At 40.4% G+C, this 57671-nt stretch carries 55 protein-coding genes and 1 other annotated feature (2 of these 56 cut by a window edge); of the genes, 52 read left to right on the forward strand and 3 right to left on the reverse strand.

From position 1 onward, the window contains the following. The 28 genes from ftsA to AAGS61_RS00705 all read left to right on the forward strand — a co-directional run. Window positions 1-147 carry the end of a cell division protein FtsA gene (ftsA, locus tag AAGS61_RS00570; RefSeq protein WP_391366335.1) on the forward strand. It extends 1140 nt beyond the left edge of the window, so 147 of the gene's 1287 nt are visible here — the last part of the coding sequence; the start codon falls outside the window, past its left edge; it ends in the stop codon at window positions 145-147. Window positions 148-177: 30 nt separating this feature from the next. Continuing rightward, window positions 178-1320, forward strand: a complete 1143-nt coding sequence (gene ftsZ / locus AAGS61_RS00575; RefSeq protein WP_391366336.1) for a cell division protein FtsZ — start codon at window positions 178-180, stop codon at window positions 1318-1320. A gap of 340 nt (window positions 1321-1660) precedes the next feature. Further along, window positions 1661-2467 carry a sigma-E processing peptidase SpoIIGA gene (locus AAGS61_RS00580; RefSeq protein ID WP_391366337.1) on the forward strand — a complete coding sequence of 269 codons (807 nt, stop codon included), beginning with the start codon at window positions 1661-1663 and terminating at the stop codon, window positions 2465-2467. Window positions 2468-2483: 16 nt separating this feature from the next. Continuing rightward, complete coding sequence (sigE, locus tag AAGS61_RS00585) at window positions 2484-3191, forward strand: RNA polymerase sporulation sigma factor SigE (protein ID WP_391366338.1); 708 nt, start codon at window positions 2484-2486, stop codon at window positions 3189-3191. Window positions 3192-3277: 86 nt separating this feature from the next. After that, complete coding sequence (sigG, locus tag AAGS61_RS00590) at window positions 3278-4057, forward strand: RNA polymerase sporulation sigma factor SigG (protein ID WP_391366339.1); 780 nt, start codon at window positions 3278-3280, stop codon at window positions 4055-4057. Between the two features lie 72 nt (window positions 4058-4129). Further along, window positions 4130-4372 carry a PRC-barrel domain-containing protein gene (locus AAGS61_RS00595; RefSeq protein ID WP_391366340.1) on the forward strand — a complete coding sequence of 81 codons (243 nt, stop codon included), beginning with the start codon at window positions 4130-4132 and terminating at the stop codon, window positions 4370-4372. A gap of 75 nt (window positions 4373-4447) precedes the next feature. Beyond that, a complete protein-coding gene (locus AAGS61_RS00600) occupies window positions 4448-5116 on the forward strand; it encodes a YggS family pyridoxal phosphate-dependent enzyme (RefSeq protein ID WP_391366341.1) in 669 nt (222 codons plus the stop codon). 18 nt (window positions 5117-5134) lie between these two features. After that, window positions 5135-5626, forward strand: a complete 492-nt coding sequence (locus AAGS61_RS00605; RefSeq protein ID WP_391366342.1) for a cell division protein SepF — start codon at window positions 5135-5137, stop codon at window positions 5624-5626. 19 nt (window positions 5627-5645) lie between these two features. Further along, window positions 5646-5903, forward strand: a complete 258-nt coding sequence (locus AAGS61_RS00610) for a YggT family protein (RefSeq protein WP_391366343.1) — start codon at window positions 5646-5648, stop codon at window positions 5901-5903. A 61-nt stretch (window positions 5904-5964) separates the two neighbouring features. Then, window positions 5965-6750 (forward strand): RNA-binding protein, encoded by a 786-nt coding sequence (locus AAGS61_RS00615; RefSeq protein ID WP_391366344.1) that lies wholly within the window; start codon window positions 5965-5967, stop codon window positions 6748-6750. A gap of 93 nt (window positions 6751-6843) precedes the next feature. Next, window positions 6844-7383 (forward strand): DivIVA domain-containing protein, encoded by a 540-nt coding sequence (locus AAGS61_RS00620; protein WP_391366345.1) that lies wholly within the window; start codon window positions 6844-6846, stop codon window positions 7381-7383. A gap of 64 nt (window positions 7384-7447) precedes the next feature. After that, window positions 7448-7670, forward strand: a binding site (T-box leader). A gap of 53 nt (window positions 7671-7723) precedes the next feature. Further along, window positions 7724-10483 (forward strand): isoleucine--tRNA ligase, encoded by a 2760-nt coding sequence (ileS, locus tag AAGS61_RS00625; protein ID WP_391366346.1) that lies wholly within the window; start codon window positions 7724-7726, stop codon window positions 10481-10483. Between the two features lie 678 nt (window positions 10484-11161). After that, entirely contained in the window at window positions 11162-12028 is an 867-nt protein-coding gene (gene efeO / locus AAGS61_RS00630; protein WP_391366347.1) for an iron uptake system protein EfeO, read from the forward strand. A gap of 15 nt (window positions 12029-12043) precedes the next feature. Then, a complete protein-coding gene (gene efeB, locus AAGS61_RS00635; protein ID WP_391366348.1) occupies window positions 12044-13267 on the forward strand; it encodes an iron uptake transporter deferrochelatase/peroxidase subunit in 1224 nt (407 codons plus the stop codon). Beyond that, window positions 13242-14951, forward strand: coding sequence for an FTR1 family iron permease (locus AAGS61_RS00640; protein ID WP_391366349.1), 1710 nt, complete (start codon window positions 13242-13244; stop codon window positions 14949-14951). Before efeB ends, AAGS61_RS00640 begins: the two co-directional genes overlap by 26 nt. Before the next feature lie 145 nt (window positions 14952-15096). After that, the gene (gene lspA / locus AAGS61_RS00645; protein WP_391366350.1) at window positions 15097-15576 is read left to right on the forward strand and encodes a signal peptidase II; all 480 of its coding nucleotides are present in this window, start codon (window positions 15097-15099) and stop codon (window positions 15574-15576) included. After that, complete coding sequence (locus AAGS61_RS00650; protein WP_391366351.1) at window positions 15573-16475, forward strand: RluA family pseudouridine synthase; 903 nt, start codon at window positions 15573-15575, stop codon at window positions 16473-16475. The genes lspA and AAGS61_RS00650 overlap by 4 nt, the downstream gene beginning before the upstream one ends. A 449-nt stretch (window positions 16476-16924) precedes the next feature. Continuing rightward, on the forward strand, window positions 16925-17473 hold the full coding sequence (pyrR, locus tag AAGS61_RS00655; protein WP_391366352.1) for a bifunctional pyr operon transcriptional regulator/uracil phosphoribosyltransferase PyrR: 549 nt from the start codon (window positions 16925-16927) through the stop codon (window positions 17471-17473). A 16-nt stretch (window positions 17474-17489) separates the two neighbouring features. Then, a complete protein-coding gene (locus AAGS61_RS00660; RefSeq protein WP_391366353.1) occupies window positions 17490-18827 on the forward strand; it encodes a solute carrier family 23 protein in 1338 nt (445 codons plus the stop codon). Window positions 18828-19057: 230 nt separating this feature from the next. After that, entirely contained in the window at window positions 19058-19933 is an 876-nt protein-coding gene (locus tag AAGS61_RS00665) for an aspartate carbamoyltransferase catalytic subunit (protein ID WP_391366354.1), read from the forward strand. A 10-nt stretch (window positions 19934-19943) separates the two neighbouring features. Next, entirely contained in the window at window positions 19944-21224 is a 1281-nt protein-coding gene (locus AAGS61_RS00670; protein ID WP_391367277.1) for a dihydroorotase, read from the forward strand. Beyond that, complete coding sequence (locus AAGS61_RS00675) at window positions 21224-22324, forward strand: carbamoyl phosphate synthase small subunit (protein WP_391366355.1); 1101 nt, start codon at window positions 21224-21226, stop codon at window positions 22322-22324. The genes AAGS61_RS00670 and AAGS61_RS00675 overlap by 1 nt, the downstream gene beginning before the upstream one ends. Further along, window positions 22317-25514: a carbamoyl-phosphate synthase large subunit gene (gene carB / locus AAGS61_RS00680; protein WP_391366356.1), complete on the forward strand. Its 3198-nt coding sequence runs from the start codon at window positions 22317-22319 to the stop codon at window positions 25512-25514. The genes AAGS61_RS00675 and carB overlap by 8 nt, the downstream gene beginning before the upstream one ends. Before the next feature lies 1 nt (window position 25515). Then, window positions 25516-26289, forward strand: coding sequence for a dihydroorotate dehydrogenase electron transfer subunit (locus AAGS61_RS00685; RefSeq protein WP_391366357.1), 774 nt, complete (start codon window positions 25516-25518; stop codon window positions 26287-26289). Beyond that, a complete protein-coding gene (locus AAGS61_RS00690; RefSeq protein ID WP_391366358.1) occupies window positions 26286-27197 on the forward strand; it encodes a dihydroorotate dehydrogenase in 912 nt (303 codons plus the stop codon). Before AAGS61_RS00685 ends, AAGS61_RS00690 begins: the two co-directional genes overlap by 4 nt. A gap of 1 nt (window position 27198) precedes the next feature. Then, window positions 27199-27906, forward strand: a complete 708-nt coding sequence (gene pyrF, locus AAGS61_RS00695; RefSeq protein WP_391366359.1) for an orotidine-5'-phosphate decarboxylase — start codon at window positions 27199-27201, stop codon at window positions 27904-27906. Between the two features lie 2 nt (window positions 27907-27908). Further along, window positions 27909-28538, forward strand: coding sequence for an orotate phosphoribosyltransferase (gene pyrE / locus AAGS61_RS00700; protein ID WP_391366360.1), 630 nt, complete (start codon window positions 27909-27911; stop codon window positions 28536-28538). A gap of 980 nt (window positions 28539-29518) precedes the next feature. After that, entirely contained in the window at window positions 29519-30040 is a 522-nt protein-coding gene (locus tag AAGS61_RS00705; protein ID WP_391366361.1) for a hypothetical protein, read from the forward strand. Between the two features lie 480 nt (window positions 30041-30520). Here AAGS61_RS00705 and AAGS61_RS00710 read toward each other — a convergent pair whose 3' ends face one another. Next, complete coding sequence (locus tag AAGS61_RS00710) at window positions 30521-31582, reverse strand: branched-chain amino acid aminotransferase (RefSeq protein ID WP_391366362.1); 1062 nt, start codon at window positions 31580-31582, stop codon at window positions 30521-30523. A 217-nt stretch (window positions 31583-31799) separates the two neighbouring features. After that, complete coding sequence (locus AAGS61_RS00715) at window positions 31800-33479, reverse strand: Rqc2 family fibronectin-binding protein (protein WP_391366363.1); 1680 nt, start codon at window positions 33477-33479, stop codon at window positions 31800-31802. Window positions 33480-34211: 732 nt separating this feature from the next. Between AAGS61_RS00715 and AAGS61_RS00720 the strand changes: the two genes are divergently transcribed. The 15 genes from AAGS61_RS00720 to spoVM all read left to right on the forward strand — a co-directional run bounded on the left by AAGS61_RS00720 (window position 34212) and on the right by spoVM (window position 48662). Continuing rightward, a complete protein-coding gene (locus tag AAGS61_RS00720) occupies window positions 34212-35087 on the forward strand; it encodes a YicC/YloC family endoribonuclease (RefSeq protein ID WP_391366364.1) in 876 nt (291 codons plus the stop codon). A 16-nt stretch (window positions 35088-35103) separates the two neighbouring features. Further along, window positions 35104-35721, forward strand: a complete 618-nt coding sequence (gmk, locus tag AAGS61_RS00725) for a guanylate kinase (protein ID WP_391366365.1) — start codon at window positions 35104-35106, stop codon at window positions 35719-35721. Window positions 35722-35725: 4 nt separating this feature from the next. Further along, the gene (gene rpoZ / locus AAGS61_RS00730) at window positions 35726-35950 is read left to right on the forward strand and encodes a DNA-directed RNA polymerase subunit omega (protein ID WP_391366366.1); all 225 of its coding nucleotides are present in this window, start codon (window positions 35726-35728) and stop codon (window positions 35948-35950) included. 116 nt (window positions 35951-36066) lie between these two features. Continuing rightward, window positions 36067-37263 carry a bifunctional phosphopantothenoylcysteine decarboxylase/phosphopantothenate--cysteine ligase CoaBC gene (gene coaBC, locus AAGS61_RS00735; RefSeq protein ID WP_391366367.1) on the forward strand — a complete coding sequence of 399 codons (1197 nt, stop codon included), beginning with the start codon at window positions 36067-36069 and terminating at the stop codon, window positions 37261-37263. Next, on the forward strand, window positions 37260-39677 hold the full coding sequence (gene priA / locus AAGS61_RS00740) for a primosomal protein N' (protein ID WP_391366368.1): 2418 nt from the start codon (window positions 37260-37262) through the stop codon (window positions 39675-39677). Before coaBC ends, priA begins: the two co-directional genes overlap by 4 nt. A 23-nt stretch (window positions 39678-39700) precedes the next feature. Continuing rightward, window positions 39701-40192, forward strand: a complete 492-nt coding sequence (gene def / locus AAGS61_RS00745) for a peptide deformylase (protein WP_391366369.1) — start codon at window positions 39701-39703, stop codon at window positions 40190-40192. A 1-nt stretch (window position 40193) separates the two neighbouring features. Continuing rightward, window positions 40194-41135, forward strand: coding sequence for a methionyl-tRNA formyltransferase (fmt, locus tag AAGS61_RS00750; protein ID WP_391366370.1), 942 nt, complete (start codon window positions 40194-40196; stop codon window positions 41133-41135). Continuing rightward, window positions 41132-42493: a 16S rRNA (cytosine(967)-C(5))-methyltransferase RsmB gene (gene rsmB / locus AAGS61_RS00755; protein ID WP_391366371.1), complete on the forward strand. Its 1362-nt coding sequence runs from the start codon at window positions 41132-41134 to the stop codon at window positions 42491-42493. Before fmt ends, rsmB begins: the two co-directional genes overlap by 4 nt. Window positions 42494-42496: 3 nt before the next feature. After that, entirely contained in the window at window positions 42497-43636 is a 1140-nt protein-coding gene (rlmN, locus tag AAGS61_RS00760) for a 23S rRNA (adenine(2503)-C(2))-methyltransferase RlmN (RefSeq protein ID WP_391366372.1), read from the forward strand. A 9-nt stretch (window positions 43637-43645) separates the two neighbouring features. Continuing rightward, window positions 43646-44392: a Stp1/IreP family PP2C-type Ser/Thr phosphatase gene (locus tag AAGS61_RS00765; RefSeq protein ID WP_391366373.1), complete on the forward strand. Its 747-nt coding sequence runs from the start codon at window positions 43646-43648 to the stop codon at window positions 44390-44392. A gap of 2 nt (window positions 44393-44394) precedes the next feature. After that, window positions 44395-46365: a Stk1 family PASTA domain-containing Ser/Thr kinase gene (gene pknB, locus AAGS61_RS00770; RefSeq protein ID WP_391366374.1), complete on the forward strand. Its 1971-nt coding sequence runs from the start codon at window positions 44395-44397 to the stop codon at window positions 46363-46365. A gap of 19 nt (window positions 46366-46384) precedes the next feature. Further along, window positions 46385-47266, forward strand: a complete 882-nt coding sequence (gene rsgA / locus AAGS61_RS00775) for a ribosome small subunit-dependent GTPase A (RefSeq protein ID WP_391366375.1) — start codon at window positions 46385-46387, stop codon at window positions 47264-47266. Between the two features lie 2 nt (window positions 47267-47268). Then, entirely contained in the window at window positions 47269-47934 is a 666-nt protein-coding gene (rpe, locus tag AAGS61_RS00780) for a ribulose-phosphate 3-epimerase (RefSeq protein ID WP_391366376.1), read from the forward strand. Then, on the forward strand, window positions 47931-48563 hold the full coding sequence (locus tag AAGS61_RS00785; RefSeq protein WP_391366377.1) for a thiamine diphosphokinase: 633 nt from the start codon (window positions 47931-47933) through the stop codon (window positions 48561-48563). The genes rpe and AAGS61_RS00785 overlap by 4 nt, the downstream gene beginning before the upstream one ends. 12 nt (window positions 48564-48575) lie before the next feature. After that, window positions 48576-48662, forward strand: a complete 87-nt coding sequence (gene spoVM / locus AAGS61_RS00790; protein WP_391367280.1) for a stage V sporulation protein SpoVM — start codon at window positions 48576-48578, stop codon at window positions 48660-48662. A gap of 104 nt (window positions 48663-48766) precedes the next feature. On the opposite strand, the gene rpmB is transcribed toward spoVM, so the two are convergent. Further along, a complete protein-coding gene (rpmB, locus tag AAGS61_RS00795) occupies window positions 48767-48955 on the reverse strand; it encodes a 50S ribosomal protein L28 (protein WP_049668398.1) in 189 nt (62 codons plus the stop codon). A 271-nt stretch (window positions 48956-49226) separates the two neighbouring features. On the opposite strand from rpmB, the gene AAGS61_RS00800 reads away from it, so the two are divergent. The 9 genes from AAGS61_RS00800 to plsX form a co-directional block, all read left to right on the forward strand. Further along, window positions 49227-49589, forward strand: coding sequence for an Asp23/Gls24 family envelope stress response protein (locus AAGS61_RS00800; RefSeq protein WP_391366378.1), 363 nt, complete (start codon window positions 49227-49229; stop codon window positions 49587-49589). An 18-nt stretch (window positions 49590-49607) separates the two neighbouring features. Beyond that, window positions 49608-51251: a DAK2 domain-containing protein gene (locus tag AAGS61_RS00805; protein ID WP_391366379.1), complete on the forward strand. Its 1644-nt coding sequence runs from the start codon at window positions 49608-49610 to the stop codon at window positions 51249-51251. Between the two features lie 265 nt (window positions 51252-51516). Next, on the forward strand, window positions 51517-52179 hold the full coding sequence (sdaAB, locus tag AAGS61_RS00810; RefSeq protein WP_391366380.1) for an L-serine ammonia-lyase, iron-sulfur-dependent subunit beta: 663 nt from the start codon (window positions 51517-51519) through the stop codon (window positions 52177-52179). Window positions 52180-52192: 13 nt separating this feature from the next. Further along, a complete protein-coding gene (sdaAA, locus tag AAGS61_RS00815; protein ID WP_391366381.1) occupies window positions 52193-53080 on the forward strand; it encodes an L-serine ammonia-lyase, iron-sulfur-dependent, subunit alpha in 888 nt (295 codons plus the stop codon). An 83-nt stretch (window positions 53081-53163) separates the two neighbouring features. Then, window positions 53164-55197: an ATP-dependent DNA helicase RecG gene (gene recG / locus AAGS61_RS00820; protein ID WP_391367283.1), complete on the forward strand. Its 2034-nt coding sequence runs from the start codon at window positions 53164-53166 to the stop codon at window positions 55195-55197. 116 nt (window positions 55198-55313) lie between these two features. Continuing rightward, complete coding sequence (locus tag AAGS61_RS00825) at window positions 55314-55694, forward strand: VOC family protein (protein ID WP_391366382.1); 381 nt, start codon at window positions 55314-55316, stop codon at window positions 55692-55694. Between the two features lie 12 nt (window positions 55695-55706). Continuing rightward, entirely contained in the window at window positions 55707-56123 is a 417-nt protein-coding gene (locus AAGS61_RS00830; RefSeq protein WP_391366383.1) for a VOC family protein, read from the forward strand. Between the two features lie 361 nt (window positions 56124-56484). Next, complete coding sequence (gene fapR, locus AAGS61_RS00835; RefSeq protein WP_391366384.1) at window positions 56485-57060, forward strand: transcription factor FapR; 576 nt, start codon at window positions 56485-56487, stop codon at window positions 57058-57060. Then, window positions 57057-57671: the 5' portion of a phosphate acyltransferase PlsX gene (gene plsX, locus AAGS61_RS00840; RefSeq protein ID WP_391366385.1), read on the forward strand. Its footprint extends 369 nt past the window's final position; the window shows 615 of its 984 coding nt (coding positions 1-615); it begins with the start codon at window positions 57057-57059; its stop codon lies off the right edge, out of view. The genes fapR and plsX overlap by 4 nt, the downstream gene beginning before the upstream one ends.

The raw sequence follows: 57671 nt of genomic DNA on the forward strand, positions 1-57671 counted from the left end.
AGCTCAGAAATACAACCTGTTTCTGGACCCACTCAATCACCTCCTCCTAAAAAACAATCTAATGCAACTGAGAAAAAAGTCAATCACAAGTCCACAACGACTATTATTGACAAAGCAAAAAAATTCTTTAACAACTTTTTCGAGTGACGATAAAGATATAGAGCAGGAGGAGACAAAATGTTAGAGTTTGATACAAGTTATGACCAAGGCGCGGTCATTAAAGTAATCGGTGTTGGTGGTGGCGGAAACAACGCTGTTAACCGAATGATTGAACATGGCGTGCAAGGTGTCGATTTTATAGCGGTAAATACAGATGCACAAGCATTAGAGCATTCTAAAGCACAATATAAACTGCAAATTGGTGGTAAATTAACACGCGGTCTCGGAGCAGGTGCAAATCCTGAAGTAGGAAAAAAAGCAGCAGAAGAGAGTCGGGAGCAATTAGAAGAAGTACTACGCGGTGCAGATATGGTGTTTGTAACGGCAGGTATGGGTGGTGGTACTGGAACAGGTGCTGCGCCAGTAATCGCTCAAATTTCACGTGATTTAGGTGCGTTAACGGTCGGTGTTGTAACTCGTCCGTTCACATTTGAAGGTCGTAAACGCCAAACGCAAGCGATTGGTGGGATTTCTAACTTAAAAGAAGCGGTTGATACGTTAATTGTCATTCCGAATGATAAGTTATTACAAATCGTTGATAAATCAACACCGATGCTTGAAGCATTCCGTGAAGCAGATAACGTACTTCGACAAGGTGTACAAGGGATTTCAGATTTAATCGCAACACCTGGTTTAATCAACCTTGACTTTGCTGATGTGAAAACAATCATGTCTGATAAAGGTTCTGCTTTAATGGGAATCGGTATTGCAACAGGAGAAAACCGTGCAACAGAAGCAGCAAAAAAAGCTATTTCAAGTCCATTGCTTGAAACGTCAATTGATGGTGCTAAAGGCGTTATTATGAATATTACAGGTGGTTCGAACTTATCGCTATACGAAGTACAGGAAGCAGCAGATATCGTAGCCTCGGCTTCCGATGAAGAAGTAAACATGATTTTCGGTTCTGTTATCAATGAGAACTTAAATGATGAAATTATCGTAACTGTCATTGCTACAGGTTTTTCAGACGATATTATTCCAGCTGGCTCATCATCACCACGTCAAACACTTGGACTTGGGGGACGTACAGCTACTGCTCAACCAGTGCAACAAGTACGTCATGAACCTGTTCAGCAAGAACCAGTTCGCCAAGTATCATCTCAAGATGATCAATTAGATATTCCGACATTTTTACGTAACCGTCGTAATCGTAATCAATAGTTTACTAGCCTACAAGATTTTATGCTTGTGGGCTTTTTTATTTGTTAAGGAAATTATAAAATTTCGCATTGTGGATAATGGTTGTGGAAAAGAGCAGCTACGTCTAGGCGAAAGCGCCATCCCCTCGCGACGCTTCGACTCCCTCCTACGTGTGGCAAGCACACTTGTCGGGATTCTCCAGCGCGTGTCGGGGATGAGCAGGCGCTTTAGCGCTTTTGTTCTTTGTCTAAAAATGTCACATTACTACTGATTTTGTAAAGTAATTTCTAGAAAACCATTCACTGTTTTGACAAATTGCTCAATTCCCTCGTGGTACTGTATGGCTAGGAGGTTTTTTTGCATGGCTGGAGAATGGCTCCTTGTTGTAAACACGATTTATAATTATCTGTTGCTCTCCTTTACACAAACGATTACAAATGTTCGGGTAACGAAGACAAAATTATGGGTTATGGCAACGCTCAGTAGTTTAATAGGCATATTGTTGTTTCCTTCCATAATCGGGGTCTTTATAAGTTTTTTTATTTTAGTACTTGCATTCCCTATACAAACATTGTTGTTTAGGCAGGCTTTTGTATTATTTATCGCAACGCTTGTCGTTGGAGGTCTTTTAACGGCTATTCAATCATATGCTAGCAGTAAATACAACATGCTTGTGTTGTGGGTTGCGTTTGCTGCACTTATTCTTTTTTTTCTTGTTAGACACTATAGGTTACAGTGGATTTTCCGACAAAATACATTCCATACATCGTGCACATTGCAGTTTTTAGGGAAGTCTATTACACTACCTGCCTTTATTGATACGGGAAATACGTGTATTGAGCCAATTAGTGCACTGCCTGTTCATTTTGTATCGTTACCAGCTGTTAAGCAACAATTAGCTACAGATTTTGTACATGCGCTGACAAGTTGGAAACAAGATCAGCCATATGAACTTGACATGTTTTCAAAGGATGTACAGAAACGATTGCGTGTAGTACCAATTCAAACGGTACAAGGGGATACGCTCGCACTCGCTTTTCGGTTAGAGACACTTACAATGGGTGAGCAAACATTTTACGATCATTATATTGTCTTTACAGCAAAAGATGCTAAGTTTCCAAGACAAGTAGATGTTATTCTCCATGTGTCTATGCTTCCTATCACATAAAAAAGGGGGACACTCATTGCTTCAAAAGCTACGCTTACTTTTTTTACGCATTTGGCGAAAAATTTCACGTCAGGGAACATACTATATAGGAGGACATGATGCATTGCCAGTACCATTAACTCGAGAAGAAGAATTAACCGTTGTCAAAGCATTTATGGATGGAGATTTAGGTGCTCGTGATACATTAATTGAGCGTAATTTACGTCTTGTTGTGTATATTGCGAGAAGATTTGATAATACAGCGACGCCAATTGAAGATTTAATTAGTATTGGTTCAATTGGATTAATTAAAGCCATTGAAACGTTTAATACAGAAAAAAATATAAAATTGGCCACATATGCTTCACGTTGTATCGAGAATGAAATTTTAATGCATCTTAGAAAAACGAGTCGTATGAAAAGTGAAGTGTCGCTCGATGAACCACTGAATTCCGATGCAGATGGAAATGAGTTGTTATTATCGGATATTTTAGGCACGGAAGAGCATATTATTTCAGATGATGTAGAGCGAAAACTACAGCGTCAGCATATGTTCCACGCGATTAATTGTTTAAACCCACGCGAAAAATATATTATGGAATGCCGTTTTGGTTTAAATGGTAAAACAGAAATGACACAAAAGGAAGTAGCGGATCATTTAGGCATATCCCAATCGTATATTTCGCGCCTTGAGAAGAAGATTATTTTAGACCTACGTGAATATTTAAATGAACCGATTGCGTAAATTGGTTGAAATTGGCGTGGTATAGATGCGCATAGTCTCACCTCATACGGACAAACTGAACGATAAAAAGGTTCGGAGGAAAAGAGATGGTTCGTATGAAAGTAGAACTATGTGGTGTCGATACATCGACGTTACCTATTTTAAAACATGAAGAAATGAAAGCTTTATTTGAACGTATGCAAGCTGGTGAAGAGGAAGTACGCGAACAGCTTGTCATGTGCAATTTACGTCTTGTACTAAGTATTGTTGGCCGTTTTTCTTATCGTGGCGAGCAAGCAGATGATTTATTCCAAGTAGGCTGTATCGGTTTATTAAAAGCAATTGATCATTTTGATTTAAAACATAATGTGCGATTTTCCACATATGCCGTACCAATGATTGTCGGAGAAATTCGACGTCATTTACGTGATCATCATGCACTAAGAGTTTCCCGCTCATTGCGAGACATTGCGTATAAAGCGATGCAAGCAAAAGAACAATTTGTACTGGAGCATTCATATGAACCAACATTACAGCAAATTGCAGAGATGCTTGAAATGAAACAGGAAGATGTACTATATGCGTTAGATGCGATACAAGACCCAATGTCCCTACAAGAACCGATTTACGCGGATGGCACGGATCCAGTGTACATGCTGGATCAGTTAAAAGGTGATGTGTCAGAAGACCAGTGGGTTGCATATGTATCGGTAAAAGAGAGTATGCAAAAGCTGGATGAACGTCAGCAGCTCATTGTCGCCAAACGCTTTTATTACGGGGAAACGCAAACGGAAATTGCCAAAACATTAGGCATATCACAAGCGCAAATATCACGTTTAGAAAAAAGTGCAATTGCACTCATGCAGAAAGACTATAAAGTTGACTAGAGCGCACATCATGTGCGCTTTTCTTCACAATTGGGGAAAGATTATTTTGAAAAAAACAAAAGGTGGAGTGCTATGTTAAGATTTTCAACGGTGCAACAGAAAGAGATGATAGAGGCTGGGAGTGGACGGTTTATTGGCTATATTGTCGATGCAGAAGTAAATGAAAAAAGTGGACATATTGAGTACTTTTTTGTGGCACAACCGAGGAAAATTTCGCAAATTCTTCATAAAGAAGATAGTATAAAAAAAGTAGCAATTAGTGATATTCTCATAGTAGGCAAGGATGTAATTTTAGTAAAAACGGCTTCCGTATAGGTCGCCCTATTCATTGATAAATCACCTTTAGCTTGATACAATAATATAAACTAATATTGTAAAGTTGGGAAAAAAGTGACCGAAATTATTAATAATTTAAAATGTATTCAAAAAAAAATAGAAGATGCACAACATAGAGCAAATGGATCGCAACAAGTAAATATCGTAGCAGTAACAAAAGAAGTAGATGTAGCACGTACGCAGGAAGCGCTTGCAGCAGGTCTTGTACATCTAGGCGAAAACCGCCCAGAAGGATTACATACAAAGCTTGAACATATTAAATCTGGTGTAAAATGGCATTATATAGGCTCATTACAAACGCGGAAAGTAAAACAAGTAATAAACGATATTCACTTTTTACATTCATTAGACCGAATTAGCCTAGCAGAAGAAATTGAAAAGCGCGCGGAACGACCGATTAAATGCTTTGTTCAAGCAAATGTTTCAGGTGAGGAATCGAAGCATGGGTTGTCAAAGGAAGAGGTCATTTCGTTTATTCAACAACTAGCTGCTTACACAAAAATCGAAGTCGTCGGGTTAATGACAATGGCTCCAAATACAGAAGATGAACACATCATTCGTAATGTATTTCGTGAAGTGAAAAAACTTCAACAGGAAGTTATTGCCTTGCAATTACCATATGCTCCGTGCACTGAACTTTCTATGGGAATGTCAAATGACTACGAGATTGCTGTAGAGGAAGGAGCAACCTTTGTAAGGATTGGCACGGCTCTTGTTGGATGATGAAAGAAGGGACGGTGGATGAGTATGAAAAACATTATAAAAAATTTCTTCTACTTAGAAGATGAGGAAGAACATGTAACACATGATGAAGTAACTGAAAAGAACGTAAAACAACAGCAGTCTGAAGTGCCTGCTATTAATGCACGATTTAAAAAAGAGCGCAAAGTTGTTCCGCAACAGTTACCACATGTGTCTGCTCCATCGCAAAATAATGTAGTAAGCCTCCATGCAGCAACAACAACAAAGGGTGCCAAAGTCGTATTAGTAGAGCCTCGTGTTTACGCGGAAGCACAAGATATTGCCGAAAATTTAAAAAATAAACGTGCGACAATTGTGAATTTACAACGTATTGAGCGTGATCAAGGTGTACGTATTATTGACTTTTTAAGTGGTACAGTGTATGCATTAGGTGGCGATATTCAACGAATTGGAACAGATATTTTCCTATGTACACCAGAGAATGTAGAAGTATCAGGAGAAATTTCAAATTATATTATTGATGAAATTTAGAAGCTAGAGAGGTATTTAGATGATTTATTATATTATTATGCAGGCATTTACGATTTACACGTTTATGCTAATTGCATACATTTTGCTATCGTGGATTCCAGCAGCACAAGACTCCGCTGTAGGTCGCTTTTTAGCAACAGTATGTGAACCGTACTTAGGGTTTTTCCGCAAGTTTATTCCGCCAATTGGCATGATTGATATTTCACCAATTGTTGCATTGTTTGCACTACGCTTTATTCAACAAGGTTTATTAAATGTTATTAGCTACATTATTTAAGTCTTTCCCCGTACAATGTTTCTCATTGTAAGGGGATTTTATTTAACAAGGAGTTACGAAAATGGAGCATTTAATTCAGCACTTTCGAAAAGATGAACAGCCATTTATTGAACAAGTTGTTGGTTGGCAGCGCGAAGTGGAAGATCGTTATGCACCGCGCTTAACCGATTTTTTAGACCCACGGCAACGTTTTATCGTGAGTACTGTAATAGGTCAGTCAGATGATTTAACTGTTTCTATGGAAGGAGGATTTCAAGCATCCGAGCGCATGCGGATGATAATTGCACCTTCCTATTATGTGCCAGAAGAACATGACTACCATCTTACAATCTTTTCAGTAAGCTATCCTTCGAAATTTGTACAAATTAAACATCCTGATGTGTTAGGGGCACTCCTTTCACTTGGTGTTGAACGGGGCAAATTTGGCGATATTCGTGTGGCTGAAAATACAGTAGAATTTGCAGTGGCAAAGGAAGTAGCAGATTATGTACGTACGAATTTATCGAGCATTGGTAAAGTGAAAGTACATATGGAGGAAGTAGGGACAAGTTCGCTTTTACAGCTAGAAGAACAATGGGAAGAAAGCTCTTGTACCGTTTCTTCGATGCGTCTTGACGTTGTACTTGCGACTATATTAAATCTTTCGCGACAAAAATCGCAAAGTCTGATTGCAGCAGGTCGCGTAAAAGTCAATTGGACCGTTCGCGAGCAAGTGGCATTTGAATTACAAGAAGGCGATATTATTTCTGCACGAGGTTTTGGTCGTTTAAAAGTAATCATGACAGAAGGACGGACAAAAAAAGATAAAATTCGCCTACAAATAGGTCGATTAGAGCAAAAACTATGACTATCTGCAGAAAAAAACGAAAAAATGATGTCAATTAAACGCTAACAAAGTATAATGTTTAATAAATAGTAACGTGCAAAGGAGAGCAGCGACATGCCATTATCCCCCTTAGATATACATAATAAGGAGTTTACGCGTGGCTTCCGTGGCTATGCAGAGGACGAGGTAAACGAATTTTTAGATCAGATTATTAAAGATTACGAGATTATTTTACGTGAGAAAAAAGAGCTGGAAGATAAAATCAAAACAATGACAGAACAGATGGACCACTATAACAATTTAGAAGGGACATTACAAAAGTCGATTATTGTTGCACAAGAGGCAGCGGAAGAGTTACGTCGCAACTCGCAAAAGGAAGCAAAGCTCATTGTAAAAGAAGCCGAAAAAAATGCAGATCGTATTGTGAATGAGGCTTTATCGAAAGCACGTAAAGTGACTATTGAAATTGATGAGTTAAAGAAGCAGTCAAAAGTGTTCCGCAACCGCTTTAAGATGTTAGTAGAAGCACAGCTAGATTTATTGAATACAGATGATTGGGATAACTTGCTAGAATACGATGTGACATTGACAGAAATTCCAATACAAACACGTGAAAAGTATGAAACAGAGGATGAGAACTTAAGTTCAATTTAGGCGGAAAAGCTTGACGTGCCGCAAACAGTTTCATATACTGATACACAAAAGATGTTTATATGCATAATCAGCTACGATGGAGACAGTATGTTAAAATTGCTGTGAAGCGATTCGAGGATGGTGGGAGCTCGAACAAAAAGCAATTTTTACAGAAAATCACTCTGGAGCTAGTTCATTGAATTTTAGTAAATGAGCTCGTGATACGCGACGTTACAGCGACTAAGAGGCAGTAAATGTTTACTGTAAATTAGGGTGGTACCACGAAATGACAGCTTTTCGTCCCTTTTTGGGATGAAGGGCTTTTTATTTTGCATGTAAACAAATAACAGGAGGATTACGAATGGTAGAGTATAAAGACACGTTATTAATGCCAAAAACAGATTTCCCAATGCGCGGAGGATTGCCAACAAAAGAGCCGCAAATCCAAGCAAAGTGGAATGAAATGGATATTAACAAATTAGTAAATGAACGTACAAAGGATCGTCCACATTTTGTATTACATGATGGCCCTCCGTATGCAAACGGTGATATCCATATCGGGCATGCATTAAACAAAGTTATTAAAGATATGATTAATCGTCATCGTTCAATGACTGGTTTTCATGTACCGTATGTACCAGGGTGGGATACACACGGTTTACCAATTGAGCAAGCATTAACAAATAAAGGTGTTAATCGTAAAGAAATGTCGGTTGCACAATTCCGCGAGCTTTGTGAAAAATATGCGTATGAGCAAATCGATAATCAGCGTGAACAATTTAAACGTTTAGGTGTGCGCGGGGATTGGGAAAATCCATACATCACATTAAAGCCGGAATTCGAAGCACGTCAAATTGAAGTATTCGGTAAAATGGCGGAAAAAGGCTACATTTATAAAGGCTTAAAACCGGTATACTGGTCACCATCATCTGAATCAGCATTAGCTGAAGCTGAAATTGAATATAAAGATGTCAAATCACCATCTATTTATGTATCGTTCCCGATTAAAGATGCAAAAGGTGTCGTTCCTGCGGATGCGAAATTTATTATCTGGACAACAACACCTTGGACATTACCAGCAAACCTCGGTATTTCTGTAAACCCAGAGTTCACATATGTAGTCGTAGCAGTGGAAGATAAAAAATTCATTATTGCAAAAGATTTACTTGAAAATGTGGCAAATGCAATTGGTTGGGCGTCTTATGAAGTACTTCAAGAAGTAAAAGGGCAAGAGCTTGACCGTGTTGTAGCGAAACACCCATTCTATGATCGCGATTCACTGGTAATGGTTGGTGAGCACGTCACAGCTGAAGCTGGTACAGGATGTGTACACACAGCACCTGGTCACGGGGAAGACGACTTTAACATCGGAAAAGCATATGGCTTACCTGTTTTATCGCCAGTGGATAACCGCGGTTGCTACACAGCAGAAGCACCAGGCTTTGAAGGCATTTTCTATGATGCTGCAAATAAGCTTGTTACAGAAAAATTACAAGAAGTAGATGCGTTGGAAAAATTAAACTTCTTCACGCACTCTTATCCGCATGACTGGCGTACGAAAAAGCCGGTTATTTACCGTGCGACACCACAATGGTTTGCGTCAGTTGAAGCATTCCGTGATGAATTATTAAAAGCGGTTGAAGATACGACATTCACACCTGCATGGGGTGAAACACGTCTTTACAATATGATTCGTGATCGTGGTGACTGGTGTATTTCGCGTCAACGTGCATGGGGGGTACCGATTCCAGTATTCTATGCGGAGAATGGTGAAGAAATCATTACGTCAGAAACAATTGCACATGTCGTGCAGTTATTCCGTGAGCATGGTTCAAATATTTGGTTCCAAAAAACAGCGAAAGAATTACTACCTGAAGGCTTCACACATCCTGGTAGCCCGAATGGCGAGTTCACAAAAGAAAACGACATTATGGACGTTTGGTTTGACTCAGGCTCGTCGCACCAAGGTGTATTAGTAGAGCGCGGCATGAAATACCCAGCAGATCTTTACTTAGAAGGTTCTGACCAATACCGTGGTTGGTTTAACTCATCACTAATTACATCTGTTGCAATTAATGGTTACGCACCATATAAAGGGTTATTATCTCATGGTTTCGTATTAGACGGTGAAGGTCGTAAAATGAGTAAGTCTTTAGGGAATGTGATCATTCCTCAAAAAGTAATGGATCAATACGGTGCAGATATTTTACGTTTATGGGTAGCATCTGTTGACTATACAGGCGACGTGCGTATCTCGATGGATATGTTAAAGCAAGTTTCTGAGGTATATCGTAAAATCCGTAACACGCTTCGTTTCTTACACGGGAACGTGACAGACTTTAATCCAGCGACGGACCGTGTAGCGTATGAAGATTTACGTGAAATGGATCAATACATGTACATGCGCATGCAAGACGTATTAAAAGCTGTACGTACTGCATACGACCGTTATGAATTCTCAGCCGTATATCACACAATCAATAACTTTGTAGCAATTGAGTTATCTTCATTCTACTTAGATATTGCAAAAGATGTTGTGTACATTGAAGGCGTAGACAATCAAGATCGTCGTGCAATGCAAACGGTAATGTACGATACGCTACAAATGTTATTAAAAGTATTAACACCAATTATTCCACATACAACGGAAGAATTATGGGGTTACTTAGGTGCTGAGGAAGCGTCTGTTCAATTAACAGACTTCCCAGAAGTAGATGAAAAAGAGAACTTTGAACAGTTACGTGCAAAATGGAGCAATGTCATTGCGATTCGTGATGAAGTGTTAAAAGCACTTGAAGAAGCGCGTAATGCAAAAGTAATCGGGAAATCGTTAGAAGCGAAATTATCTGTATATGCAGATCAAGAAGCGGTAGCACTTCTAAAAGATGCAACGATTGACTTTGCACAATTATCAATCGTTTCACAATTTGTTGTTGCTGGTACAAAGGATGCGGCCCCAGAAAACGCATTAGTGTTAGAGAAAACAGCAATTGTTGTAGAAAAAGCAGACGGTGAAAAATGTGAGCGCTGCTGGACGATTTCGGAAACAGTTGGCTCGAACGCAGCACATGCAACATTATGTGCACGTTGTGGAGAAGTTGTAGAGAAGTATTACCAATAATCATTTAGCATGTAAATAAGCGGACTGCTCCGTTTATTTACATGCTTTTTTAATTTTAGCTCATAACCAGCAAATTAAGAAACATATATTACCATTTGAGTGACCGTTGCTTTCCGCTCCAGCACTCGCTTTCCACGGGCGAGCATCAAGCCTCCTCGTCGCTCATCCTTCAGTGCTCCTGTCGCTGCGCTTTCGTCGCAAATAAATTTCCTGCGGGGTCTTGCTTGTCTCGCTTTCCCGTAGGAGTCTCGTGCCTCCGCTACAAGCAACTAGTGTTCAATAAAAAATGGGTGGCTAAAAAACAATATATATCCTCATAGATTACAGGGGCTAGGCGACGATATGTGCAAATCGAAAGAAAATGATTTCTTTTAAGGCTCAACACCAGAATATGTTCTTGATTAAAAAGAGGAGCACTTTAAAAGCCCATGGAGTGAAGGGCGGCGAGTGTAGCTGACGGCGTTCGCCTTTCGCTACAGAGCAAAGCTTCCTGCGGGATAAGCTTGAGCGGAAAGCGTCCGCCCGTAACGGAATGCGCGGTCAAGTACACGTTTTGGTGAAGAGTCATTACTTTTAACAAAATTTTAATTTTTTCTTGATTTATATAGTGATAATGATTATCATTCTATAATATGAAATAGTTTGATAGCCAAGTAGGCATTGAAAGGATATGACATGATGAAATTGAGCAAAAAATTATCAGCGTTATTAGTAGCGAGTAGTATTTTAATGGCAGCTTGTGGAGAAGAGGCGACAAAAGAACAGGAAAATGCAGTAGAGCCAGCGCAAGTGGAGACAGAAAAGGTAAGTTTGTCAGCTGAAGTAGAAGTATATCAACAATTTGCGGTAGAGCAAATGGAGAAATTTGTTATTGAAACGGAAAACTTTGTTAACCTATTTAAATCAGGTGATATTGAAGCAGCGAAGGCAGCATATGCGCCTGCACGTATGTATTTTGAACGTTCAGAGCCTATTGCAGAAAGCTTTGGTGATTTAGATCCACGTATCGACGGGCGTTTAGCGGATTTAGAAGAAGAAGGCCAAGGGAAGGAAGAGTGGTCAGGTTACCACAAGCTAGAGTATGCATTATGGGTTGAAAATACGACAACGGGTTATGAGCAAGTGGCCGATCAATTATTAGCAGATGTGAAACAATTATATGCACTTGTACAAACAGTGGAAGTGGAACCAGAGCTATTAGTGACAGGGGCTGTTGACCTATTAAACGAAGTGTCCACATCGAAAATTACAGGGGAAGAGGAAATTTACTCGCATACGGACCTTTATGATTTTAAAGCCAATATTGAAGGGGCAGAGAAAATTTTTGAGATTTTACGTGCGAATTTAGAAGCGAAAGATGCAAATTTAGTAGCAACATTAGATGAGAAATTTAGTGCAATGAATGATTTATTAGCGAAATATGAAGACGGAAAAGGTGGTTATGTGTCATACGAAGTACTAACAGAAGATGATACAAAAGCACTGGCAACAGCAGTAAACGAATTAGGTGAGCCCTTAAGTCAAATGGGTATTGTCATCGAATAGTATAGGAGCTTTCATATGGCAGAAAAAATTACGAGACGAGAAATGTTGAAGCTTTCTGGATTTGCGATTGCAGGCGCAGCAATTGGCGCCTCAGGTCTTGGTGGTGTGATGAAAATGCTAGAGGATGAAGCGCCCAAAGCTTCTACTCATGCCGTCGCGTTTTATGGGAAGCACCAACCAGGCATTACGACGCCTCATCAATCCAATGTATATTTTGCATCGCTTAATTTTGTTGGACAGTCTAAAGCGCAACTCCAACAATTGTTTCAAGATTGGACGCGCTATAGCGAGCGTATGATGCAAGGACAATCCGTTGAGGATGAGGATGCCACTAAACATGTACCACCTGTTGATACAGGTGAGGCATTCAATTTAGATGCAGCGAATTTAACGTTAACGTTTGGAGTAGGACCGTCATTATTTGAACATGCCTCACTCGGATTAAAAAATAAAAAGCCAGCTGAATTAATGGATTTACCTCATTTCCCGAAAGACCAACTACAAAAGCAATGGACAGGTGGGGATCTATGTATTCAAGCATGTGCCGATGATCCGCAAGTGGCATTTCATGCGGTGCGCAATTTACTACGTGTCGGTAGTGGGGTTGTACAGCTGCATTGGTCTCAAGCTGGCTTTATGTCGATGCCTGCAGATGGTGGTACGCCGAGAAATTTATTTTCTTTTAAGGACGGGACGGTTAATCCGAAAACAACGAGTGAATTTGATGAGCATGTATGGGTATCGAATCACGAACAGTCTTGGTTGAATAATGGCACGTATTTAATCGTTAGAAGAATACAAATGCATTTAGAAACATGGGATCGTACATCGCTTCATCAACAAGAAATGACGTTTGGGCGTTACCGACATAATGGGGCATTATTCGGGCAGGCAGATGAGTTTGCTGAAACAGATGTGTTCGCAAAAGATGTGGAAGGGGAGTCTGTGGTTCCTGAAAACTCTCATGTGTACTTATCACGTCTTGCAAAACAAACGATTTATCGTCGTCCATTCTCTTATGCATCAGGTACTGTAACAGAAACAGGAGCTTATGATAGTGGCTTGCTGTTTATCTCATTCCAAAAACATCCGAAGCAGTTCATCGATATTCAAAACAGCTTAGGGCGTATGGATAAATTAAATGAATATATTACACATCGGGGAAGTGCATTATTTGCTTGTCTGCCTGGTGTTAAAAAAGGGAGTTATTTAGGTGAAGCGCTTTTTACAAGTTTGTAGTATCGTCGTAATGAGCTTGCTCCTTTTCACACCTATTACAAAAGCATCTGATTATAGCGAACTATACGTGTTAATTACCGATGCGATCATTAATACGAATCAGCAAAATGAAGAGCAAGCTCAACAGGCGCTTCAAGAAATTGAGCAATTGTGGGCTACGTATAGCTCAGAGCAAGTAGAAGCAAAGGCAGAGGTGGATCACGCTATTAAGGCTGTCATGAATGCAAGTGATGCAGCATCGCGAGTAAAGGCACTTTCGCAGCTGTCAAAAGCACTATCAGCCCTTGACTTAGCAGAAAATCCGATTGATGAAAAAGCGGAGCGTGAATCGTTTTATTCGAAGTTTAGTCCGTTTATGACCCAATGGGAAGAGGCTTACGTAACAAATGACACGGAGAAAATCCAAGAAGCCTATAAAATGCTCGATGCAAAATGGAACCAATACGAAAAGCCGGTACGTGCGCAAAGTATTGGGTTATATGGACAAATTGAAAGTCAATTAGCATTTATGCGCATTGCGTTATCGAATGAAACACCCGATATAGCGTTAGCGAACTCTTATTTTACGACGTTAAAATCGCATATCGAGCAGTTTATGGCCGGTGAAGATATTGTCGTTGAAGATAAAGGCTATTCTTTGCAAACGCTGGTCGATTTAATGGATGATGCGTTAAAAGCGATTGAACAAACAGACTATGAGGTGGCGGCAGATGCTTTAACACAATTTATCATCGTTTGGCCAAATGTAGAAATCGAAATATCGACACGCAATAGCTCACTGTATAATAAGTTAGAAAGCGATATTCCGATTTTAGTCAGTCGTTTATCACAAACGACACCGAAAGTAGAGGAAGTTGTAGCACAATTAGAAACATTTAAAAAAGAGATTCAGCTAATACAAAGTGATGATAGCTATTCGTTTTGGGATTCAGCATTAATCTTATTACGTGAAGGGTTAGAGGCGATTTTAATTATCATGGTCCTCGTTTCCTTCTTAAAGCGCTCTAATCAAGAACGGATGGTGAAATGGATTTATTCAGGGGCAGTAGCAGGTGTTCTATTATCTGCTGGAATGGCGATTTTACTGGCGATTGTATTTGATTCTTTAACATCAGGTACAAACCGTGAAATGATTGAAGGCTGGGTAGGGCTTGCAGCGGCGATTATGATGATTGGTGTCGGTGTGTGGCTTCATAGTAAATCGACTGTGCAATCATGGAATACTTATTTGTCCAAGCAAATGGGACATGCGATTTCGAAAGGATCCGTACTGGCGATGGCTTTTATTAGTTTCTTATCGGTATTCCGAGAAGGGGCAGAGACCATTTTATTTTATGCGGGTATTATTCCGAAAATAGAAATTTTTGACTTTGTTTTAGGCATTGTGATCGCCATTATTATTTTAATCATCGTGGCTTTGGCATTAACAAAGCTCAGTGGCAAAATTCCGATTCATAAGTTTTTCTTTGTCGCGACCATCATGATTTATATATTAGCCTTTAAAATTATCGGAACAAGTATCCATACACTGCAATTAACAGATGTTGTCTCAACAAATGTTGTGGATGTTTTACCTGTTATGAGTGCAATCGGTTTTTATCCAACCGTGGAAACGATACTTGGGCAAGCGATTTTATTGTTTATTTGGGCGTTTGTCTCATGGAAACAACGTAAACATTCATAAAAAGTGCACAAAAGCTTCGCGGAGCTTTGTGCGCTTTTTTGTGGGCGAAAAGAATAGGGTAGCAAAAAAATATTATTGTCATCATTATTCGAAAGTGATTGCTTTGTGTTAGAATGGGATAGATATGCATATAGGGGGCGTCTAGGTGAAAAGGTTTTATGGAATTGCCATCATTGTCATTTTACTCGACCAACTAACAAAGTGGATGGTTGTTAAAAATATGGAGCTTGGTGAGCGAATTGCTATTTGGGATCCGTGGTTTGGTTTGCTTTCGCATCGAAATCGCGGCGCAGCATGGGGCATGCTACAAGGGCAAATGTGGCTCTTTACGATTGTGACGATCGGCGTTATTATCGCGATTATTTATTTTTATCATACGGAGGCAAAGGGAAAACCATTTTTCCAAGTGAGTTTAATGCTGCTGTTAGGTGGGGCAATTGGGAACTTTATTGACCGTTTATTGTTAGGAGAAGTGGTCGATTTTGTGGATGTATTGATTCCAGTCATTAACTACCATTTCCCAATTTTTAATATTGCGGATGCCGCATTAACAATTGCTGTCGTCATGTTATTAATTGCAATTTTGATAGAAGATCGAGTAGAAAAGAAAAAGGTGAAAAAATGAACGTAACATATACAATGGAAGAACAACATGCAGGAGAGCGTCTAGATAAAGCATTATCGAGCCTGCAATCAGAATGGTCACGCACGCAAATTGGGAATTGGATTGATGAAAATCGTATCAAAGTAAACGGTACGGAAGTCAAAGCAAAGTACAAAGTTAAAGCAGGCGATGTCATTGAGATTGAGGTACCAGAAGCAGAGCCGTTAGAAATTGTAGCAGAAGATTTACAGTTAGAAATCGTTTATGAGGATAAAGATGTATTAGTAGTGAATAAGCCACGCGGCATGGTTGTGCATCCGGCACCAGGGCATACAACAGGAACGCTTGTGAACGGCTTAATGTATCATTGTAAAGATTTATCGGGTATTAATGGGGTGATGCGCCCAGGTATTGTGCACCGTATCGATAAAGATACATCCGGTTTACTTATGGTGGCCAAAAATGATGTCGCACATGAAGGATTAGTAAACCAACTTGTACAGAAAACGGTCACACGAAAATATACAGCACTTGTACATGGTCATATTGCGCACGATAAAGGAACAATTGATGCCCCGATTGCACGTGACCCTAAAGACCGTCAAAAGCAAGCGATTGTAGATGGTGGTAAGCATGCCGTGACGCACTTCCAAGTACTAGAACGCTTCGGTGATTATACGCTAGTAGAGTGCCGTTTAGAAACAGGACGTACACACCAAATTCGTATACACATGAATTATATCGGTTTCCCATTAGTTGGCGATCCAAAATACGGACCGAAGAAAACAATCGACTTTGGTGGACAAGTGTTACATGCGGGAGTGTTAGGCTTTATACAGCCTGTAACAGGTGAATACTTAGAATTCGAAGCACCACTGCCACAGGATTTTGTTGATTTATTAGCCGAGCTGAGAAAATGATATGACATGAAGGAACTACCGAAATGGTAGTTCCTTTTTGTATTTTTGTACAATTGAAAGGCTACTAAAAGGAGAAATATCACCTATAAAATAACACATATAATTAACAGACAATTCACGCTTGTAGAACATTTTGTTTTAGTTGTCTGACCTTGTAATGTTTTATTGACAGGCTACATAAACAAGCATATACTGACAACAGTGAAAAAAACGAGCTTGACGAGAGCGAGCCGTATAGCACAAATTACTTTAAATAATGTCACCTTTAATGGCAGTCCAGAGAGGCTGAGAAGGTATAATGTGAGAACCATCGGGATATCTGTAGGCAGATTTTTCGGATGCGTTTATTTCAACATGCACTTTCCAACCCTCTAGGTGACTAGAGGGTTTTTTATTTTCGTTGAAACACAACATACCATAACAAATACATCAATGAAAGGAGAATCGTTATGGCACATATAACAGAGCTATTAGATGGGCCATCAATGAACAGAGCCATTACGCGTATCGCCCATGAAATCATCGAGCGCAATAAAGGGATTGATGAAGTCATTTTAGTTGGGATTAAGACGCGTGGGGCATTTTTAGCGAAGCGCTTAGCAGAGCGAATTGAAAGTATAGAAGGAAAAGCGATTCGTACGGGGGAGCTAGATATTACGCTTTACCGGGATGATTTATCGACAAAGCAAGTAAACGACCAAGCCCAAGTACAACAAGTAGACATTGATTATCAAGTGAACGACCAAAAAATTGTGCTAGTCGATGATGTGTTATATACGGGACGTACAGTGCGTGCAGCACTAGATGCCGTGATGGATTTAGGAAGACCTTCTCAAATCCAATTAGCAGTATTAGTAGACAGAGGACATCGGGAACTACCAATTCGTGCCGATTACGTCGGTAAAAACATTCCGACAGCCGGACATGAGCGAATTGTAGTCAATTTAGAAGAAGTTGACGGTCAGGATATCGTGACGATTCATAAAGAAGCAGAGTAGAAAAGAGGAACAAACGGTGTCTACAAAACCAGTATTAGATATCAACGAAAAACCAAGTATTGTACAGTTAATTACATTAAGTTTCCAACATTTATTTGCCATGTTTGGTTCAACTATTTTAGTACCAAAATTAGTAGGTCTTGATCCAGGGATTGCCCTGTTAACAAGTGGGATTGCCACGATTATCTTCCTATTAATTACACAATTTAAAGTGCCAGCATACTTAGGCTCATCATTCGCCTTTATTACACCGATTATTACGGTAGCAGGGCTTGATAACGCAGGCGTAGCCATTAACCCAGGGAACGCAATGATAGGGGCAATGGGCGTTGGGATTATTTACGGGATTGTCGCTTTAGTTATTTGGAAGACAGGCTATAAATGGTTAATGGCCTTACTACCACCCATTGTAGTAGCACCTGTAATTATCGTAATCGGTTTAGGGTTAGCAGGAACAGCTGTTGACATGGCAATGAATATTACGGTTCAGCAGTTAGATGAAGCAACAGGTCAAATGATGGATGTAAAAGTGTATAGCTTTAAACATTTCTCAGCAGCGCTTGTCACGTTGTTGGCAGCGATCGTATTTAATGTATATTTTAAAAATATTTTAAGTGCCATGCCGATTTTATTAGGGTTAATCATCGGATATATTTATTCTGTAGCCATCGGAATTGTAAACTTTGAGCCAGTAAAAGAGGCAGCATGGTTTGCGATGCCAACCTTCTTAATACCGGGCGTAGATTATGAATTGAACGTAACAACAACGATTTTAGCTGCAATGTTACCAGTAGTCATTGTGACCATTTCGGAACATATTGGTCACCAATTAGTATTAGGGAAAGTCGTAGAACGAAATTACATTAAAGATCCGGGTCTTCATCGCTCATTATTAGGTGATGGCTTAGGAACATTTGTTAGTGCGTTAATCGGTGGTCCACCGAAAACAACGTATGGTGAAAATATCGGGGTATTAGCGATTACAAGAGTGTACTCCATCTATGTTATCTTCGGTGCAGCAGTAGCGGCAATGTTAATCGCATTCTTCGGGAAAGTAATGGCATTAATTTCAACAATCCCAACAGCAGTACTGGGCGGTATTTCGATTTTATTATTCGGGATCATTGCATCGAGCGGTTTACGTATGTTCGTTGAAAGTCGCGTAGATTTTGGAAATAACCGCAACATGGTGATCGCATCAGTTATTTTAATCATCGGTATCGGCAATGCACAAATTGTATTTGGCGATTTTGCCATCGGTGGTATGGCGTTATCCGCATTAATTGGTGTGGCATTAAACTTAATCTTACCAGGACGCGATAAAGGCGCTGGAGACTTGTACGAACATGAATAATTAAATAGTAGTACCTTTTAAGATTTGTCCAGAGAGGCAAGGAAGGGGAACGACACGAAGGCACGTCTATGAACGATGTCTTAGCTTGTCACACCCTCAAAGCCTCGCTATCTTGTATAGTGAGGTTTTTTTAAAAAAGAAAATGAAGAATATTTCATCAATCTGTCAAATGAGAATAGTCAAAATAGTTCTATACTAGTAAGTAGCGAATCAAATCGGAGGCGCAATGTATGAAAAATTTATTGTCAATGGAGCATTTATCAAATGAGGAAATTTTACACATTTTAGAACGAGCACAGGCGTTTGAAAATGGCGAACAGCCACAGCTTGATCGAGCATACAATGTGGCAAATCTTTTCTTCGAGCCAAGTACACGTACAAAAACAAGCTTTGAAATGGCAGAGCGCCGCATTGGCTGTACAGTCATTCCGTTTGATGCAGGGTTTTCAAGTGCATTAAAAGGTGAAACGATGTATGACACAGTAAAAACACTTGAAATGATTGGTCTGGATGCCGTCGTGATTCGTGCGAAAGAAGATGAATACTACAATGAACTGCTAGAAGGTATTGATTGTGCTGTCATTAATGCAGGTGACGGGGCAGGGCAACATCCATCGCAAAGCTTACTGGATCTATACACAATCAAAAAAGAATTCGGCAACTTTGAAGGCTTAAATATTACGATTGTAGGTGATATTTCACATAGCCGAGTAGCAAAATCCAATGCGGTGGCACTCACAAGACTAGGGGCGAATATTCGTTTCCTTTGCCCAGAAGAATGGGCAGGCGATTTTGAAGCTGTACACTCATGGGATGCAGTATTAGAAGATAGTGATGTTGTGATGCTACTTCGCATTCAACATGAGCGACACGCGGTAAGTAAAAACTTTTCCAAAGATAGTTATCACGAGGAGTTTGGTTTAACGGTAGAACGTGAAAAACGCATGAAAAAAAGTGCCATTATTATGCATCCAGCACCGGTGAACCGCGATGTAGAAATCGCAGACGAATTAGTAGAATGTGAACGTTCTCGTATTTTCCAGCAAGTGCGAAATGGTGTATATGCACGTATGGCCATACTAGAAACGATTTTGAAGGGACGATAATAAGATGACAATGACATTTATTCAAAACGTAAAAATGTTAAATGAACAAGGTGAATTAATCGACGCAACAGTAACAGTTGAAGATGGCAAAGTAACAGAAATTGGCGGTGTGATGCCAGAAGGAAAAGGTGTCATTCAAGTAATCGATGGACAAGGCAACTTCCTTTCGCCAGGTTTTGTAGATGTACACGTACATCTTCGTGAGCCAGGCTTTGAACATAAAGAAACGATTGCAACAGGCTCTTTAGCTGCAGCACGTGGCGGTTTCACAACAATTTGTGCGATGCCAAACACAAAGCCAGTACCAGATTCAGTCGAAAACATGCAGTTAATTAATGGTCTGATTAAGGAAAGTGCCCTCGTTCGTGTATTGCCATATGGCTCACTAACAAAAGATATTTCAGGTGAAGAACGCACAAATATGGAAGAACTAAAAGCAAATGGTGCTGTAGCTTTCTCAGATGATGGTGTAGGTATTCAATTAGCCTCTACAATGTATGAACAAATGAAAGAGGCTGCACGTTTAGATACGATCGTTGTTGCACACTGTGAAGATAACTCACTTATTTATGAAGGTGTCATGCATGAGGGGAAACGTAATAAAGAGCTAGGTTTACCGGGGATCCCATCGATTTGTGAATCTGTCCAAATTGCGCGCGACGTATTACTAGCTGAAGCAGCAGGTGCGCGCTACCACGTATGTCACGTATCAACGAAAGAATCTGTACGTGCAGTACGCGATGCAAAAGCAGCAGGCATTAAGGTAACAGCTGAAGTTTGTCCACACCATCTTTTACTTGAAGAAATGGACATCCCATCAGACGATGCAAACTGGAAAATGAACCCGCCACTACGTGCAAAGGACGACCAAGATTCATTACACGCAGCATTACTTGACGGCACAATCGACTGTATCGCAACAGACCATGCACCACACACAGTAGAGGAAAAATGCTGTGGTATGGTTGGTGCACCATTCGGCATTGTCGGCTTTGAAACAGCATTCCCACTTTTATACACACATTTTGTAAAAACGGGTAAATGGACATTAAAGCAATTAGTTGAGTGGATGGCAACAAAGCCAGCAGAAATTTTCGACTTACCATACGGTAAAATTGAAGTAGGGGCTTCAGCAGACTTTACGATTATCGATCTTGAAAAAGAGATGGAAGTAAATCCAGAAGAGTTTAAGTCAAAAGGGCGTAACACACCATTTACAGGATGGAAGACGCAAGGCTGGCCAGTACTAACAATATTTGAAGGTAATATCGTATATCAGGAGGCAGAATAATGAAAAAACGTTTATTAATTTTAGAAGACGGTACTGTATTTCACGGTACAGCATTCGGTAGTGACAAAGCATCACAAGGTGAAGTTGTATTTACAACAGGAATGACAGGTTACCAAGAAACATTATCGGATCCATCATTTTACGGTCAAATTGTTACATTAACATATCCACTCATCGGGAACTACGGCATTAACCGTGATGATTTCGAAGCGATTGCACCAGTTATCCGTGGATTTGTTGTACGTGAGCTTGCAGATCAGCCATCGAATTGGCGTTCAGATATGACATTGAATGACTATTTAAAAGCACAAGATATTCCTGGTATCGAAGGAATTGATACACGTAAATTAACACGTATTATCCGTACAAAAGGTGCGGTGCGTGCGATTTTAACAGAAGCAGATGCAGACGTAAATGTAGAAGAAGTAGTAGCGCAATTACAAGCAACACCGCTTATTACACATCATGTAAAAGAAGTATCACCAAAAGCAGCTTATCCGTCACCAGGACGTGGAAAACGTGTTGTATTAATTGATTTCGGTATGAAGCATGGCATTTTACGAGAATTAAATAAACGCGACTGTGACGTATTAGTCGTGCCTTATAACACACCAGCAGAGCGCATTTTAGCGTGGCATCCAGACGGTATTATGTTATCAAATGGCCCAGGTAACCCAATGGACGTAGCAGAAGGTATTGAAACAGTGAAAAACTTAATCGGTAAAGTACCGATGTTCGGGATTTGCTTAGGTCACCAAATCTTCTCATTAGCGTGTGGCGCAAAATCATTCAAATTACCATTCGGTCACCGCGGAGGGAACCACCCAGTAAAAGATTTACGCACAGGCCGTACAGATTTAACATCTCAAAACCATGGCTATGCGATCGATATCGAGTCATTAAAAGAGACAGATTTAGAATTAACACACGTTGCATTAAACGACGGTACTTGTGAAGGGGTTCGTCATAAAAAATACCCAATCTTCACAGTTCAATATCACCCAGAAGCTTCACCAGGTCCAGAAGATTCAAATCACTTATTCGATGAATTCATTGAAATGATGGAAAATGAAGCAGCAAAGGAGAAACAACATGCCTAAACGTACAGATATTAACACTATTTTAGTAATTGGATCAGGTCCAATCGTAATCGGTCAAGCAGCAGAGTTTGACTATGCAGGAACACAAGCGTGTCTTTCATTAAAAGAAGAAGGTTACCGTGTTATCCTAATCAATTCAAATCCAGCGACAATTATGACAGATACAGAAATCGCTGACAAAGTATATATCGAACCAATTTCGTTAGAGTTTGTGTCACGTATCTTGCGTAAAGAACGTCCAGATGCAATCCTACCAACACTTGGTGGTCAAACAGGTTTAAATATGGCGATCGAGTTAGATGAATCAGGTATTTTAGATGAGCTAGGAATCGAAATTCTTGGGACAAAATTAGATGCGATTCATAAAGCAGAGGACCGCGATTTATTCCGTAACTTAATGTACGAATTAGGTGCTCCAGTACCTGAGTCAGACATCATCCATAACATGGAAGAAGCGAAAGCATTAGTAGCACGTATCGGCTATCCAGTAATCGTACGTCCAGCGTTTACACTTGGCGGTACTGGCGGCGGTATTTGTTACAACGACCAAGACTTAGAGGAAATCGTTACATCAGGTTTAAAATATTCACCTGTAACACAATGTTTACTTGAAAAATCAATCGCTGGTTATAAAGAGATTGAATACGAAGTAATGCGTGACTCAGCAGACAACGCGATCGTTGTATGTAATATGGAAAACTTTGACCCAGTTGGTATTCATACGGGTGACTCAATCGTAGTGGCACCAACGCAAACATTATCGGACCGTGAAAATCAAATGTTACGTAATATCTCTTTAGATATTATTCGTGCATTAAAAATTGAAGGTGGCTGTAACGTGCAATTAGCACTTGATCCATACAGCTTCCAATACTATGTAATCGAAGTTAACCCACGTGTATCACGTTCATCGGCGCTCGCTTCAAAAGCAACGGGTTACCCAATTGCAAAGTTAGCAGCAAAAATCGCTGTCGGTTTAACGTTAGATGAAATTAAAAACCCAGTGACAGGTTCAACATTTGCTTGCTTCGAGCCAGCACTTGACTACATCGTAGCGAAAATCCCGCGCTGGCCATTCGATAAATTCGAATCAGCGAAACGTAACTTAGGTACACAAATGAAAGCAACGGGTGAAGTAATGGCACTTGGCCGTACGTTCGAAGAAGCGATGTTAAAAGCAGTTCGTTCACTTGAAACAGGTCACTACCATATTGAGATGAAACACCCAGAAGAGTTAACAGATTCTTGGATCGAAAAACGTATTCGTAAAGCGGGCGACGAGCGTTTATTCTTCATCGGTGAAGCATTACGCCGCGGTGTAACAATCGAGCAAATTCACGAGTGGTCAGCAATCGACTTATTCTTCTTACACAAATTAAAGAAAATCGTCGATATGGAAGCGACACTTGCAGACAATAAAAACGATAAAGATGTATTACGTACAGCAAAACGTTTAGGCTTTGCAGATCGTAAAATCGCAGAGCTTTGGGAAACAACGGCAGAAGCAGTGTATGCATTCCGTAAAGAACACGGCATCATCCCAGTGTATAAAATGGTTGATACATGTGCAGCTGAATTTGAATCGCAAACACCATACTTCTATGGCACATACGAAGAAGAAAATGAGTCAATTAAATCTGACAAGCCATCTGTTGTGGTACTAGGCTCTGGTCCGATTCGTATCGGTCAAGGGGTAGAGTTTGACTATGCGACAGTACACTCTGTATGGGCAATTCAAGAAGCAGGCTATGAAGCGATTATTATTAACTCAAATCCTGAAACTGTATCGACGGACTTCTCGATTTCAGATAAGTTATACTTCGAGCCATTAACAATCGAAGACGTCATGCACATCATCGATTTAGAACAACCGATTGGGGTAGTCGTGCAATTCGGTGGTCAAACGGCGATTAACTTAGCAGATAAATTGGAAGCAAATGGCGTGAAAATTCTAGGGACAACGTTAGAAGACATCGACCGTGCAGAAAACCGTGATAAGTTCGAGCAAGCATTACAACAATTAAACATTCCACAACCTCCTGGTGATACAGCTACTTCAGCAGAAGGCGCAATGGCAATTGCTGAAAAGTTAGGCTTCCCAGTATTAGTACGCCCATCATACGTACTTGGCGGACGTGCAATGGAAATTGTATACAATATGGATGAGTTAGCACACTATATGGAGCATGCGGTAGAAGCTTCTCCAGATCACCCAGTATTAGTTGACCGTTATTTAACAGGTCAAGAAATTGAAGTAGATGCAATTTGTGATGGTGAAAATGTATTAATTCCAGGTATTATGGAGCACATTGAGCGTGCAGGGGTGCACTCTGGTGACTCAATCTCTGTATATCCACCGCAAAAATTAACAGAGGCACAAAAAGAAACGCTTGTAGACTACACAACACGTTTAGCAAAAGGCTTAGGCATCGTTGGTCTGATGAACATTCAATATGTAATGAGCGAAGGCGAAATTTACGTAATCGAAGTAAACCCACGCTCTTCTCGTACAGTACCATTCTTATCAAAAATTACGAATATCCCGATGGCAAATATCGCAACAAAAGCGATTCTTGGTCAATCGATTGTAGCGCAAGGTTACAAACCAGGCTTAGCGCCAGAACAAACAGGTGTATTCGTAAAAGTGCCAGTGTTCTCATTTGCAAAATTACGCCGTGTTGACATTACATTAGGACCTGAAATGAAGTCAACGGGTGAGGTAATGGGGAAAGATTCTACACTTGAAAAAGCACTTTACAAAGGCTTAGTAGCAGCAGGTATGGAAATTAAAACGCACGGTACTGTGTTATTTACTGTATCGGATAAAGATAAAGAAGAAGCAATTGCGATTGCAAAACGCTTCTCAACAGTAGGCTACCGTATTATGGCAACAGAAGGTACAGCACGAAGCTTTGAAGCAGCAGGTATACGTACAGATGTTGTTGAAAAAATCGGTGCAAAAGGTAAAACATTAATCGATGTCATTCAAAACGGTGAAGCACAACTTGTTGTGAACACATTAACAAAAGGCAAGCAACCAGCGCGTGACGGCTTCCGTATTCGTCGTGAGTCAGTAGAAAACGGTGTACCATGTTTAACATCACTTGATACTGCTGAAGCGATGCTACGTGTAATCGAGTCGATGACATTCACTGCTGAAGAAATGCCAAAAGCGGAGGTAGTACACTAATATGATTCGCCAAGAACGAATGACGGTCGTTCAGCAATCGAAAATTGCTCATAATATTTTTGAGCTTACAGTACAAGGCGAGCTTGTCCAGGAAATGACTCCTGGGCAGTTCGTGCATGTACGTGTAGCTGATATGTTCGAACCGCTATTACGACGTCCAATTAGTATTGCCAATATTAATAAGGAAACAAATGAATTTACGATGATCTATCGTGCAGAGGGTCGTGGAACTGAAATTTTATCGTTAAAGCAAGTAGGTGATACGATAGATATTTTAGGGCCAATCGGTAATGGCTTCCCGGTTGATGCAGTACCAGAGGGCGGTACGGCATTGCTTGTCGGAGGTGGTATCGGTGTACCCCCATTATATGAATTAGCTAAGCAATTAAATGCACGTGGTATACGGACAATTCATGTATTAGGATTCCAATCGGAAAATGTTTGTTTTTATGAAGAACAGTTTAGCCATTTAGGCGATACACATTATGTCACAGCGGATGGAACAAAAGGAACAAAGGGGTTTGTGACAAACTTATTAGATGAGTTACAGCCTGAGTTTGATGTGTTCTATTCTTGTGGACCGCTGCCAATGTTAAAAGCATTAGAAGCACAATTCCCAGATAAACCAGGTTATTTATCCTTTGAAGAACGTATGGCTTGTGGGATTGGTGCATGTTTCGCTTGTGTATGCAACACAACAGAAAATGTTGAAAAAGATTATGTAAAAGTATGCTCAGATGGGCCAGTATTCCCGAAAGGAGTTGTGGCACTATGAGCCGTATCAATATTTCGTTACCAGGATTAGAACTAAAGAACCCAATTATGCCAGCGTCAGGCTGTTTTGGCTTCGGTCGTGAATACGCACAACTGTATGATTTATCAAAGCTAGGTGCAATTATGATTAAAGCGACGACAGTAGAAACACGTAGCGGAAATCCAACGCCACGTGTAGCAGAAACTTCAGCGGGTATGTTAAATGCGATTGGGCTTCAAAACCCAGGAATCGAGAAAGTAATGGCAGAAGAGCTTCCTTTCTTAGAAGGGTATGATGTGCCAATTATCGCAAACGTTGCGGGGACTGAAGTGGCAGACTATGTAGAAGTAGCGGAGCGTATTTCGAAAGCACCGAACGTTCATGCATTAGAATTAAATATTTCATGCCCGAACGTTAAATGTGGAGGCATTCAATTCGGTACAGATCCAGCGACTGCGCGTGAATTAGTAGAGGCCGTTAAAGCGGTATCGAGTGTGCCAGTCTACGTAAAACTTTCACCGAACGTAACAAATATTGTGGATATCGCAAAAGCGGTAGAAGCAGGTGGTGCAGACGGTATTACGATGATTAATACACTGATTGGTATGCGTCTACACGAAAAAACAGGAAAGCCAGTGATTGCCAATGGCACGGGTGGTTTATCAGGTCCAGCGGTTAAACCAGTAGCGATTCGCATGGTTTATGAAGTATATAAAAATATAAATATTCCTATTATTGGAATGGGCGGTGTCATGAACGCACAAGACGTAGTCGACTTTATGTCAGCAGGTGCTTCAGCTGTCGCGGTTGGTACGGCAAACTTTGTCGATCATTTCGTATGCCCGACAATCATTGATGCGCTACCAGCAAAGTTAGACGAGCTAGGTGTAGAGCATATTACAGAACTTATTGGAAGGAGTCACCGTTAACATGAACGATAAACCGATTATTGCACTAGACTTTCCAGGAGAGAAAGAAGTGTTTCAATTTTTAAGCCAGTTTGAAGAGCAACTTTTTGTCAAAGTGGGCATGGAGTTATATATGCAGGAAGGGCCAGATATCGTGCGCAAAATTAAAGAACAAGGCCACGACATTTTCCTAGATTTAAAACTTCATGACATTCCAAATACGGTAAAGTCTGCAATGAAAGGTTTAGCACGATTAGGTGTGGATTTAGTTAATGTTCATGCAGCAGGTGGCAAAAATATGATGGAAGGTGCACTGGAAGGCTTAGAGGCAGGTACGCCTGTCGGGAAAAAGCGTGCAGCTTTAATCGCAGTAACACAACTAACATCAACGACAGAAGAACAAATGCGCAATGAACAACGCATTGATCTGCCATTGATTGATGCTGTGCTACATTATGCACAGCTCACAAAATCGGCTGGTTTAAATGGGGTTGTTTGTTCGGTGCATGAAGCACGTGCCATTGCAGAAGTATGCGGTGAAGACTTCCTTCGCGTAACGCCAGGTATTCGCATGGCGGGCGGCGAGACACATGACCAAAAACGTATTGCAACACCAGACGGGGCACGTCAAGATGGTTCGTCATTAATCGTAGTAGGACGTGCCATTACAGGCGCAGCTAATCCAGTAGCTGCATATAAAGAAGTTTGTGAATTATGGGAGGCAAAATAATTATGACATTACAAAACGAAATCGCACACGCTATGCTAAAGGTTGGGGCAGTAGAATTAAACCCAACAGATTTATTTACTTGGGCTTCAGGTATTAAATCACCAATTTACTGTGACACACGTTTAACGATTTCAGATCCTGTTATTCGTAAACAGCTAGCAAATGGATTAGCCCAAAACATTAAAGAATTTTTCCCTGAAACAGAAGTAGTAGCAGGAACTGCCACAGCAGGTATCCCGCACGCTGCTTGGGTATCGGATATTTTAGAGTTACCAATGGTATACGTACGCTCAAAAGCAAAAGAGCACGGCCGCGGTAACCAAATTGAAGGTAAGTACGCACCAGGTCAAAAAGTAGTCGTAGTAGAAGACATCGTATCAACAGGCGGCTCTTCGATTACAGCAGTTGAAGCATTACGCGCAGCAGGCTGTGAAGTAGTAGGCGTCGTATGTGTATATACATACAACTTACCAAAAGCAGAAAAAGCATTCGATGAAATCGGCGTAAAATATGTATCCTTAACAAACTTCGACTACTTAGTAGAAGCAGCAAACGAATCAGGTGCAATTCAAGCAGATCAAATCCCGTTCTTGAAAGAGTGGCATGCAAAACTTAAAGCTGGAGAGCTTTAAGTTTTGCATGCGACGAGGATTGTGATTGCGTAGCAATGACAACCGCAGGAGCACAATGGATGGAAGCCCAGCATGAGCTGGGCTTCTTTGCTTAAAGCAGGCAATCTACAAAAATAATTGAGTTTATTTTAAAGTGAATGAAACACTAATTATATAGGTAGAGCTGTGGCGAAAGCGTAGCGACAGCCACACCAGTAAACTTAAGGCGGGAACGCTTTAAGTTTACTCTGCGACGAGGATTGTGATTGCCCAGCAATGACAACCGCATGAGCACAATGAATGGAAGCCCGGCATGAGCCGGGCTTCTTTGCGTAAAGCGGGGAATTTACAAAAAATAATTGGAATTATTGTGGTTCTATATAGGGTTGGCGGAGCAGCAGTTTAAAAAGGAAAAGTTAAGAGTGTATCGTGTCTCTACATAAAAAATTTAAGTAAAATTTAACCTAATTTTAACCTTTATAATCTATAGTAGAAGCTAATGGAGCTTATGTAATTTCCGTGAATATTCAAAACTTACCACCTTGCATTGATAGGAAGCTTCATTTCTAACGATGTTAAAGCTTTTTTAGAAGGAGGTGAAAGTCTATGGTAACTATACAAATTCTACCATCACCGCCCATAAACAAACCAGGAAAAGGACGTGGTTTTGGTAAATAATAAGGCTAGAAAGAAGGGTTTGACCTATTAAGGTCAAACCCTGTAATGTCCTACTATTAGAATTTATATATTAAGTGGTAGATATTAATCACGGTGATGGCTCATGTTGAAACATTAAGAGTGAGATAGGCCAAAGAGTGCATTTAGAAATCATTGTAGTGAATGAACTATGCTAAAAGATTCAAGATTCTATTTTATGAATGAAGCATGAATATTCTTGATCAAAATAATTAAAATTATAGTGGTCATTTCACATATACATACATCTATTTTCATTAATGGAAATTGGGTGACATTCGTTCATAGTGATGGAGGGTGAAGATATGGAATTGGTTCTATGTAAGAAGGAAGAAGATTATGAGAAGTTCATCCTATTCTTTTTGCGTAATCGAAATATATTCTCTAATGATTATTCATTACTAGAAGCTGTTGGCAGTCTTTATATTATGATGGGTGAAACAAATATTGTTAATTTTATCAATGACGAAGGTGAGATAATCGCGGCAATTTGCTATTCATATGGGACACGTGAAAATAATTTTGAGGACAAACATATCGTATTTGTAGATTGTGCCATTATAGAAAAGCAGTATCAAGGTAGCTTAGTATTCGTTCGTTATTTTCAACAATGGATAAAATATCTTGAAAGAGAGGATGAAAAGCCAGAGGAAATTCAATTTCATGCGCATCGACATCATAAATATGTCCATCGTTTATATAATAAATTTGCTAAAGTTATAGGAGAAGCAGAAGATCAGTTCGGTATAAAGGATGTGTTTTCCGTAGAATATGATCGTTTGGTAGCCTATCTTGACAGATTTAATAGAGAGAAAGTGTATAAATAATTAACCTAATTTGTTAATTATCATTTTATTTCCCTAAAAAATATTCCTTCACCCTTATTTGTGATTCAGAAAAAACTCTAGCAATCCGTTAGCTAGATTAGTGTTACTCATAATCATCCTTTCTTTAGCTTATAGATCAACTATTATTCGTCAAAATGATGAAAAAGGGTTCAGCTATATGTTGTTTATAAGTCTTGCATATATATTCTAAAAATACACATGTTCTCACTACCTTCGCATAAATATTAAGAGGATTTTTAGTTTTAATATTTCCCATTTTAAGAGTAAAAATGAAAACATTATGCAATCTTCTTGAAAAGATAAAGGAATTAGTAGGTGAAGATTATAGATCAACTAGAAAAGATGAGTGCTATAATTAGCGATTTAAGCATATGAGTTTTTAAATTATCAAACTAGCTAGTCAATAAAGCAAAGACACAACTTGCGCTAAAATAGAGCGAGTTGTGTCTTTTAAATTCATTATAGTTTAACAATCCAGCCAAAAGGATCTTCTAGCTTACCAGTCTGTATCCCTGTTAATGTATCATATAATAATTGTGAGAGTTGTCCGATTTCACCGTTGTTCAGGACAAACTTTTCGTCTAAATATTTTAACTCGCCAATTGGTGAAATAACAGCAGCTGTCCCTGTTCCGAATGCTTCTTCTAATTGCCCATTTTTATGTGCTTCTATAATTTCATCGATAGAAATTTGGCGTTCTTCAACTGGAATTTGTTTATAGTTTAAAATGTTGATGATTGAATCCCGTGTAATACCAGCTAAAATACTGCCATTTAAAGCAGGAGTGATTACAGTCCCGTTAATCTTGAAGAAAATATTCATACTTCCTACTTCTTCTACGAATCTATGCTCTTTGCCATCTAACCATAATGTTTGATCGTATCCATCTTCATTTGCCAATTCTTGCCCTTTTAAGCTACTTGCATAGTTACCACCTGTTTTTGCTTCTCCAGTACCACCAGCGACAGCGCGTACATATTGCTGTTCCACTAAAATTTTGACAGGGTTTATACCATTTGCATAATATGAGCCTACTGGTGATAGGATAATCATAAATTGATATGTTTGAGATGGGGCTACACTTAAATAGGAATCTGTCGCAATTACAAATGGACGAATGTATAACGACGTACCTGGCGCATTTGGAATCCATTCACGCTCAATTGTTAGCAACTGTTTTAATGCTTCTAATGCCAGTTCTTCATCTACAGGTGGAATACATAGTCGCGCACTCGATAAATTTAATCGTTTAAAGTTGTTTTGAGGACGGAATAATAGCACGTCATTTGTTTCTGTTACATAAGCTTTTAACCCTTCAAATACGGTTTGCCCGTAGTGGAATACTTTACTAGAAGGGTCTAACGTAATCGGTTGATAAGGAACAATACGTGGATCATGCCACCCCTTACCTTCTGTATAATCTAAAATAAACATATGGTCTGTAAAAAATTTACCAAATCCAAGGGCAGATGTAGCCGGTTTTTCCTTTTTATTTTGCGTTAATTCAATTTTGATTTTCATTATAAATGTCCCCCATTAATACAAAAAATAACATCTGGATTTTTCTATTAAGTATAGCTTATTTTCTCCGATTTTCAATCTAATTTGAATATTTGAACGAATTATCAGATTATTAAAGTAGATAGCTACAACTTGTTCATTAGAGCAATGCCTACAAGCATAAACTAAGAAGGTTCCGTCTACAAAATATGTTGAGACGGAACCTGTATATGCGTTGTTACTTGTTTTTCAATTGTAAAATCAGGTTTTCATCTGGTGTGACAAACAATGTTTTTTGTTCGAAGTAAATGACGAATCCAGGTTTAGATCCATTTGGCTTTTTCACTTGGCGAATTTCAGTATAATCGACTGGCACGGAGGATGATTCGCGTGCTTTACTGAAATACGCACTTAACATCGCTGCTTCATGTAATGTCGTTTCGTCCGGTGTATCACAATGAATGACGACGTGTGAACCAGGGATATCTTTCGTATGCAGCCAAATGTCTGTTTTCTTTGCCAATTTAAATGTTAAATAATCATTTTGTTTATTGTTTTTACCGACGGAAATCGCAATGCCTGTAGAAGATATAAATTTCTCCGGTGCTGGCTTTGTCGGTTTTTTCTTTTTCTTTGAAGCACGTAGGCGAAGATAGCCTTGCTCTGCTAATTCCTCACGAATTTCTTCAATATCAGCAGGGGCGGCTTGCTGTACTTGCTGAGCGAGCATGTCAAAATATGAAATGTCATCCTCTGTTTTTTGCTTCTGTTCTTCGATCATAATGAGCGCATTTTTTGCCTTATTGTATTTTGTGTAATAGCTTTGTGCATTTTCAATCGGTGTTTTTCGTGGGCTTACAGTAATAGTTACTTTTTCGCCTGTATAGTAATTATCCACTGTTACATGCTCTACCCCTTTTTCAAATTGATAAAGGTTTGCCATTAGCAGTTCACCGTATAGTTGAAACTCATGCAGTTTACTTGCACGCTCGTAATCTTTATCGAGCTTTTTTAGCTTTAATTTTAATTTATCGAGTTCGTTTGTCAGCCAACGCTCTAAATCACCGGCTTGTTGTTTTACTCGGTCGCGTTCAGCACGAGCGAAGAAAACACGGTCGAGTAATGTACTTAAATTGGGATAATCTGTTTCTTTTCCATTTAAATGGGTTAGACTTGTTGGTGAAAAATATGCTTTCCCTTCTACTTCTTTATAGGTTGGGTGCTTTGCCACATAAATTTCTTCCATAAATGTACGAATCGTCTCTACTAACGCTCCTTGTTGGATGCGGTGACATAATTCATTCGCATGCAGAGGGGAGAAGCCGATAAAGCGATTCATAATATCTTTTGCCGTTACATCGTTGGCAAAAAAGGTGCGCAGCTCATCGTCTGTTACTTCGTTCATATGTTGCTTATTTTGTGCGGGTGGCGCGATATATTGTTGCCCTGGTAAAACAGTACGATAGCTATTCATCGAAGGAGAGAGGTGTTTTAAACTATCGATAATTTTATCGTTCTCCGTATCCACTAAAATCAGGTTACTATGACGCCCCATCACTTCAATAATCAGCTTACGATAAACGGTATCACCAATTTCGTTTTTACTTTCAATACCGAGTGTGAGGACGCGCTCTCCGCTCGTATGCTGCAACGCTGTAATAAAACCGCCTTCTATATGTTTACGTAAAAGCATGCAAAACATGGGTGGCTCTGCTGGATTTTCGACGGTTTGTTCCGTGAGATGGACACGTGCATAGGAAGGGTGGATGGAAATTAGTAATTTATGATTTCCGCCTTTTGCACGAATATGTAAGATGACTTCGAGTGCATTCGGCTGATGAATTTTTGTAATACGTCCTGATAAAAGCTGCGATAATTCTTTCGCCATCGCGCTTGTAAATAATCCGTCAAATGCCATTGTTCATTCCTCTTTCATTTATAGCTTGTTGCTATATTTTTGTAAAAACTTATAATCAGTAAATCCTAAAACATACATTACCATTTGAGTAACCGCTGCTTTCCGCTCCGACACTCGCTTTCCACGGGCGAGATCAAGCCTCCTCGTCGCTCATCCTTCGCTCCTGCGGGGTCTTGATTGTCTCGCTTTTCCCGTAGGAGTCTCGTGCCTCCGCTACAAGCAACTAGTGTTCAATACAATAATTAGCTGCTCAAAAATAATGAAAAATTCTCATTGATGAAAGTAAAGGCTGAGCGATTATACATGCAAACAGAAAGAAAATAATTTCTTTTAAAGAAGAGAAATATTCTTCTAGGATATCGAGAAGTATTCACTTTTGCCGTAGCGCGCCATCGCCACAGGAGCCAAGATTCTCTTTGCGACGAAAGTGCAACGTCAGGAGCAGGAACAGGAGATCCAAACAGGCCACGCCTGTTTTAGCTCCTGTGTAGGCTGTGGCAAAGCGCGGAGGCTACGATTACGCTTTCATTTAATATCTTTTACTATTTACCTGGTGTTTTTAGGATGTATTTTGCTCGTTGCGAGTAATAAGTCATTGCTCATCTACTCTCTCTTATGATAGCATTTTTTCTTGTGTGTGCGGATGTTTACATATTTCTATAAAACAAACATCATAACGGGTTAAACATATGCTATAATTATTGCAGTATGCAAAAAAGGATGTGACGAACCTTGGTGCGTAGTATGACGGGCTTTGGCAGGGGTGTCACAACGACGAAATCTCATCAATTGACTGTTGAAGTTCGTGCTGTGAATCATCGTTTTTTAGAAATTAATACAAAGTTTCCGAAAGAGTGGATGGAGTCTGAAGTGTTAGCGAAGAAAATGCTATCCCAAGCTTTATCACGTGGAAAGCTTGATGTTATTATTTTTCTAAAGGAGCTCCAAACAGCTGAGCAAAAAATTCAAATTAATTGGCCCCTTTTAGAGGCATATCGTAAAGCGAAAGAAGAACTTTCGCTCAATATGTTGATGGAAGAAAAATGGACGATGCAAGAAATTGCTATGCTCGATCAAGTGCTTGTTGTACAGGAGGAAGAACTTGTACAAGAGGAAGTGCTAACAGCTATCGAACAGGCATTACAGCAAGCAATCACGCAATTAATCCAGATGCGTGAAAGAGAGGGCGCAGAGTTAAAAGCAGTGATGTTACAATATAAGGAACAATTGCAAGCGCAAGTTCAATGTATTCGTACAACATCAGGCGATGCCGTACTGAAGTATCGTGAGCGATTAAAGCAACGTGTAGAAGAATTTACGAGTGGACAACTATTAGAGGACCGCTTATTAACAGAAGTAGCATTATTTGCAGAGCGCGTTGATATTAGCGAAGAGCTGGACCGTTTGGAAAGTCATTTCCATCAGTTAGAAGAAACGCTGGAAGAAGATATTCCGATTGGTCGTAAACTTGACTTTTTAATGCAGGAAATGCATCGTGAAATTAATACGATTGGTTCGAAAAATCAGTCATCGGAAAGCTCGATAGCAGTCGTGCAAGCGAAAACGATTTTAGAAAAAATGCGCGAGCAAGTTCAAAATATTGAATAGTTAGAAGGAGTTATAGATGAAGAAACAACGTGGCTTATTAATCGTATTATCAGGTCCATCTGGTGTGGGAAAAGGAACTGTTCGAAAAGAGCTATTCTCACAGTCCAATACGAATTATGAATATTCTATTTCAATGACAACACGTAATCCTCGCGAAGGAGAAGTAGATGGTGTAGACTATTTCTTTAAGACACGTGAGGAATTTGAAGTATTAATTGAACAAGGTGGTTTACTTGAGCATGCACAGTTTGTCGGTAATTACTACGGTACACCGCTTGCTTATGTAAATGAAACATTAGATGCAGGGCGCGATGTATTTTTAGAGATTGAAGTACAAGGTGCCAAGCAAATTCGAGAAAAAGCACCAGATGCATTATTTATTTTCTTAGCACCGCCGAGTCTTTCTGAGTTAAAATCACGTTTAGTAGGGCGTGGTACGGAGACAGAAGACGTTATTGCAAAACGTATTGCAACAGCGGAAGAAGAGCTTGAAATGATGAGCCTATACGATTACGTTGTAGAAAACGACGAAGTACACAATGCATGTGATAAAATTAACGCCATTATTAAAGCGGAACATTGTCGTCGCGAGCGTGTAGAAAAAATTTATTTATCAATGTTGAAGGGAGAATAAATCCATGTTATATCCATCAGTAGATGCTTTAAAAAAGGAAATCGATTCAAAATACTCTTTAGTAAGCTTAGCTTCTAAGCGAGCGCGCCAAATGCAAGAGGAAGGTGGCGAGCGCCTTCATAGATACGTTTCTTACAAGCCTGTAGGAAAAGCGTTAGAAGAAGTAGCGGCCGGCGTATTAGAGAAAGAACAGCAAGATGAATCAACAATTTACGAGGATGAAGTGTAAGTTTAGCTCATTCATCCGTACTTTGGTCATCTAAGTAGTCCTAATTATATGTAAAGTATTTAGTAGCTCCCGGAGAAAACTCTTTGGGAGCTTATCATTTGAAGGGGGCAAACTAAATGCAAAACAAAAATATTTTACTTTGCGTAACGGGCGGTATTGCTGTCTATAAAGCAGTGGCACTGACGAGTAAATTAACGCAAGCGGGTTTTCATGTAAAAGTAATGATGACAGCATCTGCACAAAAATTTGTGAACCCTTTAAGCTTTCAGGTGATGTCAAAAAATGATGTGTTTTTCGATACATTTGACGAAAAAGATTCAAGTGTGATCGCACATATTGATTTAGCAGATTGGGCGGATCTTATTTTAGTCGCACCAGCTACAGCGAATGTCATTGGTAAACTGGCGAATGGCATTGCAGATGATATGGTGACAACGACATTACTGGCAACGACGGCGCCGGTATGGCTAGCGCCCGCGATGAATGTACATATGTATGATCATCCAGCAGTAAGACGTAATATTGCACAGCTACATACAGATGGGTACCGTTTTGTCGAACCTTCCGAAGGCTATTTAGCATGTGGCTATGTAGGGAAGGGGCGTCTAGAAGAGCCCGAAAAAATGACAGCGTTAGTCATGCAGCATTTTGCACCACAAAAACAGCCGCTTAAAGGAAAAAAAGTGGTTGTATCAGCTGGCCCAACCCGTGAGCGCGTTGACCCAGTCCGCTTTTTAACGAACTTCTCAACAGGGAAGATGGGGTACTCAATGGCCGAAGCAGCACGTGATTTAGGCGCAGATGTTGTGCTTGTTTCTGGTCCAACGAATTTACCTAAGCCAATGGGTATGACAGTAATCGATGTGGAGAGTGCTCAAAATATGTTTGATGCGATTTGGGCACAATACGAATCAGCTGATATCGTCATTAAAACAGCTGCTGTAGCAGATTATCGCCCGAAAAATGTGCATGGTCAGAAAATGAAAAAGCAACCAGGCGATGCTGTTTTAGAACTAGAACGTACAACCGATATTTTAGCAACGCTTGGAGCCAACAAAACACACCAGTTGTTAATTGGATTTGCTGCAGAAACGAATGATGTAGAAAGCTACGGGGCACAAAAATTACAAAAGAAAAATGCGGATTATATTGTCGCAAATGACGTGACAGAAGCTGGCTCTGGTTTTGGTACAGACACGAATAGTGTAATTTTAATCGGACATGACTACAAGCAAAAATTTGCGCAACTTCCTAAAAAAGAGTTAGCACGACAGTTGCTTGAAACAATTGCAGAAAGAGAAGATTTTAAATGACATTAGTCGTTGCACAAGTCATTGTCGATGTAGCCGCCTATCCAGTGGATCGACCGTTTGATTATGTTGTTCCAGATGCGTGGCATTCATTAATCGAAGTGGGGAGTCGTGTGAAAGTCCCTTTTGGCCCGCGTAATGTACTCGGTTTTGTTGTCGCGTTACAACACGAAACAGATGTGCCAATGGATAAAATGAAGCCTGTTGCACAAATATTAGATATTGAACCTGTGCTAACAGAAGAAATGCTGAAATTATCAAAATGGCTGAAGCAACAAACGATTTGCTATGAAATTGATGCATTGCAAGCCATGCTCCCATCTGCCTTGCGTGCAAAGTATGAAAAAATTGTGCATGTGACAGGGGAAGTAGCCGCGCTACCTGACATCTTACAGGCTCATTTTAATAAGAACGGTAAAGCAAACTTGAAAAATTTCGAAAAAGAAGGATTGCTTCGGGAAGTAAAGCAGGCGCTAAAAGATGGTCTGGTTACAGTTGAAAATAGTGTGAAACAGCAAGGTGCAGTGAAAGAAATCCGGAAAGTACAAATCGAATCGGATTTAGTGAAGTTAACAGAAATAGAAGCTTCTATTGCTAAGCGGGCAGCTAAGCAAAAACAGCTTGTCCAGTGGATGATGAAGCACCCAGGCCAAATGTTTTTACCAGATGATTTGTGTCGTGAAGCCGGTGTAACAATGGGCGTATTGCAATCTGTGATAGAAAAAGGCGCCGCTTTTTTTATGAAAGAGGAAGTATACCGCGACCCATTCACAAAAGAAGTAGCAAAAACCGATTTTTTAACACTAACGGATGAGCAAGCGACGGCTTTAACGGCTATTACGCAAGCAATGGATGCGCAACGTGCAGAAACATTTTTACTGCAAGGTGTCACAGGTAGTGGGAAAACGGAAGTGTATTTACAAGCCATTCAACATACGCTGAGAGAAGGGAAGGAATCGATTGTACTTGTACCTGAGATTTCATTAACACCCCAAATGACGGAGCGTTTCCGTTCGCGTTTTGGAGAACTCGTAGCCGTTCTTCATAGCGGGCTTTCAGTCGGTGAAAAGTATGATGAGTGGCGGAAAATCCAGCAAGGAAAAGTAAAAGTTGTTGTCGGTGCTCGTTCTGCGATTTTTGCCCCATTTGAAAATGTCGGACTCATCATTTTAGATGAAGAACATGAATCCACGTATAAACAAGAGGATGCCCCTCGTTATCATGCACGGGATGTTGCGATTTGGCGTGGTCAGTATCATGGATGCCCCGTTATTTTAGGTAGTGCAACGCCAAGTCTTGAATCATTTGCTCGAGCAAAAAAAAATGTGTATACATTATTAACGTTAAAAAATCGCGCGATGAGGCAAGCTTTACCGACAGTACATGTTGTCGATATGCGTGAAGAATTAAAGTTAGGGAATCGCTCCATGTTTTCAATTAGCTTAGTAGAAGCGATTCGGGAACGTCTAATGAAAAAAGAGCAAACGGTGCTCTTTTTAAACCGTCGTGGTTACTCTTCCTTTGTCTTATGTCGTGATTGTGGGACGGTAGTAGAATGTCCAAATTGTGATATTTCGTTAACGTATCATCGCTCCAGTGAGAAATTAAAATGTCATTATTGTGGATATGAAGAGTATGTGCCACAGTCTTGCCCACAATGTCAGAGTGAGCATATTCGTTTCTTCGGTACAGGGACGCAAAAAGTCGAGGAAGAGATATATAAGCTATTTCCGGAAGCACGTGTCCTTCGGATGGATGTCGATACAACAAGTAAAAAAGGTGCACACGAGGAAATTTTAGATGCTTTTGGGCGAGGGGAAGCCGATATTTTACTTGGTACGCAAATGATTGCAAAGGGACTTGATTTTCCGAATATTACGCTTGTTGGTGTATTAAGTGCGGATACGAGCTTGCATCTTCCAGATTATCGTTCCGCAGAGCGTACGTTTCAACTGTTAACACAAGTAAGTGGACGAGCGGGTAGACATGAAAAATCGGGAGAGGTTATCGTGCAAACGTACACACCCGAACATTATACAATTGAATTGTCAAAAGAACAGTTATACGAACCGTTTTATGAGCGTGAAATGCATATGCGCCGTCAAGCAGGCTATCCGCCTTATTATTATTTAGCGCTTGTACAAGTATCGCATGAAGATGTTATGATGGCGGCTGAGTATGCAGCGAGAGCAGCTGAATATTTACGGTCGAACTTACCATTTAACGTGTCTATTATCGGGCCCACAACAGCAAGTATTAGCCGTCTCCAAAATAGATATCGCTATCAATGTTTGATAAAATACAAAATAGAACCAAACCTCATTCCAGTACTATTACAGCTTATAAAACTGTATCGCTCGGAATGGATAAAAAAAGGAATCCTGCTCACCATTGATTTAGACCCATCAATGATTTGAGCTTGTGAAAGAGGTAAAAATGTATGGCAATTAGAGAAGTAGTAAAAGCACCTGCAAAGGTTTTATCTTCAAAAACAAGAGAAGTAGAAGTAATCGATGAGAACATCATTGCGCTTTTAGATGATTTATATGACACGATGGTAGAGCATGACGGCGTTGGCATTGCAGCACCACAAGTAAATGTTGATTTACGTGTAGCGATTGTTGAACTAGGGGAAGATATTTTAGAAATGATTAACCCAGTTGTGCTGGAAACACGTGGCGAAGCGGAAGATATTGAAGGTTGCTTAAGCTTTCCGGATCTTTTCGGTTTAGTAAAGCGCCCGACATACGTAAAAATTGAAGCGGCAGACCGTGAAGGACAGATTTATGAGTTAGAAGCAGAAGATTTCGAAGCACGTTGTATTTTACATGAAATCGATCATTTAGATGGTGTATTATTCGACGCCAAAATGACGCGTGTGTTAACGCAAGAAGAACTAGATGAACTGTACGCAGATGTTGAGGAGGAATAATATGACAAAGGTCGTATTTATGGGAACGCCCGCTTTCTCAGCACCAATTTTACGTATGTTGCATGAAGAGGGCTATCATATTTTAGCGGTTGTTACGCAACCAGACCGTCCAGTAGGGCGCAAAAAAATACTTACACCACCACCAGTAAAGGAAGAAGCGGTACGCCTTGGTTTACCAGTGATTCAGCCCGAGAAATTACGCGGTTCAGAGGAACTACAGCAAATTATTGGATTAGGTGCAGATATTATTATTACAGCCGCATTTGGTCAAATTTTACCGAAAGAGCTACTAGATGCTCCGCGCTTAGGGTGTATTAATGTGCATGCCTCTTTATTGCCGCAATACCGTGGCGGTGCCCCAATCCATCAAGCAATCATTGATGGACAAAAGACAACAGGGGTTACGATTATGTATATGGCAGAAAAGCTGGATGCAGGTGATATTATTTCCCAACGCGACATCATGATTGAAGATGCAGACCATACAGGGAGCATGTTCGAAAAATTAAGCGAAGTAGGTCGCGAGCTATTAAAAGAGACATTGCCTGCAATTATTGATGGAACGAATGCCCGCATTGTACAAGATGAGTCACTCGTAACATATGCAAGCAATATTAGTCGTGAGCAAGAGCGCATTGACTGGACAAAAGATGCGCGTACGATTTACAACCAAGTACGTGGTCTGCATCCATGGCCAGTTGCTTATACAACATTCGAAGCGGCAAACGTAAAAATTTGGTGGGCGCAGGTGGGCGCTACAGCGCATGACCGCGAGCCGGGAGAAGTTGTAGCGATTCATAAAGATCGTTTTGAGGTCGCAACAGGTGCAGGCGGTACGTTAGCGGTACTAGACTTACAACCAGCCGGGAAAAAACGTATGACAGCAGAAGAATATTTACGTGGCACTGGTTCAAAACTACAGATAGGGGACCGCTTTGAATGAGTAAAAAGAAGCAACAAATTTGGGATGGAAATGTGCGTGATGCGGCATTAACCATTTTGCTAGCCGTTGATAAAAATCAAGCATATAGCAATCTTTTGTTACATCAAACGATTGAAAAATACAAGATTGATGCGAAAGACCGTAGTTTATTAACAGAAATTACGTATGGGACATTACAGCATAAATTCACGCTGGATTACTATTTAGAACCATTTATTCGTGGGAAAGTCGATTTATGGGTACGTTGGCTACTGCGTATGTCGCTGTATCAAATGGAATATTTATCGCGTATTCCCCCACACGCTGCAGTGAATGAGGCAGTAGAAATTGCGAAACGTCGTGGACATAAAGGCATTGCATCCATGGTGAACGGTATTCTCCGTACGATTCTTCGTGAGGGTTTACGAGCAACTGCGGATATTACAGACCCAGTAGAGCGTCTTTCAATTGAAACGAGTCATCCGAAGTGGTTAGTCGACCGTTGGGTGGAAAGCTACGGTTATGAGAATACGGCAAATATGTTACGTGAAAATAATATTCCACCGGTACAAACTGTACGTGTGAATACAACACGTGCAACGGTCGAACAAGTATTAGCGTCTCTTGAAGCAGAAGGAATAAAGGCGCACCAAAGTGATGTTATGCCTGAATGTATTCATTTAACAAATGGTACAGCTGCTCGTACAACTGCGTTTAAAGAGGGCTTGATAACGATTCAAGATGAAAGCTCCATGCTACCAGCGAATGTATTAAATCCTCAGCCTGGCATGAAAGTGCTCGATATGTGTGCGGCACCAGGTGGGAAGACGACACATTTGGCGGAGAAAATGCAAAACGAAGGCTCGATTTTGGCAATGGATTTGCATCCGCATAAGCTGGATTTAATCGATGAAAATACAGCGCGACTTGGGCTGGAGATTGTACAAACTGCGCCAATTGATGGGCGTAAGGCGGCAAGCTTCTTAGCAAAAGAGAGCTTTGATGCGGTATTAGTCGATGCTCCGTGCTCAGGACTTGGTGTCATGCGTCGCAAGCCAGATATTAAATATACGAAGCGTGAGGAAGACCTAGAAAGTCTTCAAACAATTCAGCTTGCGATTTTAGACAATGCGGTACAAGTATTAAAGCCAGGTGGACGTTTAGTATATAGTACATGTACAGTAGATAAACGAGAAAACGAAGGCACGGTAGAAGCGTTTTTAACCGCACATCCAGAGATGGAAAGTGAAGCCTTAACCAATTTACCGGAAAAACTATTAGCGAAACAAAACAGCGGTATGCTACAAGTATTTCCGCAAGATTTTGGCAGTGATGGCTTTTTTGTTGCTGCTTTTCGTAAAAAAGGAGAAACAATTTAACTAATGGATCAACATAAATTTGATGAACGTATTCAAGATTTAGTGGAAGAGGCGGAAGACAAACCAGTTCGTCGTGAGAAAAAAGAGAAGCCGCAGTTAAAAGAATCGATTTATTCTCTTCGTCCAGAGGAGTTACAGGAATGGTTAAAGGAACATGGAGAAAAACCATTCCGTGCGGGACAGATTTTTGATTGGCTATACAATAAGCGCGTAAAAACGTTTGAAGAAATGTCAAACCTATCAAAAGGGCTACGTGAAAAATTAGAAGCAAACTTTGCCTTAACAACACTGTCAACCATTATTAAACAAGAATCAACAGATGGCACGATTAAATTTTTATTCCAATTACAGGACGGCTATTCAATTGAAACGGTTTTAATGCGTCATGATTATGGGAACTCCATTTGTGTGACAACACAGGTAGGATGTCGTATTGGCTGTACGTTCTGTGCATCCACATTAGGTGGTTTAAAGCGTCACTTAATGGCGGGGGAAATCGTAGAGCAGGTTGTCAAAGTACAGCAACAGTTAGACGAAACAAATGAACGTGTAAGCTCTATCGTAATCATGGGAATTGGTGAACCGTTTGATAACTATGATGCGATGATGAACTTCTTGAAAATTGTGAATAATGATAAAGGATTAAACATCGGTGCACGTCATATTACCGTTTCGACATCAGGGATCGTACCGAAAATTTATCAGTTTGCAGACGAGCAATTACAAATTAACTTTGCGGTCTCCTTGCATGCACCAAATCAAGAAGCGCGCCAAAAGTTGATGCCGATTGCACGTGCATATAAAATTGATGAATTGCTTGAAGCTGTTCGTTATTATACGAAGAAAACAGGACGCCGTGTCACATTTGAATATGGTCTAATGTCGGGAGAAAATGATTCTGTGGAAGTAGCAGAAGAGTTAGCGGCATTAATTAAAAATATTAAGTGTCACGTCAACTTAATTCCGATTAACTACGTACCAGAGCGCGATTATGTACGTACATCGCGTAGTAAAATTTTTGAATTTGAAAAAACGTTAAAGAACAATGGGATTAACGTTACGATTCGCCGTGAACAAGGTGCGGATATTGCCGCAGCGTGTGGTCAATTACGTGCACAAGAACGATCAGAAGAAACAAAGTAGGTGGTCATTGTGAACTTTACAGTCGAAAGTGATGTTGGATTAAAACGTACAGTGAATGAAGATCGGGTCGCATTTGTTGAACGGCCTGATCAATTGAAGCTGGCGATTTTAGCGGACGGTATGGGTGGACATAATGCAGGCGACGTAGCAAGTGAAATGGCAATTGAGCAAATGCAAGCACTATTTTTGCAAGCAACAGCCGAGCAGCTTTCTTCCGAAGAAAGCTGTAAGGAATGGCTTCACGATGCTGTATCTGAGATTAATCATCAAATTTATCAATATTCATTATCACATGAAGGCTGTCAAGGTATGGGGACTACACTCATTGCGGTACTCATTGACGAAAAGCATTGCACAATAAGTCATGTGGGCGATAGCCGGGTATATCATTTTACAGATGACACTGCTGCGCTTGTTACACGCGATCATTCGTATGTCAATATTTTGGTAGAGAGCGGTGAAATTAGTGAAGAGGAAGCACAAAATCACCCGCAAAAGAATTTTATTTTAAAAGCACTTGGTACGGAAAGTTCCATTCAACCTGACTTCTATGATGTAACACTAGAGGAAAGTTCCTATTTACTAATTTGTTCAGATGGATTAAGTAATAAGTTATCGGTTGATGAAATGATCGCCATTATTACGCTTCCGATGCCGCTGCAGGAAAAAGGAAAAAAATTAATTCAACTAGCAAATGATTGTGGTGGCGAAGATAATATTTCCCTTGTACTGATGACTAGAAATGAGGAGGTGTAGGCATGTTGATTGGAAAACGGGTAAGTGAGCGTTATGAAATTTTATCGCTCATCGGTGGTGGTGGAATGAGCAATGTATATCTTGCTCACGATATCATTTTAGGCCGTGATGTAGCGATTAAAATTTTACGTTATGATTTTACAAATGAAGAAGAACTGCATCGTCGTTTTCAGCGTGAAGCATTGTCTGCTACAAGCCTAACACATCCGAACATTGTCAGTGTATACGACGTTGGGGAAGACGGAGATATGCACTATATTGTGATGGAGCATATTAAAGGCAAAACTTTAAAGCAATACATACAGGAGTTTTCACCAGTATCGGCTGCTAAAAGTGTGCAAATTATGAAGCAGCTGACATCCGCGATTGCACATGCCCATGAAAATGGGATTATTCACCGTGATATCAAACCTCAAAATATTTTAGTTGATATGGAAGGGAATGTTAAAATAACAGATTTTGGTATAGCGACGACATTAAATGCAACAAGCTATACACAAACTAATTCTGTTATGGGCACGGTTCATTATTTATCACCTGAGCAAGCGCGTGGTGGTATTGCGACAAAAAAATCAGATATTTATTCCTTAGGTATCGTGTTATATGAACTACTAACAGGAGAGTTGCCATTTTCAGGGGAATCTGCTGTATCGATTGCATTAAAACATTTACAATCAGAGACACCCTCTATTCGGGCAATCGATGCATCGATTCCACAAACGCTGGAAAATGTTGTGTTAAAGGCAACGGCGAAGGATCCAAATCACCGTTATGCCAGTGTCGATGAAATAGAAGAAGATTTACAAACGTGTTTATCGGTAGCACGTCAACACGAGCCAAAATTTATACCGCCATTAGATGATGACGCAACGAAAGCAATTCCGATTATTAAAGAAAAAATTTCGACGAATGATATCTTACAGACAAAAAAAGTAGAGCCTGTAAGACCTCAGAGCCAATTATCAACAGAAGTGCCAAAGGAATCACTGACTAAACCTAAGAAGAAAAAATGGCCGCTTATTGTTGGCGCACTCGTAACACTGGCGTTATTATTTCTCGTATTCATGTTTACAGTAACACCGAACAAAAAGGAAATCCCAGACGTTTCTACTTTAACGGTCGAGGAAGCGACGACTATGTTAGAAGATGCTGGTTTTGTACTAGGTGAACCAATTGAACGTCACGATGAAGTAGAAAAAGGCATTGTTATTGAAACAAATCCGAAAGCGGGGTTGTTACGGGCAAAGGGAGCGGAAATTCAGTTAGTCGTGAGTCTTGGAAGTGAAACAATTACGCTGGATAATTATGTAGGTGTTCAACTGACACAAGTGTTGCCGATTATCGAAAAAGGCGGATTTAAAGATGTTGACATTGTAGAAGTGTTCGATAGCAAGCAGCCTCCAGGAGAAATCATTAGTCAAGAACCTGCGGCGAATACCGAAGTGGTAGCAAAAGATACCGTATTAAAATTACAAGTTAGTAAAGGGAAAAATACGGTTATTGTCTCCGATTTAAGGAACTTTACTGAAGCGGCAGCGAAAGAATACGCTCGTAATTCAGGTTTTAACATTCAATTTGGTACACCTGAGCATTCAGAAACTGTTGCAGCTGGTAGTGTGATGTCACAAACACCGAAAGCTAATACGCCACTAGAGGTAGGGGCAACTATAAAAGTTGTTCTTTCCAAAGGTCCAGCAGAAAAAAATGTTAAGTGGTATTACAAAACGGTTGATATTCCGTATGAAGGTGGAATAGATGAAAACGGCGAGCCGATCCCACAAACGATACAAGTGTATATTCAAGATAAATTGCATACAATGGCTGACCCGATAGATGAATTTACGATTACTGAAGATACAACATATCAAATTCAACTTGAAATTGTAGAAGGTGAAAAAGCGGCATACCGTATTGCGCGTGATTCAGCTGATTTTGCAAAAGAAACGATTTCATATGATGAAATAATACAATGATTTCTAAGGGAGGGTTTTCATGGCGCAAGGCCAAATTCGAAAAGCATTAAGTGGATATTATTATGTAGAGCAAGATGGGGAGTTAATTCAATGCCGTGGGCGCGGGGTATTTCGCAACCGCGGCGAATCGCCACTTGTGGGTGATGTAGTTGATTTTACACGTGAGGGTGAGTCAGATGGCTATGTAATGAAAATTCATCCGCGTAAAAACGAACTTGTTCGACCACCGATCGCGAATGTTGATCAAGCAATCCTTGTATTTTCTGTGAAAGAACCAGACTTTAATACGATTTTGCTTGACCGTTTTTTAGTTGTATTGGAGTCATTCCATATCGAACCGATTATTTGTTTAACAAAAATGGATTTGCTAACAGATGAAGAGCTCGTACAGCTAACCGCTTATATCGAAGACTACCAAAAGATAGGCTATGAAGTGATGACTACCTTTAAAGAAGACGCCTCTCTAATGGAGCGTATTCAACCGATGTTAGCGGGGAAAACGACCGTATTAGCTGGACAATCAGGTGTTGGGAAATCCACATTATTAAACACATTACTCCCTGAACTAAATTTAAAAACAGGCATCATTTCACAAAGCTTAGGCCGCGGAAAACATACAACACGCCATGTGGAGTTAATCGAAGTGTGTGGGGGATTACTGGCGGATACGCCGGGCTTTAGTTCCTTTGATTTTGATACGATTGAAAAAGAAGAACTCACGGCGTGTTTCCCAGAGTTTTTACGCATTTCAGAAGGATGTAAATTCCGAGGTTGCTTACATATGAAGGAGCCAAAATGCGCGGTTAAGAGTGCGCTAGAAACAGGTGATATTAAAGAGTATCGCTATGCACATTATGAACAATTTTTACAAGAAATATTTGATCGAAAGCCGAGGTACTAAACATGATTAAAATTGCACCATCGATTTTAGCTGCAAACTTCGCAAAATTAGGCGAAGAAGTAAAAGAAGTAGAAGCTGCAGGAGCAGAGCTGATTCACATTGATGTCATGGATGGACATTTTGTGCCAAATATTTCGTTTGGTGCGATTGCACTAGAAGCGATTCGTCCATTATCTACATTACCGATGGACGTTCATTTAATGATTGAAAATCCAGATCAATACATCGAACAGTTTGCAAAAGCGGGCGCGGATTATATTACAGTGCATGTGGAAGCTTGTCGCCACTTGCATCGTACGATTCAATTGATTCGTTCATTTGGTGTGAAACCAGGCGTTGTATTAAATCCACATACGCCAATCGAATCGATTTTACACATTCTAGAGGATATAGATATGGTCCTATTTATGACCGTCAATCCAGGCTTTGGTGGTCAAAAATTCATCTCTTCTGTGTTACCGAAAATTGAAGCGTTATCAACTATTATTAAAGAACGCGGTTTAGCGATTGATATCGAAATTGATGGCGGCATTACAGCGGAAACAATCGTCCCTTGTGCAAAAGCAGGCGCCAATATTTTCGTTGCAGGCTCTGCTATTTACGGAAAAGAAGATCGTGCGGCTGCATTGCAAGAAATTAAGCAAGCAGGTCTTAATGCCATTCAATGATTGTAGCCATTTGTGCGGGCGGCCCCATTCGTGAGGTCGCCTTTCATATAAACGTAGATAAATGGATTGGTGTAGACCGGGGCGCTTATTATTTAATAGAGCAGGGGATTGTGCCAGATGCCATTGTGGGAGATTTCGATTCCGTCAGTGAAGGGGAATTTGCGCGTATTTCAGCAGTAGTTGCACATGTTGAAACCTTTCAGTCCGAAAAAGATGAGACGGATACAGATTTAGCCTTAATGCGTGCGATTGAATTTACGCCGAGTGAGGTGCTTCTAACTGGTGTGACAGGGGGGCGTTTAGATCATCAGGAAGCAGCACTACGCTCCCTATATCGCATGCAGCTTGCTTATCCACATATTCAGTTTAAAATGCTGAATACACACAATGAGTTACATTTTTTAATGCCAGGTCGTCACAAACTGGAAAAAACAGTACATCCATATGTGTCGTTTTTTGCTTATGGGGAAGATGTTGGCGAGGTGACATTGCGCGGTGTTAAATATGAAACGACGAATGAAACCATTACACAAGCGACTTCGAGATTTACAAGTAATGAAATCCTATTAGATGATGCGTATATCACGTTCTCTTCCGGCATATGTTTAGTTGTAAGAAGCATGGACTAGGAGGGAGCTATTTTGAAAGTATATACATTTCAGTTACCAAAGTTTTTGAGTAATATGACAAGAGCTTGCATTCGATTATTTCGTCGTGAGAAAAAATAAAAAGGGGGTGAGTAACCATTTAGTGATGGCTACTCACTCCCTTATTTTTTAGATAAAATGAAAAAAAAGAGCATCAACGCAAGAGGCTGATGCTCGGTACGCGATTAAACGCGCTCGATTTTACCTGATTTTAATGCACGAGCAGAAACCCATACGCGTTTTGGCTTACCGTCAACTAGGATACGAACTTTTTGTAAGTTAGCGCCCCAAGTACGTTTAGAAGCGTTCATAGCGTGTGAACGGTTGTTGCCTGTACGAGCTTTACGGCCAGTAATAACACATTGTTTTGGCATGTAAATTCCCTCCTTACAGATGAATCTGAAAGCTTGTTTTTCAGTTCGATATTTCACATACCATAATAATTTAACATAGACTGAAAGACCTTGCAACATATTTCGTACATCCTTTCAAGAAAAAAACCTTTACACCTAAAAGCTATATAAATTAATAGCAGTTCATACTAGTTTTCATTTTAACGGGTAGACTTATGTGAACGTTTTCTTTTATAATTAAGCTTTGTGTAGTACAATATAAACAGTCAAAAAGAGCCAAGGAGGCATACTTATGTCAGTAGAATTAAAAAACGAATTCGGCCAAATTGATATTTCAAATGATGTTATTGCACAAATTGCAGGTGGCGCAGCGATCGAATGCTACGGCATTGTAGGGATGGCTTCCAAGCACCAAATTCGTGATGGACTAACAGATATTTTACGTAAAGAAAACTTTGCAAAAGGTGTAATCATTCGTCAAGAGGGCGAAGATTTACATATCGATATGTATATTATCGTAAGCTACGGTACAAAAATTTCTGAAATTGCTTATCAAGTACAATCAAAAGTAAAATATACAGTAAATAAAACATTAGGTATGAGCGTAAAATCAGTGAATATTTTCGTTCAAGGCGTTCGTGTAATGAACGTGTAAGAGGAGGATTCAAATCGAATGAAGTCATTAGACGGAATTAAATTTGCAGAAATGGTACAAATTGGGGCGCATCACCTATACCAAAATGCAAGTTATGTAGATTCGTTAAACGTATTCCCAGTACCGGACGGAGATACAGGGACGAACATGAACTTATCAATGACATCAGGTGCAAAAGAAACAGAAAGCAACACGAGTGAGCATATCGGTAAAACGGCACAAGCGTTAGCAAAGGGCTTACTCATGGGCGCACGCGGAAATTCAGGTGTTATTTTATCGCAGCTATTTCGTGGCTTTAGTAAAACGATTGAAAAAGACGCGACAATTGATGCAAAAGGATTAGCGGCAGCGTTCCAAGGTGGCGTTGATACGGCATATAAAGCGGTGATGAAGCCGGTGGAAGGTACCATTTTAACCGTTGCTCGGGAGGCAGCGGCAAAAGGTGTCGAAGTAGCAGAAAACACAGACGATTTAATTGAGTTAATGGCAGCATTTGTGGCAGAAGCAAAGGCCTCACTCAATCGTACACCAGATATGCTACCTGTATTAAAAGAAGTAGGCGTAGTGGACAGTGGCGGACAAGGATTGCTATTTGTGTATGAAGGTTTCCTTGCGGCATTAAAAGGTGAAGCACTACCTGAGAAGAACGATGCTTCTTTAGATGACTTAATTAATGCAGAGCATCATCGTGTACAAGATTTCATGAATACAGAAGATATTGAATTCGGTTACTGTACGGAAATTATGGTGCGCTTTGAAGAAGGAAAAGAGCCATTTAACGAAGAAGCGTTCCGCAATGAGTTGAATCCAATGGGCGACTCATTACTTGTTATTTCTGATGATGAGATTGCGAAAGTACATATCCATACAGAAACACCTGGTAATGTGTTAAGTGCAGGTCAAAAATACGGTAGCCTTATGAAAATTAAAGTCGATAATATGCGTGAACAGCATTCTGCTATTGTGGGCGATACATCAGCTGCTCCTGCGAAAAAACAAGAAAAAATTCCGTACGCTATCGTGACAATCGCGATGGGTGAAGGAATTGCCAACTTGTTAAAGTCAATCGGTGCATCTTACGTGATTGAAGGCGGACAAACGATGAATCCATCAACGGAAGATATCGTAAAAGCGGTAAAAGAAATTGGTGCAGAGCGTGTACTTATTTTACCGAATAACAAAAATATCATTATGGCAGCAGAACAAGCAGCAGAGCTTCTGGATATCGAAGCCGCTGTCGTGCCGACAAAAACAATACCTCAAGGGATGGCAGCTATTTTAGCGTTCAACCCAGAGGTCAGTGTGAACGACAATAAAGAAAATATGACAGCAGGCTTTGCGCATGTGAAAACAGGTCAAGTAACCTATGCAGTGCGTGATACATCAATCGATGGGGTAGAAATCCGTAAAGATGATTATATGGCGCTTGCAGAAGGTAAAATTATTTTATCAACACCTGAGATGATGGACGCAGCACAAGAGGTCATCAATAAGTTAGTAGATGAAGACAGCGAAATTATTACAGTGATTTACGGTGAAGATACAACTGCAGCACAGGCAAATGAGTTAGCAAGCTTTATCGAAGAAAACTTTGAAGATGCAGAAGTAGAAATCGTTGAAGGAAAGCAATCGCTATATCCGTTTATTTTATCAGTTGAATAATGGAGCTAGGCCCACTGAGTTAATGCTTGAAGTTGGGGGTTCCTATCCAAAATGATTAAATTGGGAGTGTAGGCATTTGCCTGCACTCTTTTTGGATAGGTTTCGTCGCTGTGCGCAGAGGTTCAATAGCGTCTAGGCCTATTTAGATGCGCGTTATACGTTTATAGATTATTGAAAGTATGAATAATTTGTGTCGATGTATAGACATTGATACACTTAAAATATGAGTTAAATTGTGAGAATATTGAAGTGAAGAGGTGACTTTATGAAATTTACATCTGTATTTGATATTATCGGCCCGGTGATGATTGGTCCATCGAGCTCGCATACCGCGGGGGCTGCTCGCATTGGACGTATCGCGCGTGATTTATTTGGTCGCCAGCCGAAATGGGTAAAAGTGCATTTATATGGATCGTTTGCAGAAACATATCGTGGGCATGGTACAGATATTGCCATTATTGGCGGGCTATTAGATTACGATACGTATGATGAGCGTATTAAAACCGCATTTTCTGATGCAAAGGAAGTAGGCATGAGCTTTGAATTTATCCCAGAAGAAGCGCATAAAGAACACCCGAATACAGCACGTCTTGTAATGGGCGATGAGGTCGGTGAAATGAGTGTGGAAGGCATTTCAATAGGTGGCGGTAAAATCGAAATTAGCGAAGTCAATGGCTTTAAGCTGCGTTTAACAGGTGGCATGCCAGCCATTCTCGTTGTGCACAATGACCGTACGGGATGTATCGCCAATGTTGCGAACTGTCTTGCGATGCACAATGTCAATATCGGGCATATGGAAGTATCTCGTATTGAGCGGGGGCATACGGCATTGATGGTCATTGAAGTGGATCAAAATATTGACGATCGCATTTTACAGCAAATCGCTTATATTCCGCATATTACGAAAGTATCGAAAATGAATACGTAAGGGAGGGCGCATGATGGACGTATTATTTCAAAATGTAAGAGAATTAGTAGCACTGGCAGAAAAAGAAAACAAATTAATATCGGAAATTATGATTGAACAAGAAATAAAAATTAGTGGGCGCACGCGAGAGACCATTCTAGAGCAGATGGACCGCAACTTAACAGTCATGGAAGAAGCGATTGAACGTGGTTTAAAAGGAGTGCAATCTGTCACAGGTTTAACAGGTGGGGATGCTGTGCTGTTACAAAACTATATTGCGACGGGCAAATCACTATGTGGTGAATTGCTATTAGATGCTGTCAGCAAGGCGGTGGCAACAAATGAAGTAAATGCGGCAATGGGCACAATTTGTGCTACGCCAACAGCGGGTTCAGCGGGTGTTGTACCAGGGACATTGTTTGCAGTAAAGCATAAATTAAAGCCAACACGTGAACAAATGATTCGTTATCTCTTTACATCGGGTGCATTTGGTTTTGTTGTCGCTAATAATGCGTCCATTTCTGGTGCGGCCGGTGGTTGCCAAGCAGAAGTTGGTTCAGCGGCAGCCATGGCAGCAGCAGCCATTGTTGAAATGGCTGGTGGTACGCCGCAACAATGTGCAGAGGGCTTTGCGATTACATTGAAAAATATGCTAGGACTTGTATGTGATCCTGTTGCTGGTTTAGTAGAGGTACCGTGTGTTAAACGAAACGCGATGGGGGCAGCCAATGCGCTAGTCGCAGCAGATATGGCACTTGCAGGTGTAACAAGCCGTATTCCATGTGATGAAGTGATCGGTGCGATGTATCGCATTGGTCAAGCCATGAGCCCGAACTTAAAAGAAACGGCAAGAGGTGGCTTAGCAGCGACACCAACAGGGAAAGCGCTAGCGCAAAAAATATTTGGCGGTGCTACGAACTAAATGAAACACGTGTCCTCATTATGAGAACGCGTGTTTTTATGTTATGCTAAAGAAAAGTACATAAAGGAAGTGGGAAATTGGTTATTACAGAACCCGTATCCAACTTAAAAGGTGTCGGCAAGGAAACGGCTGAACAATTAGCATCGCTCGGTGTTCATACAATTGAGGACCTCATTTGGATGTTTCCATACCGCCATGAAGATTTTACATTAAAGAATTTAGCTGAAACACCACACAACGAGAAAGTAACGATTGAAGCACGCGTGGAAAGTGTACCGGCGGTGACGTTTATGGGGAAAAAATCGCGTCTAACAGTAACCGTTTTAGCAGGTCGTCACTTAGTGAAAGTTGTTATGTTCAATCAACATTATTTAAAGCAAAAACTAGTACCAGGCGCCATTATTACAGTATCAGGGAAATGGGATCGAGGTCGTCAAGTCGTCGTCGGTTCATCCGTTAAATTTGGACCGAAGCAAGATCAAGGGGATTTTGAACCTGTGTATAGTTTACGTAATACAATTCATTTAAATCGCTTTCGAAAATTAATGCGGCAAGCCCTTGATGAGGCGGGGCATATCATTTCTGAAACCTTGCCAACTTCCATGCGGGAACAGTATAAGTTATTGCCGATGCAGGAAGCACTTGAAGGGGTACATTTCCCAAAAGATACAGAGCATGTGAAGCAAGCGAGGCGCCGTTTTGTGTTTGAAGAGTTACTCGTCTTTCAACTGCGTATTCAAGCGTTACGTAAAGCGCGTCGAGACAATGAAAAAGGGTTATCCATTACCTATAATTTAGAAAAGCTTCGTGATTTTATTGCCACGTTGCCGTATGAATTGACGGGGGCGCAAAAGAGAGTCGTAAACGAGATTTGTAAAGACTTAAAAACGCCGCACCGTATGAATCGACTGCTGCAAGGGGATGTTGGTTCTGGGAAAACGGTTGTGGCGGCAATTGGGTTATATGCGGCTGTCACAGCGGGCTATCAAGGTGCATTAATGGCACCGACAGAAATTTTAGCAGAGCAGCATGCAGAAAACTTATATGCTTGGTTTGAACCAATTGGGGTACGTGTTGCTTTATTATCTGGTTCCACGAAAACAAAAGCCCGAAGAGACATTTTAGAACGATTAGCAAATGGTGAAATTGATATTTTAATTGGGACACATGCGCTTATTCAGCCGGATGTAGCATTTAAAAATCTCGGATTTGTGATTACGGATGAGCAGCATCGTTTCGGCGTGGAGCAACGTCGTATTTTGCGCGATAAAGGGGAAAATCCTGACGTCTTATTTATGACGGCTACACCGATTCCGAGAACGCTTGCGATTACAGCATTTGGAGAAATGGATGTATCCATTATTGACGAACTGCCCGCGGGACGTAAGCAAATTGAAACGCATTGGATGAAACATGAGCAACTAGGTGCTGTGTTAACAAAAATGGAGGCGGAGTTAAAAGCAGGGCGACAAGCGTACGTAATTTGCCCGCTGATTGAAGAATCGGATAAGCTAGATGTTCAAAATGCGGTTGAAGTATACGAGCAATTGACGACTTATTTTCTAGGACGCTTTAAGGTGGGGTTAATGCATGGGCGCTTGTCAGCGGATGAAAAAGATCAAGTGATGCGAGCGTTTAGTGAAGGGGAATTGCATATACTTGTGTCAACAACTGTAGTTGAAGTAGGGGTAAATGTGCCGAATGCCACATTTATGCTTATTTATGATGCGGAACGTTTCGGATTAGCTCAACTTCATCAATTACGTGGACGCGTTGGACGTGGTGAACATCAATCGCATTGTGTGCTTTTGGCTGATCCTAAAACAGATGAAGGAAAAGAGCGCATGATGTCCATGACAGAGACAAATGATGGTTTCCGGTTAGCGGAAAAAGATTTAGAGCTACGTGGTCCAGGCGATTTCTTTGGGAAAAAACAGAGCGGGTTGCCCGAGTTTAAAATGGCTGATCTTGTGCATGATTATCGTGCGCTAGATATAGCGCGGCAAGATGCTATACGGTTAATTGAAAGTGAAGAATTTTGGCGCGCGGATGAGTATGAGCCATTACGCCGAATGCTGGAGCGTTCAGGCGTTTTAGAAGGAGAGCGTATTGATTAAAAACATATGTTGCATGTTTCTAGAAAGATATTTTTAGGAATATAAGCAACATATGTTTTTTTCTTGCAAATTTCAAATAAATACCGTACACTCGTTCGTATATAAGGGGGAGACATATGAAATCAATTCATCCGTTTTTAATGTTTAAAGGCGATGCCTCGCAAGTAATCGATACATATGCATCATGGTTTACTGATTTTGAAGTTATATCCAAGCAATTAATTCCACAAACAGAGCTTATTGCATTGGCAGAAATTTGTATACATGGTCAAAGAATTTTGCTAAATGATACACAACAACAGCATGCATTTGATTTTACACCATCTTTTTCGTTTTTCATTGAGTGTGAGTCTGAACAAGAAGTGCATGCATTAGCGGAAAAGATGAATGATGGTGGGCAAGCTTTAATGCCGCTTGGGCAATATGGATTTTCAACGTTGTTTGGCTGGTATCAAGACCGTTTTGGTGTATCGTGGCAAATAAATTTTAATGAATAAGGAGAGAGAACGATGGCAATTAATCCGTACTTTGTATTTGATGGAGAAGCAAAAGAAGCAGTAGCATATTATGCAGAGGCTTTTGGGGTGAAGGATTACCAAGTGATGACATTCGGTGAGGCGCCACAACATCCAGATCATCCAATTCCACAAGAAGCTAAGGGCCGTGTTATGCACGCCATGCTGCAATTACCAACAGCAAAATTAATGTTTTCTGATACGTTCCCAGGGCAGGAGCAAGTGAAGAAAGGCAATCAAATAACGCTAGCGTATGTTTTAGATGATGAGCAGGAACTACGCCGTGTGTTTAACTTTTTTGCGCAAGAGGGCAAAGTGATGATGTCGCCTCAAGAAACGTTTTGGAGCAAATGTTACGGTAGTGTAACTGACCGCTTCGGTATTGAATGGCAAGTCAGTTATGAAGGATGATTGGATAAGACCTCTAAGATTCGATACTAAAATCTATTCTTGATAACAGAAGAATTGTTATAAAAGCACATGGAGTGAAGGGCGGCGACTCCTGCGGGATAAGCTTGAGCGGAAAGCCCCGCAGGAACGTAGTGACGAGGAGATTGAAGCCAAGCCCGCGGAAAGCGTCCGCCCGTAACGGAATGTGCGGTCAAGTACATATTTTAGTAAAAATCTCTTTTTAGTGAATAATCTTTCAATCGTATGCAAATTATACTTTTTTACGGACGCAATAACAAAAAGTTGTTGCGTTCTTTTTTTACTTTATGTATATTGGTGTTAGTACCAAGTGCTAATACTTAATAAGAAGGTGACGAAGGTTATGAAACGGACAAAAAAAGAACGCCAACAATTGCTAACAGAAACAATTGCAGATAATCCATTCGTCACTGATGAACAGTTAGCGCAGCAATTTGGTGTAAGCGTTCAAACGATTCGCTTGGACCGCATGGAATTGTCCATTCCTGAATTGCGTGAACGTATTAAAGACGTAGCAGCAAGAAATTATGAAAATGAAATTAAATCGCTCCCATTAGACGAAGTAATTGGAGAAATTATTGATATTGAATTAGATAAACGTGCTTTTTCTATCTTTGATGTAGGAGAGGAGCATGTGTTTCAACGAAATGGTATTGCACGAGGGCATCATTTATTTGCGCAAGCAAACTCTCTAGCAGTAGCTGTTATTAACGATGAATTAGCGTTAACAGTAAAATCCAACGTTGCTTTCGTTAAACCTGTCAAAGCAGGTGACAGAGTCATAACGAAAGCGGTCGTGCGCACGCAACAATCAGAGAAAAATCGAACAATTGTTGATGTCACGTCGACAGTCAATAATGAAGTTGTGTTCATAGGAGAATTTGAGATGTATCGCACGAAAGGTGGAAACGAAACATGAAATTAGCAGTAGATGGTATGGGTGGCGATAATGCTCCACAAGCAATTGTGGAAGGTGTTATGCAAGCACTTGAGGATTTTACAGATATCGAAATTTTATTATACGGTCGTCAAGAGGCGATGACACCTTATTTAAAGGAACATCCGCGCTTAACAGTCATTCACTGTGAAGAAGTGGTAGAAGCAGACGATGATCCAGCACGCGCCGTTCGTCGGAAAAAAGATTCGTCTATGGCACGTATGCTCGAAGCGGTAGCAGACGGAACAGCGGATGCTTGTCTTTCAGCAGGTAATACGGGTGCATTGATGGCAGGCGGATTGTTTAAAGTAGGAAGAATTGAGGGAGTAGGACGCCCAGCACTTGCGACAACATTACCGACAATTGATGGCAAAGGTTTCCTTATGCTAGACCTTGGGGCAAATGCGGATGCTAAGCCGGAGAATTTGTTACAGTATGCCATTATGGGTGATATTTACGCGAAAAAAGTCCGTGGTTACGCTGCACCTCGTGTAGGTTTATTAAATATTGGCACGGAAGAGAAAAAGGGTAATGAGCTGACAAAAGCAAGCTTTGATTTACTGAAAGAAGCGAATATGAATTTTGAAGGCAAC

It is taken from the genome of Lysinibacillus sp. KU-BSD001 (assembly GCF_042920265.1).
In the GTDB taxonomy this organism is placed as follows: Bacteria; Bacillota; Bacilli; order Bacillales_A; family Planococcaceae; genus Lysinibacillus_B.

Excerpts from the sequence above, each read along its gene's own strand:
- AAGS61_RS00580 (WP_391366337.1), top strand. The coding sequence starts at position 1,661 with ATGGCTGGAGAATGGCTCCTTGTTGTAAACACGATTTATAATTATCTG.
- pyrE (WP_391366360.1), top strand. The coding sequence starts at position 27,909 with ATGACATTACAAAACGAAATCGCACACGCTATGCTAAAGGTTGGGGCA.
- rsgA (WP_391366375.1), top strand. The coding sequence starts at position 46,385 with ATGGCGCAAGGCCAAATTCGAAAAGCATTAAGTGGATATTATTATGTA.
- AAGS61_RS00675 (WP_391366355.1), top strand. The coding sequence starts at position 21,224 with ATGAAAAAACGTTTATTAATTTTAGAAGACGGTACTGTATTTCACGGT.
- ileS (WP_391366346.1), top strand. The coding sequence starts at position 7,724 with ATGGTAGAGTATAAAGACACGTTATTAATGCCAAAAACAGATTTCCCA.
- AAGS61_RS00620 (WP_391366345.1), top strand. The coding sequence starts at position 6,844 with ATGCCATTATCCCCCTTAGATATACATAATAAGGAGTTTACGCGTGGC.
- rpmB (WP_049668398.1), bottom strand. The coding sequence starts at position 48,955 with ATGCCAAAACAATGTGTTATTACTGGCCGTAAAGCTCGTACAGGCAAC.
- AAGS61_RS00800 (WP_391366378.1), top strand. The coding sequence starts at position 49,227 with ATGTCAGTAGAATTAAAAAACGAATTCGGCCAAATTGATATTTCAAAT.
- pyrR (WP_391366352.1), top strand. The coding sequence starts at position 16,925 with ATGGCACATATAACAGAGCTATTAGATGGGCCATCAATGAACAGAGCC.
- AAGS61_RS00610 (WP_391366343.1), top strand. The coding sequence starts at position 5,646 with ATGATTTATTATATTATTATGCAGGCATTTACGATTTACACGTTTATG.
- AAGS61_RS00615 (WP_391366344.1), top strand. The coding sequence starts at position 5,965 with ATGGAGCATTTAATTCAGCACTTTCGAAAAGATGAACAGCCATTTATT.
- efeB (WP_391366348.1), top strand. The coding sequence starts at position 12,044 with ATGGCAGAAAAAATTACGAGACGAGAAATGTTGAAGCTTTCTGGATTT.
- AAGS61_RS00685 (WP_391366357.1), top strand. The coding sequence starts at position 25,516 with ATGATTCGCCAAGAACGAATGACGGTCGTTCAGCAATCGAAAATTGCT.
- gmk (WP_391366365.1), top strand. The coding sequence starts at position 35,104 with ATGAAGAAACAACGTGGCTTATTAATCGTATTATCAGGTCCATCTGGT.
- AAGS61_RS00605 (WP_391366342.1), top strand. The coding sequence starts at position 5,135 with ATGAGTATGAAAAACATTATAAAAAATTTCTTCTACTTAGAAGATGAG.
- rpe (WP_391366376.1), top strand. The coding sequence starts at position 47,269 with ATGATTAAAATTGCACCATCGATTTTAGCTGCAAACTTCGCAAAATTA.
- fapR (WP_391366384.1), top strand. The coding sequence starts at position 56,485 with ATGAAACGGACAAAAAAAGAACGCCAACAATTGCTAACAGAAACAATT.
- coaBC (WP_391366367.1), top strand. The coding sequence starts at position 36,067 with ATGCAAAACAAAAATATTTTACTTTGCGTAACGGGCGGTATTGCTGTC.
- AAGS61_RS00830 (WP_391366383.1), top strand. The coding sequence starts at position 55,707 with ATGGCAATTAATCCGTACTTTGTATTTGATGGAGAAGCAAAAGAAGCA.
- pyrF (WP_391366359.1), top strand. The coding sequence starts at position 27,199 with ATGAACGATAAACCGATTATTGCACTAGACTTTCCAGGAGAGAAAGAA.
- carB (WP_391366356.1), top strand. The coding sequence starts at position 22,317 with ATGCCTAAACGTACAGATATTAACACTATTTTAGTAATTGGATCAGGT.
- AAGS61_RS00705 (WP_391366361.1), top strand. The coding sequence starts at position 29,519 with ATGGAATTGGTTCTATGTAAGAAGGAAGAAGATTATGAGAAGTTCATC.
- rpoZ (WP_391366366.1), top strand. The coding sequence starts at position 35,726 with ATGTTATATCCATCAGTAGATGCTTTAAAAAAGGAAATCGATTCAAAA.
- AAGS61_RS00665 (WP_391366354.1), top strand. The coding sequence starts at position 19,058 with ATGAAAAATTTATTGTCAATGGAGCATTTATCAAATGAGGAAATTTTA.
- AAGS61_RS00710 (WP_391366362.1), bottom strand. The coding sequence starts at position 31,582 with ATGAAAATCAAAATTGAATTAACGCAAAATAAAAAGGAAAAACCGGCT.
- AAGS61_RS00670 (WP_391367277.1), top strand. The coding sequence starts at position 19,944 with ATGACATTTATTCAAAACGTAAAAATGTTAAATGAACAAGGTGAATTA.
- AAGS61_RS00715 (WP_391366363.1), bottom strand. The coding sequence starts at position 33,479 with ATGGCATTTGACGGATTATTTACAAGCGCGATGGCGAAAGAATTATCG.
- AAGS61_RS00690 (WP_391366358.1), top strand. The coding sequence starts at position 26,286 with ATGAGCCGTATCAATATTTCGTTACCAGGATTAGAACTAAAGAACCCA.
- rlmN (WP_391366372.1), top strand. The coding sequence starts at position 42,497 with ATGGATCAACATAAATTTGATGAACGTATTCAAGATTTAGTGGAAGAG.
- AAGS61_RS00785 (WP_391366377.1), top strand. The coding sequence starts at position 47,931 with ATGATTGTAGCCATTTGTGCGGGCGGCCCCATTCGTGAGGTCGCCTTT.
- ftsZ (WP_391366336.1), top strand. The coding sequence starts at position 178 with ATGTTAGAGTTTGATACAAGTTATGACCAAGGCGCGGTCATTAAAGTA.
- sigG (WP_391366339.1), top strand. The coding sequence starts at position 3,278 with ATGGTTCGTATGAAAGTAGAACTATGTGGTGTCGATACATCGACGTTA.
- AAGS61_RS00650 (WP_391366351.1), top strand. The coding sequence starts at position 15,573 with ATGAACGTAACATATACAATGGAAGAACAACATGCAGGAGAGCGTCTA.
- efeO (WP_391366347.1), top strand. The coding sequence starts at position 11,162 with ATGAAATTGAGCAAAAAATTATCAGCGTTATTAGTAGCGAGTAGTATT.
- fmt (WP_391366370.1), top strand. The coding sequence starts at position 40,194 with ATGACAAAGGTCGTATTTATGGGAACGCCCGCTTTCTCAGCACCAATT.
- pknB (WP_391366374.1), top strand. The coding sequence starts at position 44,395 with ATGTTGATTGGAAAACGGGTAAGTGAGCGTTATGAAATTTTATCGCTC.
- priA (WP_391366368.1), top strand. The coding sequence starts at position 37,260 with ATGACATTAGTCGTTGCACAAGTCATTGTCGATGTAGCCGCCTATCCA.
- def (WP_391366369.1), top strand. The coding sequence starts at position 39,701 with ATGGCAATTAGAGAAGTAGTAAAAGCACCTGCAAAGGTTTTATCTTCA.
- AAGS61_RS00805 (WP_391366379.1), top strand. The coding sequence starts at position 49,608 with ATGAAGTCATTAGACGGAATTAAATTTGCAGAAATGGTACAAATTGGG.
- sdaAA (WP_391366381.1), top strand. The coding sequence starts at position 52,193 with ATGGACGTATTATTTCAAAATGTAAGAGAATTAGTAGCACTGGCAGAA.
- AAGS61_RS00825 (WP_391366382.1), top strand. The coding sequence starts at position 55,314 with ATGAAATCAATTCATCCGTTTTTAATGTTTAAAGGCGATGCCTCGCAA.
- AAGS61_RS00595 (WP_391366340.1), top strand. The coding sequence starts at position 4,130 with ATGTTAAGATTTTCAACGGTGCAACAGAAAGAGATGATAGAGGCTGGG.
- rsmB (WP_391366371.1), top strand. The coding sequence starts at position 41,132 with ATGAGTAAAAAGAAGCAACAAATTTGGGATGGAAATGTGCGTGATGCG.
- sdaAB (WP_391366380.1), top strand. The coding sequence starts at position 51,517 with ATGAAATTTACATCTGTATTTGATATTATCGGCCCGGTGATGATTGGT.